Source organism: Aeromonas sp. QDB54 (genome assembly GCF_027707385.1).
Classification (GTDB): domain Bacteria; phylum Pseudomonadota; class Gammaproteobacteria; order Enterobacterales; family Aeromonadaceae; genus Aeromonas; species Aeromonas hydrophila.
Genome location: NZ_JAPCIT010000001.1, coordinates 1 through 57,671, shown reverse-complemented (window position 1 = coordinate 57,671; position 57,671 = coordinate 1). Strand labels below are relative to the sequence as shown.

Annotated in this window: 47 protein-coding genes, 2 tRNA genes, 2 pseudogenes and 1 riboswitch (1 of these 52 running past the window's edge); of the genes and pseudogenes, 19 read left to right on the top strand and 32 right to left on the bottom strand. The window is 62.5% G+C overall.

What is annotated here, in order from left to right; all coding sequences use genetic code 11:
* The 3 genes in view from PG881_RS00255 to PG881_RS00245 are tightly spaced (at most 17 nt apart) and all read right to left on the bottom strand, a layout consistent with a single transcriptional unit that may run on beyond the window.
* Positions 1–265: the 5' portion of a phosphopantetheine-binding protein gene (locus PG881_RS00255; protein ID WP_029299230.1), read on the bottom strand. The gene continues 2 nt to the left of window position 1, outside the view; 265 of the gene's 267 nt are visible here — the first part of the coding sequence; it begins with the start codon at positions 263–265; only part of the stop codon is in view: it crosses the left edge, with 1 base visible at position 1.
* Positions 266–282: 17 nt separating this feature from the next.
* Entirely contained in the window at positions 283–1,041 is a 759-nt protein-coding gene (locus PG881_RS00250) for a lysophospholipid acyltransferase family protein (RefSeq protein WP_270797697.1), read from the bottom strand.
* A complete protein-coding gene (locus PG881_RS00245) occupies positions 1,026–1,739 on the bottom strand; it encodes a beta-ketoacyl synthase chain length factor (RefSeq protein WP_270797695.1) in 714 nt (237 codons plus the stop codon). The genes PG881_RS00250 and PG881_RS00245 overlap by 16 nt, the downstream gene beginning before the upstream one ends.
* 176 nt (positions 1,740–1,915) lie before the next feature.
* On the opposite strand from PG881_RS00245, the gene PG881_RS00240 reads away from it, so the two are divergent.
* From PG881_RS00240 to PG881_RS00230, 3 genes are read left to right on the top strand one after another with little or no spacing between them, the layout of a single operon-like run.
* Entirely contained in the window at positions 1,916–2,380 is a 465-nt protein-coding gene (locus PG881_RS00240) for a hypothetical protein (protein ID WP_011707164.1), read from the top strand.
* 18 nt (positions 2,381–2,398) lie between these two features.
* Positions 2,399–3,475 carry a methyltransferase gene (locus PG881_RS00235; RefSeq protein ID WP_270797692.1) on the top strand — a complete coding sequence of 359 codons (1,077 nt, stop codon included), beginning with the start codon at positions 2,399–2,401 and terminating at the stop codon, positions 3,473–3,475.
* Positions 3,476–3,522: 47 nt separating this feature from the next.
* Positions 3,523–3,738 carry a hypothetical protein gene (locus PG881_RS00230; protein ID WP_016351797.1) on the top strand — a complete coding sequence of 72 codons (216 nt, stop codon included), beginning with the start codon at positions 3,523–3,525 and terminating at the stop codon, positions 3,736–3,738.
* A 44-nt stretch (positions 3,739–3,782) separates the two neighbouring features.
* On the opposite strand, the gene PG881_RS00225 is transcribed toward PG881_RS00230, so the two are convergent.
* Together PG881_RS00225 and PG881_RS00220 are read right to left on the bottom strand one after the other, a co-directional pair.
* Positions 3,783–4,400, bottom strand: a complete 618-nt coding sequence (locus PG881_RS00225) for a DNA/RNA non-specific endonuclease (protein WP_270797690.1) — start codon at positions 4,398–4,400, stop codon at positions 3,783–3,785.
* A 242-nt stretch (positions 4,401–4,642) separates the two neighbouring features.
* On the bottom strand, positions 4,643–5,620 hold the full coding sequence (locus tag PG881_RS00220) for a cytochrome-c peroxidase (protein ID WP_029299222.1): 978 nt from the start codon (positions 5,618–5,620) through the stop codon (positions 4,643–4,645).
* 449 nt (positions 5,621–6,069) lie between these two features.
* Between PG881_RS00220 and PG881_RS00215 the strand changes: the two genes are divergently transcribed.
* Positions 6,070–6,795: a carbonic anhydrase gene (locus PG881_RS00215; RefSeq protein ID WP_270797688.1), complete on the top strand. Its 726-nt coding sequence runs from the start codon at positions 6,070–6,072 to the stop codon at positions 6,793–6,795.
* 73 nt (positions 6,796–6,868) lie between these two features.
* Here PG881_RS00215 and PG881_RS00210 read toward each other — a convergent pair whose 3' ends face one another.
* The 10 genes from PG881_RS00210 to PG881_RS00165 form a co-directional block, all read right to left on the bottom strand.
* Positions 6,869–7,777: a pseudouridine-5'-phosphate glycosidase gene (locus tag PG881_RS00210; protein ID WP_101149942.1), complete on the bottom strand. Its 909-nt coding sequence runs from the start codon at positions 7,775–7,777 to the stop codon at positions 6,869–6,871.
* Positions 7,771–8,862, bottom strand: a complete 1,092-nt coding sequence (locus PG881_RS00205) for a PfkB family carbohydrate kinase (RefSeq protein ID WP_045528402.1) — start codon at positions 8,860–8,862, stop codon at positions 7,771–7,773. Before PG881_RS00205 ends, PG881_RS00210 begins: the two co-directional genes overlap by 7 nt.
* A gap of 145 nt (positions 8,863–9,007) precedes the next feature.
* Positions 9,008–9,367, bottom strand: a complete 360-nt coding sequence (nirD, locus tag PG881_RS00200) for a nitrite reductase small subunit NirD (RefSeq protein WP_024943588.1) — start codon at positions 9,365–9,367, stop codon at positions 9,008–9,010.
* 47 nt (positions 9,368–9,414) lie between these two features.
* Positions 9,415–11,916, bottom strand: coding sequence for a nitrite reductase large subunit NirB (gene nirB / locus PG881_RS00195; RefSeq protein ID WP_408770856.1), 2,502 nt, complete (start codon positions 11,914–11,916; stop codon positions 9,415–9,417).
* A 109-nt stretch (positions 11,917–12,025) separates the two neighbouring features.
* Positions 12,026–12,847 carry an ABC transporter ATP-binding protein gene (locus PG881_RS00190; RefSeq protein WP_270797681.1) on the bottom strand — a complete coding sequence of 274 codons (822 nt, stop codon included), beginning with the start codon at positions 12,845–12,847 and terminating at the stop codon, positions 12,026–12,028.
* A gap of 104 nt (positions 12,848–12,951) precedes the next feature.
* Positions 12,952–13,872 (bottom strand): ABC transporter permease, encoded by a 921-nt coding sequence (locus PG881_RS00185; protein WP_270797679.1) that lies wholly within the window; start codon positions 13,870–13,872, stop codon positions 12,952–12,954.
* Positions 13,873–13,910: 38 nt separating this feature from the next.
* Positions 13,911–15,269 (bottom strand): CmpA/NrtA family ABC transporter substrate-binding protein, encoded by a 1,359-nt coding sequence (locus PG881_RS00180; RefSeq protein WP_270797677.1) that lies wholly within the window; start codon positions 15,267–15,269, stop codon positions 13,911–13,913.
* Between the two features lie 436 nt (positions 15,270–15,705).
* Positions 15,706–16,290 (bottom strand): ANTAR domain-containing response regulator, encoded by a 585-nt coding sequence (locus PG881_RS00175; protein WP_270797675.1) that lies wholly within the window; start codon positions 16,288–16,290, stop codon positions 15,706–15,708.
* Positions 16,291–16,429: 139 nt separating this feature from the next.
* Entirely contained in the window at positions 16,430–17,188 is a 759-nt protein-coding gene (gene cobA, locus PG881_RS00170; RefSeq protein WP_253627225.1) for a uroporphyrinogen-III C-methyltransferase, read from the bottom strand.
* Between the two features lie 22 nt (positions 17,189–17,210).
* Positions 17,211–19,847 (bottom strand): nitrate reductase, encoded by a 2,637-nt coding sequence (locus tag PG881_RS00165; RefSeq protein ID WP_270797669.1) that lies wholly within the window; start codon positions 19,845–19,847, stop codon positions 17,211–17,213.
* A 302-nt stretch (positions 19,848–20,149) separates the two neighbouring features.
* Between PG881_RS00165 and PG881_RS00160 the strand changes: the two genes are divergently transcribed.
* Positions 20,150–20,656, top strand: coding sequence for an RNA methyltransferase (locus tag PG881_RS00160; RefSeq protein WP_270797668.1), 507 nt, complete (start codon positions 20,150–20,152; stop codon positions 20,654–20,656).
* A gap of 7 nt (positions 20,657–20,663) precedes the next feature.
* Positions 20,664–20,759: an RNA methyltransferase gene (locus PG881_RS00155; RefSeq protein WP_270797667.1), complete on the top strand. Its 96-nt coding sequence runs from the start codon at positions 20,664–20,666 to the stop codon at positions 20,757–20,759.
* 45 nt (positions 20,760–20,804) lie between these two features.
* On the opposite strand, the gene PG881_RS00150 is transcribed toward PG881_RS00155, so the two are convergent.
* Entirely contained in the window at positions 20,805–21,545 is a 741-nt protein-coding gene (locus PG881_RS00150) for a hypothetical protein (protein WP_077095674.1), read from the bottom strand.
* Between the two features lie 186 nt (positions 21,546–21,731).
* On the opposite strand from PG881_RS00150, the gene PG881_RS00145 reads away from it, so the two are divergent.
* On the top strand, positions 21,732–22,163 hold the full coding sequence (locus PG881_RS00145; protein ID WP_011707183.1) for a universal stress protein: 432 nt from the start codon (positions 21,732–21,734) through the stop codon (positions 22,161–22,163).
* A gap of 68 nt (positions 22,164–22,231) precedes the next feature.
* Here PG881_RS00145 and PG881_RS00140 read toward each other — a convergent pair whose 3' ends face one another.
* From PG881_RS00140 to gpt, 6 genes and pseudogenes are all read right to left on the bottom strand, one after another.
* A complete protein-coding gene (locus PG881_RS00140) occupies positions 22,232–22,867 on the bottom strand; it encodes a murein L,D-transpeptidase catalytic domain family protein (protein ID WP_011707184.1) in 636 nt (211 codons plus the stop codon).
* Positions 22,868–23,020: 153 nt separating this feature from the next.
* Positions 23,021–24,286 (bottom strand): annotated as a pseudogene (locus PG881_RS00135) (glutamate-5-semialdehyde dehydrogenase); the annotation flags it as partial.
* A gap of 80 nt (positions 24,287–24,366) precedes the next feature.
* On the bottom strand, positions 24,367–25,470 hold the full coding sequence (gene proB / locus PG881_RS00130; protein WP_219279532.1) for a glutamate 5-kinase: 1,104 nt from the start codon (positions 25,468–25,470) through the stop codon (positions 24,367–24,369).
* A 160-nt stretch (positions 25,471–25,630) separates the two neighbouring features.
* Positions 25,631–26,023: a sigma factor-binding protein Crl gene (gene crl, locus PG881_RS00125; RefSeq protein WP_011707187.1), complete on the bottom strand. Its 393-nt coding sequence runs from the start codon at positions 26,021–26,023 to the stop codon at positions 25,631–25,633.
* A 61-nt stretch (positions 26,024–26,084) separates the two neighbouring features.
* The gene (frsA, locus tag PG881_RS00120) at positions 26,085–27,353 is read right to left on the bottom strand and encodes an esterase FrsA (RefSeq protein ID WP_011707188.1); all 1,269 of its coding nucleotides are present in this window, start codon (positions 27,351–27,353) and stop codon (positions 26,085–26,087) included.
* Positions 27,354–27,472: 119 nt separating this feature from the next.
* Entirely contained in the window at positions 27,473–27,940 is a 468-nt protein-coding gene (gpt, locus tag PG881_RS00115; RefSeq protein ID WP_011707189.1) for a xanthine phosphoribosyltransferase, read from the bottom strand.
* Between the two features lie 918 nt (positions 27,941–28,858).
* Here gpt and PG881_RS00110 point away from each other — a divergent pair.
* Positions 28,859–30,310, top strand: coding sequence for an aminoacyl-histidine dipeptidase (locus PG881_RS00110; RefSeq protein ID WP_270797663.1), 1,452 nt, complete (start codon positions 28,859–28,861; stop codon positions 30,308–30,310).
* A 683-nt stretch (positions 30,311–30,993) separates the two neighbouring features.
* Here the strand turns inward: PG881_RS00110 and PG881_RS00105 are convergent.
* From PG881_RS00105 to PG881_RS00085, 5 genes are all read right to left on the bottom strand, one after another.
* Complete coding sequence (locus PG881_RS00105; protein ID WP_029299196.1) at positions 30,994–31,995, bottom strand: ABC transporter ATP-binding protein; 1,002 nt, start codon at positions 31,993–31,995, stop codon at positions 30,994–30,996.
* Positions 31,992–33,035, bottom strand: coding sequence for an ABC transporter ATP-binding protein (locus PG881_RS00100; protein ID WP_270797660.1), 1,044 nt, complete (start codon positions 33,033–33,035; stop codon positions 31,992–31,994). Before PG881_RS00100 ends, PG881_RS00105 begins: the two co-directional genes overlap by 4 nt.
* 25 nt (positions 33,036–33,060) lie before the next feature.
* Entirely contained in the window at positions 33,061–34,878 is a 1,818-nt protein-coding gene (locus PG881_RS00095; RefSeq protein ID WP_270797657.1) for an extracellular solute-binding protein, read from the bottom strand.
* Positions 34,879–34,959: 81 nt separating this feature from the next.
* Entirely contained in the window at positions 34,960–36,003 is a 1,044-nt protein-coding gene (locus tag PG881_RS00090) for an ABC transporter permease (protein ID WP_181014829.1), read from the bottom strand.
* A complete protein-coding gene (locus PG881_RS00085) occupies positions 36,000–37,025 on the bottom strand; it encodes an ABC transporter permease subunit (protein WP_011707197.1) in 1,026 nt (341 codons plus the stop codon). The genes PG881_RS00090 and PG881_RS00085 overlap by 4 nt, the downstream gene beginning before the upstream one ends.
* 738 nt (positions 37,026–37,763) lie before the next feature.
* Between PG881_RS00085 and PG881_RS00080 the strand changes: the two genes are divergently transcribed.
* The 7 genes from PG881_RS00080 (at position 37,764) to PG881_RS00050 (ending at position 45,527) form a co-directional block, all read left to right on the top strand.
* Complete coding sequence (locus PG881_RS00080) at positions 37,764–40,370, top strand: TonB-dependent receptor plug domain-containing protein (protein ID WP_206818731.1); 2,607 nt, start codon at positions 37,764–37,766, stop codon at positions 40,368–40,370.
* A 110-nt stretch (positions 40,371–40,480) separates the two neighbouring features.
* Entirely contained in the window at positions 40,481–41,245 is a 765-nt protein-coding gene (locus PG881_RS00075) for a DUF3450 domain-containing protein (protein ID WP_016351821.1), read from the top strand.
* Complete coding sequence (locus PG881_RS00070; protein ID WP_270797655.1) at positions 41,242–42,615, top strand: MotA/TolQ/ExbB proton channel family protein; 1,374 nt, start codon at positions 41,242–41,244, stop codon at positions 42,613–42,615. Before PG881_RS00075 ends, PG881_RS00070 begins: the two co-directional genes overlap by 4 nt.
* Before the next feature lie 10 nt (positions 42,616–42,625).
* A complete protein-coding gene (locus PG881_RS00065; RefSeq protein WP_010633019.1) occupies positions 42,626–43,153 on the top strand; it encodes a MotA/TolQ/ExbB proton channel family protein in 528 nt (175 codons plus the stop codon).
* A 67-nt stretch (positions 43,154–43,220) separates the two neighbouring features.
* Positions 43,221–43,628: an ExbD/TolR family protein gene (locus PG881_RS00060; RefSeq protein ID WP_010633018.1), complete on the top strand. Its 408-nt coding sequence runs from the start codon at positions 43,221–43,223 to the stop codon at positions 43,626–43,628.
* 16 nt (positions 43,629–43,644) lie between these two features.
* Entirely contained in the window at positions 43,645–44,280 is a 636-nt protein-coding gene (locus PG881_RS00055; protein WP_024943514.1) for an energy transducer TonB, read from the top strand.
* 11 nt (positions 44,281–44,291) lie between these two features.
* Positions 44,292–45,527, top strand: coding sequence for a tetratricopeptide repeat protein (locus PG881_RS00050; RefSeq protein ID WP_024943513.1), 1,236 nt, complete (start codon positions 44,292–44,294; stop codon positions 45,525–45,527).
* Positions 45,528–45,877: 350 nt separating this feature from the next.
* Here the strand turns inward: PG881_RS00050 and PG881_RS00045 are convergent, their stop codons facing one another.
* On the bottom strand, positions 45,878–48,913 hold the full coding sequence (locus tag PG881_RS00045; RefSeq protein WP_408770538.1) for a glycosyl hydrolase family 18 protein: 3,036 nt from the start codon (positions 48,911–48,913) through the stop codon (positions 45,878–45,880).
* Between the two features lie 115 nt (positions 48,914–49,028).
* A riboswitch (cyclic di-GMP riboswitch) is annotated at positions 49,029–49,114 on the bottom strand.
* A gap of 297 nt (positions 49,115–49,411) precedes the next feature.
* Between PG881_RS00045 and PG881_RS00040 the strand changes: the two genes are divergently transcribed.
* Positions 49,412–51,556: an ExeM/NucH family extracellular endonuclease gene (locus PG881_RS00040; RefSeq protein WP_270797653.1), complete on the top strand. Its 2,145-nt coding sequence runs from the start codon at positions 49,412–49,414 to the stop codon at positions 51,554–51,556.
* Between the two features lie 136 nt (positions 51,557–51,692).
* Here PG881_RS00040 and PG881_RS00035 read toward each other — a convergent pair.
* The 3 genes and pseudogenes from PG881_RS00035 to gltX form a co-directional block, all read right to left on the bottom strand.
* A tRNA-Ala gene (locus tag PG881_RS00035) sits at positions 51,693–51,768 on the bottom strand.
* 237 nt (positions 51,769–52,005) lie between these two features.
* Positions 52,006–52,137 (bottom strand): annotated as a pseudogene (locus tag PG881_RS00030) (glutamyl-tRNA synthetase); the annotation flags it as partial.
* Positions 52,138–52,148: 11 nt separating this feature from the next.
* The gene (gene gltX, locus PG881_RS00025; protein WP_270797652.1) at positions 52,149–53,564 is read right to left on the bottom strand and encodes a glutamate--tRNA ligase; all 1,416 of its coding nucleotides are present in this window, start codon (positions 53,562–53,564) and stop codon (positions 52,149–52,151) included.
* Between the two features lie 260 nt (positions 53,565–53,824).
* Here gltX and PG881_RS00020 point away from each other — a divergent pair, with 260 nt between their 5' ends.
* The 3 genes from PG881_RS00020 to PG881_RS00010 all read left to right on the top strand — a co-directional run bounded on the left by PG881_RS00020 (position 53,825) and on the right by PG881_RS00010 (position 57,176).
* Positions 53,825–55,927, top strand: a complete 2,103-nt coding sequence (locus PG881_RS00020) for a methyl-accepting chemotaxis protein (RefSeq protein WP_270797650.1) — start codon at positions 53,825–53,827, stop codon at positions 55,925–55,927.
* 98 nt (positions 55,928–56,025) lie between these two features.
* Positions 56,026–56,694, top strand: a complete 669-nt coding sequence (locus PG881_RS00015; RefSeq protein ID WP_024943508.1) for a LysM-like peptidoglycan-binding domain-containing protein — start codon at positions 56,026–56,028, stop codon at positions 56,692–56,694.
* Positions 56,695–56,966: 272 nt separating this feature from the next.
* Positions 56,967–57,176 (top strand): cold-shock protein, encoded by a 210-nt coding sequence (locus tag PG881_RS00010; protein WP_011707209.1) that lies wholly within the window; start codon positions 56,967–56,969, stop codon positions 57,174–57,176.
* A gap of 419 nt (positions 57,177–57,595) precedes the next feature.
* Here PG881_RS00010 and PG881_RS00005 read toward each other — a convergent pair.
* Positions 57,596–57,671, bottom strand: a tRNA-Gly gene (locus PG881_RS00005).

The window sequence follows — 57,671 nt, the reverse complement described above, 5'->3', positions numbered from 1 at the left end:
AGGCCTCCCCTTTCGACTGGGCCTGCACCAGGGCGACCAGCGCCGTGACGGAGGCGAAATGACGACGGGTGTTTTCATCCTCGGCGGAGAGCACGATGCCGTAGCGACCCTTGATGGCAAGGCCCAGCTCCAGCGCATCGATGGAGTCCAGCCCCAGGCCGTCACCGAACAGCGGCGCCTGACTGTCGATGTCGTCAGGGGTGAGCCCCTCGAGGTTGAGGCTGTCGATGATGAGTTGTTTTATCTCTAGATGCAGGTCTTGCATAACTGTTCCACATGCTGTCATTGGGGCCCCGGTTGCAGGGCCTGGGTGAGAAACCGGGTCAACTGGCGGGCGGCCAGCGCACTGCTCTGGCCGGTGGCGACCACCTCGTCCGCCGCCACTTGCTGCAGGAATTCTATGGTGAAAATCGGCTTATTTTCCGGGATCTTGAACCATTTGTCCTGCTTGGTGAGAAATCGGGTGCTGCAGTGGATCCGCACCAGTTGCAACGGCACCTGGCTGCGCACCGCCAGCTGGGCAGCGCCGCGCTGCAGCTTGATGGGCTCGCCCGGGGTGGTGCGGGTTCCCTCCGGGAACACCAGCAGCAGGCCGCCGGCCCGGATCCGCCCCTGGCACAGGGCCAGCAGATCCTCGCCTGCCACGTTGGGCAGGTAGTCGGCCGCTCGCACCACGCCGCCGATGAAGGGGTTGCGCCAGAGGGACTGCTTGACGATGCAGTCGCACACCGGCATCTCGGCCGCCAGCATGACGTAATCGAGCAGACTGGGGTGATTGGCCACCACCAGGGCACCGCGCAAGTGGGCGGGCATGCCGCTCACGCGGTAATCGAGCACTCCCCAGCCACGCAACACGCTAAGAAACAGCCGAAAGCTGTGGCGGATGGTGAGCTGGGCCAGGGTACGACGTCGCTCGCCGCGCAGACAGAGCGCCAGCAGCGGAAACCAGAATAGGGAGAGCAGCAGGCCACCCACCCCGAACAGGGTGAAGCCCAGAGCCGTGCCGATCAGCCGCCAGCCCCGGTTCAGCAACGCTGCCATCTCCACTCCTGACGGTCGTCAGCGAGGATCAGGGTCGGCTCGCCTCGCAACAGGGCACGCCAGCAGGCCAGACTCTGGGGCAGCGGGCGGGCAGCCGACGCGGCGGTGCCACGCGCCCCCGCACAGCGCCACTGGTCGCCCGCCGTCAGCACCAGCCCCAGCGCATGAGGTGGCGCCTCTTCCGCCAGCCAGGGGCGGTGAAACTCGGGCACCGGCCCCTCGAAAGCCACCAGCAACACCCGACGGGCACCGGCCTGCAGGGCGCAGACCGCGTCGGTCAGGCCCGCCATCAGACTGTTCTCCCCCGCGGCCAACGAGGTCATGGGGATGGCGGCCTTGCCCTGAATGGAGCAGAGCCCGGCGGCGGTGTTGTGCACCGACATGGAGAAATCGGTGGGCGACAACGCCTGCCCGTCCGCCAGCGCCTGCAGCAGGGTCATGGAGCGGGCCAGCTCGCCGTGGCGGCTGACGAAGACGGCACTGTCTATCTGGTGGCGGGCCAGCAGGCTCAGCCCCACCTGCACCGCCAGCCGGGCGCCCTGACTCAGGCGGCGCGCCATCATCATCGGCAGCAAGGGGGTGGCGGGAAACGGCGGGTCGACCGGCCAGCGGCCCTGCTGCGCCCACGCCTGCCAGGCAGCCTCATCGGCCAGACCGGGTGACAGGGCCTGACTATCCAGCAGCGAGAAAGAGAGCATGTTTCGGGCAACCTGTCCTTACATCGATGGGTGGACGCGAAGACGATAAAAGGCACTCACCCGGCGGGCAGTGCCTGCTCCACGACATTGAATGGCGTCATCGGCTTAATACCGGCGGATAATACCATTATTCATCAAAAATAATAGCCAGCGCAGATTATCAACCGCCTTGGTGATTGAAAATAAACTATTTGTGTTGTCTCATTGCCACGCCCAAATTGATGAATATCCTTCCCAAGGAAAATATTATGAAACTCATTAATAAAATATCCCTGCTGCTGGCCTGTGCCCTGCTTGCCGCCTGCTCCACCAGCCAGCCAATTCGCAATATGGCAGCCAATCCGGTGCCCTTCAATCTGACCGAAGAACAGGTGGCCAATGCCATTATTACGGCCGGCATCAGCAAGAGCTGGGTAATGCGCCAGGAGCAGCCAGGACTAATTCGAGGCCAGGTCAATGTGCGCCAGCATCAGGCGGTGATCAATATTCCTTATAGCGCTCGCGATTATTCCATTAATTATGTGAGCAGCGTCAATCTGGACGACAAAGGCAAGGGCAGCATCCACCGCAGTTATAACCGCTGGGTACTGGGTCTGAACCAGGCCATTCAGGCGGAACTCGCCCGCACCCAGAGCCGCTGATCCGGCAGGAGCCACCCCGTGAATCACTATCAGGCGGATCCCTACAACGCGCTGGAAGCCATCAGCGAGGCCCAGAAAATCGCCTTCGGGCCCATGCTGTTTCAGGCCAGCTGGTGCCTGCGTGAAACCGGGGTGCTGGCCTATCTCGAGACCCGCGGCTCGCAGGGGGCCGCGCTGGCTGACATCGCCCAGGCGTGTCAGCTCAGCGAATACGGCGCCGGCGTGCTGCTGGACATGGGGCTCGGCGGCGGACTCTGCTATCTGAGCGAGGAGCACTATGTGCTGGGCCGGGTCGGCAAATACCTGCTGCACGACGCCATGAGCCGGGTCAATCTCGACTTCACCCAGCACGTCTGCTATCAGCCCCTCGCCCACCTGCTCGATGCCATCCGCGACGGCACCCCGGCCGGTCTGCAGGAGTTCGGCCCCTGGCAGACCCTCTATCCGTACCTGAGCGAGCTGCCCGAACCGGCCCGCCGCAGCTGGTTCGCCTTCGATCACTTCTACTCCGACTGGGCCTTCCAGCAGGCCCAGGACAAGGTGTTCGGCTACGAGCCGCGCCACCTCTACGATCTGGGCGGCAACACCGGCAAGTGGGCCATCGCCTGCGCCAGGCGGGATCCGGCGCTGCAAGTCACCATCCTGGACTTGCCCGAGCAGCTGGTGCTGGCCCGCAGCAACATCGAGGAGGCGGGGCTGGCGGCGCGGGTACATGGCCACCCGGTGGATCTGCTGCAGGCGGGCCCCCTGCCCGGCGAGGCGGACATCTGGTGGATGAGCCAGTTTCTCGACTGCTTCAGCCACGCGCAGATCGTCGCCATCCTGAACCGGATCCGGCTGGCCATGAAACCGGACGCCCGGGTCTGCATCCTGGAGCTGTTCTGGGACAGGCAATCCTTTGAAGCCGCCAGTTTCAGTCTCAACGCCACCTCCCTCTACTTCACCTGTCTGGCCAACGGCAACAGCCGCTTCTACCACTCCAAACAGCTGTACCAGTGCCTGCGCGAGGCCCACTTTCACGTGGAGGCCGAGCACGAGATCCCGGGGCCCGGCCACACCCTGCTGGTTGCCCGCCCGCTGCACACGAGGCCATAATGCCGCCATCGGCATGGAGATGATGATGAAACGAGAAGGAGCACGGCATGAGGCGTGACTGCATGACCCTGATGGCCCTCGGCCTGGTTCTGGGCAGCCTGCTCGGCGGCTGCGCCGACATCAAGGAGGCGGGCAGAACCGTGGGGCACACCACTCGCAACGTGACCCGCGAGATTGGCCACACCACCCGCGACGTGACCCGGGAGATCGGCCACGGCACCCGGGATACCGTCAAGAAGGTCGGGGATGAACTGAGCAAATGAAAACAGGGGCCGCGGCCCCTGTTTTCATTTGCTCATGACCAGGCTCAGTTGCCCCACATGGCCATCAGCTGAGACTCCATGGCCTCTTCCTGCTCATCCGGCAGCTCGGCGAAGAAGTCCAGTCCAGTCTGCTCCTCCACCGCATCCACCGTCACTATGTAGTCTGCCAGCTTGCTGGCCGACACGTTCTGCTGCGGCAAGATGAAGGCGATCGCCTCCTTGTTGGCCACATCCATCACCACCCGGTAATAGGCGTGGGGCACGGTCACGCCGTTGCCGATGGAGGCATCGGAGTTGGTGAAGATGGGGCCGGTGGAGCGCATGTCCGCCGCCGGCGCCTGGTGGCCACGGTCATAGCCAGAGCCCTTGTAGTCGGCCAGGGTGGCGCGGAACTGCACCGGCACCTCCTTGTCCTCGGCAAAGGCATCCTTGCGCGGCACCTGGCCCTGGGCGCTGGCGGCCGTCATCCGGTAAGAGATCCAGTCAGAGACCTTGGTGTCGTAGTTGTAACCGGCGGCATAGCCGTCCCGGCACAGCAGTTGACTGGATTGGCTGGGCACCCCGAGCTTGACGTGATCCTTGCATTGGAAACCCGCCGCCAGGCTCGGGAAGGTGGTGAGAGTGAATCCGATAGCCAGAACTAATTTATTGATATTATTCATTATTATGCCACTCCTTGTATTAGGCGGAGTGATTTGACACCAGGTCGGATGAGTAAGGCAATCGAACAAATTGTGAGCGTGTCGGAAATGTGAAGAGGGCTGCAAATCGGTAAAATCGCCGCCGCCAGCTGGGGGATTGTCATCCCTTTGTCATTGTGTAGTGCAGTAACTTCGAGAGGCTTATCAGATAGATAGGAACAAAAAAGCGGAGCCGGTGGCTCCGCTGCAATCATCACTCCCGCTCAGCTCTTGACCTGAGGCCTGGGGGTATCGGGTTGGGAGGGCGGCAGAATAGGCAACACTATCTGCGGCTGCTCGCCGGTCAGGCTCTTGAGGTAGGCGGTCATGTCGTCCGCTTCCTGCTCGCTCAGGGTCTGGCCGAGCTGGATGTCAGCCATGATCTGCACCGCCTCCTTCAGATCCCACACCGAGCCGTCGTGGAAGTAGGGGTAGGTCAGCTCGATGTTGCGCAGGGTCGGCACCTTGAACCAGCCGATGAACTGCTTCTCGCCGGTCACCCCGCCGCGTCCCTGGGCCGGGTTGTCGGTCTTGAACGGCTTGACCAGCCCCATCTTCTGGTAGGAGTTGCCGCCGATGGCCACCCCGTTGTGGCAGGCGGTGCAGCCCTTCTCCTTGAACAGCTGATAGCCCTTCAGCTGCTGCGCGGTCAGCGCCTTGGCATCCCCCTTCAGCCAGCGATCGAACGGCGCATTGGGGGTTACCAGGGTCTCCTCGAAGGCGGCGATGGCATCGGTCACCTCGTCGATGCCGAAGTCCGCCTTGCCGTACACGGCGCTGAACCGGGCCCGGTACTCGGGCAGGGTGTGCAGGGTCTCTACCGCCAGCTTGTGGGTGAAGGCCATCTCCAGCGGATTCTCGATGGGGCCCGCCGCCTGCGCCTGCAGATCCTTGGCGCGACCATCCCAGAACTGCACGAAGTTGAGGCTGGAGTTGAGCACGGTGGGCGAGTTGATCGGCCCCTCCTTCCACTTGTGGCCGAGGGAACTAACCTGGTTGTCTACCCCGCCGGTCGCCAGGTTGTGGCAGGAGTTGCAGGAGATGGCGTTGGATTTCGAGAGCCGCGGCTCGAAGAACAGCATCTTGCCCAGCTCGACTTTTTCCGGTGCGCTCACCTTGGCCGCTTCCACCGGCTGGATCGGCTCGTTCGCCCACCCCATCCCTGGCAGGCCCAACGCCAGCAACAGACAATATTTATTCATTTTTTCTCTCTCCCTTGTGGCTGTGCATAACAGCAGCCTCAGCCTGCCCGGGAAAGTCTGTGCGTTATTTGTTCAAGATCAAATGAGACCAACAAAAACCATATTAAAAACAATTAATTAATATATTGCAGACGGACTGATGGCGGGGACTTGCGCGGCAAAAAAGAGCTGAATTTCGATGAATGAATTATGAGCAAATTCATCTGCGATAACAGCCAATTAATTAGATTGCTGTCATTGAATAAAGCGATTATTCAATATGCAGGCGTGACCGTCCATTATTTAGATTCATATTAAATGCATCATAAATATCGTCGGCGATCACCCAGCCAATAATAAAAATACCGTCTGACCTTCTGTATTCCGCAATTCAGATGATGCCTTCCGTTATTTCCTCGTCAATGCAGGAAACGGATCGCCGTGCTTTTCAATCAAGATAAGGATGCATGATGAGAAAGTCCCTGTTGGCCGCCGCCCTGTTGCTCTGCCCCACCGCCTTCGCCGCCACCCCGCATTGGGAATACAGCGGTGAGGCCGGCCCGGCGCAGTGGGCCAGACTGACCCCGGAATTTGGCCAGTGTGCAGGCAGCAACCAGTCGCCGGTCAACCTCGACGGTCTGGTCGAGGCCAAGCTGGCCCCGCTGCAGTTTCACTACCTGGCGGGGGGCCGCAGCGTCACCAACAACGGCCACACGGTACAGGTCGACTATGCCCTGGGCAGCAGCCTTGAGCTCGACGGCATGCATTTTGAGCTCAAGCAGTTCCACTTCCACGCCCCCAGCGAAAACCTCATCAAGGGCCACTCCTATCCGCTGGAGGGGCACCTGGTGCACGCCAACGCCAAGGGTGAGCTGGCGGTGGTGGCGGTGATGTTCGAGCCGGGCCAGGCCAATGCAGCCCTGAGCCAGGCCTGGCAGGTGCTGCCAGCCAAGGCGGGAGAGAGTCACACCTTCAAGGAACCGATCTCGGCCGAACAACTGCTGCCCATCAAACGCGACTACTACCGCTTCAGCGGCTCGCTGACCACCCCGCCCTGCTCGGAAGGGGTGCGCTGGCTGGTGATGAAACAGCCGGTGCAGGTGAGCCAGGCCCAGATCGATGCCTTCAAGGCGGTGATGCACCACCCCAACAACCGCCCCGTGCAGCCGCTGCACGGTCGGCAGGTACTGCAATAACGCCCCCGGCAACTCACAGAGCCGAGATGAAAAAAGAGGGCCCGCGGGCCCTCTTTTTTGTTGCGACAGCGGATCAGAGGCTGGCGGCGATGCGCGCCCCCAGCGCGGCGTTGTTCAGTACCAGCTGAATGTTGGCCGCCAGCGAGTTGCCGCCGGTCAGCTCGCACACCCGGGCCAGCAGGAAGGGGGTGGACTCCTTGCCCTTCACTCCCTGCTCGTCCGCCTCTCGCAGTGCCTGGGCAATGGCGGCGTCGATGTCGGCCTTAGGCATGGCAAACTGGGTCGGGATCGGGTTGGCCACTACGGCCCCCCCCGCCAGCCCCAGCTCCCACTTGAGGCGCAGCGCCTCGGCGATCGCCGCCGGGCTCTCGAGGCGGTAATCCACCTTGAAGCCGCTCTCGCGGGTGTAGAAGGCGGGCAGCTCCTCGGTCTGGTAGCCGATCACCGGCACACCCTGGGTCTCCAGGTACTCCAGGGTCAGACCGATGTCGAGGATCGACTTGGCACCGGCGCAGACCACGGCCACCGGGGTCTGGGCAAATTCCTGCAGGTCAGCCGAGATGTCGAAGGTCTCCTGGGCACCGCGGTGCACGCCGCCGATGCCGCCAGTGGCGAACACCCGGATCCCGGCCATGGCGGCGATGATCATGGTGGAGGCCACCGTGGTCGCCCCCAGCCCCTTGTTGGCCAGCACGAAGGGAATGTCGCGGCGGCTGCACTTGGTGGCGGCATGACCGGCCCGGCCCAGCGCCTCCAGCGCCCCCTCATCCAGACCCACTTTGAGGCGGCCATCGATGATGGCGATGGTGGCCGGCACGGCGCCGTTGTCGCGCACCACCTGCTCGACCTGGCGCGCCGTCTCCACGTTCTGCGGATAGGGCATGCCGTGGGAGATGATGGTGGACTCCAGGGCCACCACCGGCTTGCCGGCGGCCAGCGCGGCGGCGACTTCAGGTTGGATATCGAGGTAAGCGTTCAACATGGGTACTCCTCCAGCATGCGTTCAACGGCGGCCTTGGATAGGCCAGAAAAGACGGTATCGGAACAATTGACGGTGAGGGCGGCGCAACCGAGGGCGAACCGGGTTGTCTCCATGATGCCCTGCTCCTGCAACCAGGCGTGGGCCAGCCCTGCCATGAAGGCATCACCGCCACCGGTCACGTTGACGACCGGGCTGCCAAGCACGGGCAGATGGCCCTGGCACTCCCCGTCGCTATAGAAAATTCCCTGATCGCCGAGGCTCAGGAACAGCCGCTGCACCCCGGCGCGGTGGAACCAGGCCGCCACCATGGGCCAGGTATCGGGGCCGGCGATGGTAAAGCCGCACAGCTGCTCCGCCTCGCTGCGGTTGGGTTTGAGGGTGTGGATGCGGTGCAGCCAGGGGCGGATCTTCTCCACCTTGGCCACCGAGACAGTGTCGACGAAGATGATGTGCTCCCCCTGGCGCTCGAACAGCCAGTCGAGGGTGTGGGTGGCGAGGTTGGTGTCGAGCACCCAGAGCCGGGCCGCGCCAAGAAAACCGCTCAAGGGGGTGAGCCTGGCCGGGGTGAGCTGCTCGATGATCGCCATGTCGTTGACGGCGCAGCTCATCTCGCCACTGCCATCGTGCAGGCTGAGGTAACAGGAGGTCGCCTGGCCATCCAGCATCAGCACCTGGCGTACGTCGACGCCGGCACGCTGGGTCACGTCCAGCAGGTGATGGCCGTATTGATCATTGCCCACCGCGCTCAGCAGCCGGGTGTCGGTGCCAAGCCGCGCCAGGTTCTCGGCGATGTTGCGCCCCACCCCGCCGGCCGAGGTACGTACCTTGCCGGGGTTGGAGTCACCGATGCGCAGGTTGTCGTGGCTGCAGCCGCAGATATCCATGTTGGCGCCGCCGATCACCACGGCGTAGGGCCCTTCCCGCAGCACATAACCGCGCCCCTGCACATAGCCCTGGCGCATCAGGCTGGAGATATGGCTCGCCAGCGCCGAACGGCTGATGCCGAGCCTGTCTGCCAGCTCCTGCTGGGCAATCATGGGGTCCTGGCGCAGCAGGGCGAGGATCTCTTGCTCACGTTCCGTCATAGACAAACATCCAGTTACAAACGTTTGTCCATTATTTCCGAAAAACGTTTACCCGCCATCGCCTCGTGCAAAAATTGTCGGCTTGCGCACAAAAAATCACCGGGCAAAACCCGGTGACAGGAAAACGGTTTTCAGATGGTGCCCCTCACCCCAACAACACCCAGACCTCGCCGGCACTGTGCATCACCGGCCAACAGGCGACCCGCAATGCCGGGTCGTCCAGGCAGCGGCCATCTGCCAGGGCGTAACGCTGCTTGTAGAGCGGCGAGGCCACTACCGGCTCACCGTCGCAATCCCCCACCAGGCCGCGGCCCAACACCGCCACCCCGGTCAGGGGATCCACCGCGTCCAGCGCATAGACCCGCTCACCGAGCCGGAACAGCGCCAACGCCCTGCCCCCCAGCCAGGCGCTGCGCCCCGCCTGCTCCGGCAAAGCGGCCAGCTCGCATGCCCGCAGCCATTCGCCATGCTCCGATGGCAACATATCGTCCTTGAGTCTGTTCATCTCAACCTCCTGCTCTTTATGGCTGCTGCCCAACTCACAGCTCCCGTTCATACCACCGCCTTGACAGCGATATCCGGCACCCACTGACCCCGCTCCTCTCGCCGTGGCGGCATCTGGTCCTCGGGCCGGTTGACGAAGGCCTCGAACAGTTTGAGCTTGTCCGGATCCGCCAATGTGCTCTTCCACTCGCACTGCCAGCTGCCGACGATGCCCTCCATCATGGCTTCCAGCTCGGCGCCGATGCCGAGCCGGTCCTCGATGATCACCGACTTGAGGTAGTCGAGCCCCCCCTCCATGCCCTCCATCCAGACCGAGGTGCGCTGCAGCCGATCCCCGGTGCGCACGTAGAACATCAGCAACCGGTCGATGTAGCGGATCAGGGTCACCTCGTCGAGATCGGTGGCAAAGAGGTCGGCGTGGCGCGGCCGCATGCCGCCGTTGCCGCACACATAGAGGTTCCAGCCGCGCTCGGTGGCGATGACGCCGATGTCCTTGCTCTGGGCCTCGGCGCACTCCCGGGTGCAGCCGGAGACCGCAAACTTCAGCTTGTGGGGGGCCCGCAGCCCCTTGTAGCGGTGCTCCAGAGTCTGGGTCAGGGTCATGGAGTCCTGCACCCCGTAGCGGCACCAGGTCGAGCCCACGCAGGACTTCACGGTGCGCACCGACTTGCCGTAGGCCTGGCCGGTCTCGAACCCCGCCGCCACCAGCTCGCCCCAGATGGCGGGCAACTGATCGACCCGGGCGCCGAACAGGTCGATGCGCTGGCCGCCGGTGATCTTGGTGTAGAGGCCGTACTTGCGCGCCACCTCGCCTATGGTGATGAGGCCGTCCGGGGTGATCTCCCCGCCCGGGATGCGCGGCACCACCGAGTAGGTGCCGTCCTTTTGCAGGTTGGCAAGGAAGGCGTCGTTGCTGTCTTGCAGGGCGCGGTGGGGCTGCTCAAGCACGTGCTCGTTCCAGAGCGATGCCAGGATGGAGGCGACCGTCGGCCGGCAGACGTCGCAGCCCAGCCCCTTGCCGTGCTTGTCGCGCAGCGCCTCGAAGCTCTTCAGCTCGCCGACCCTGGCCAGGTGATAGAGCTCCTGGCGACTGTGGGCGAAGTGCTCGCACAATCCCTTGTCCGCCTCGACCCCGAGATCCTCCAGGGTCTGCTCCACCACCTGCTTGAGCAGGTTGCCGCAGCCGCCGCAGCCGGTGCCCGCCTTCGTGCAACTCTTCACCGCCGCCAGCTCGTGATTGCCCGCTCTGACGGCGGCCACCACGTCCCCCTTGCTGACGTTGTGACAGGAGCAGAGGATCGCGCTGTCCGGCAGCACCAGGGGCGCCGCCGCGTCGCCCGCCTCCCCCACCAGCAGGGAGAGCGGCGGCTGGGGCAGCGCTACCCCGTTCTGGTAGTACTGCAGCAGCCGCTCATAATCGGTGCCGTCCCCCACCAGGATGGCGCCGAGCAGCCGGCTCCCCGCGCCGTCGGTCACCAGCTTCTTGTAGATACCGTTGACCCTGTCCAGCAACAGCAGCTCCTGGGCGCCGGCGGTGCTGGCGTGGGCGTCGCCGATGGAGCCCACGTCCACCCCCATCAGCTTGAGCTTGGTGGACATGTCCGCCCCCGCGAAGCGGCTCTCGCCGCCGCACAAGCTGGCCACGGCGGCCCGGGCCATCTGGTAGCCGGGGGCCACCAGCCCGAAGATGCGGCCCTGCCAGAGCGCGCATTCGCCGATGGCGAGGATGGCGGGATCCGAGCTGTGGCAGCCGTCGTCGATGCAGATACCGCCGCGCTCCCCGACCGCCAGCCCGGATTGCCGGGCCAGACCGTCGGCGGGTCGGATGCCAGCCGAGAACAGCAGCACGTCGGTCTCCAGGTGAGAGCCATCCTTGAACCTCAGCCGGTGGCGGGCCTGCTCCCCATCCTCGATGCACTCGGTGGCCTTCTCCACCAGCACCTCGACCCCGAGCGCCCGGATCTTGTCCCGCAGCACGGCGCCGCCGCTCTCGTCGAGCTGCACCGGCATCAGCCTGGGGGCGAACTCCACCACATGAGTGCTGAGCCCGAGCAGCCGCAGTGCGTTGGCCGCCTCCAACCCCAGCAGGCCACCGCCGATGACCACGCCGCTGCGCGCGCCGGCGCAGGCATCGCGAATGGCGGCGAGATCTCCCAGGGTACGGTAGACGAAGCAGCCTTCCCGCCGATGGCCGGGAATGGGGGGCACGAAGGGGACCGAGCCGGTTGCCAGCACCAGCCGGTCGTAACCGAACTGCTCGCCACAGGCCAGGGTCAGGGTGCGGGTGTCTCTGTCCAGCACCTCCACCTCGGCCCCCAGCCGCAACGCTATGCCCTGCGCCTCGTACCAGGCGGGATCCGCCATGCGCAGCGCCTCGGGGGCCTTGCCGCCGAACACCTCGGAGAGGTGCACCCTGTCGTAGGCGGGATCCGGCTCGGCACCGAACACTGTCACCTCGAAGCGCTCGAGGCCACCGGCCGCCACCAGCTGCTCGACAAAGTGATGACCCACCATGCCGTTGCCTACCACCAGCAGCCGCTGTTTCTCCATCCTCTCAGACGACTCGACGCAGTGATGGTCCATCTCATCATCCACGCCGTTGCCCACCACCTGTACTCTCTGCTTGTTGTCCATATCTCTCTTCCTTGAATAGATGGGCTCAGGCCCGGCGCTGACTGCGAACTGGCTCGGCCACCTTGAGGGGGGTCACCTTGCGCTGCTTCTCGTAGAGAAAGCGCAGCACCTGCTGGCGCAGCTTGTGATAGTGACCATCATCCACCAGGGCGACCCTGTCCCTGGGCCTCGGCAGGTCCACGGTCAGGATCTCGCCGACGGTGGCACTGGGGCCATTGGTCATCATGACGATGCGATCGGAGAGCAGCACCGCCTCGTCCACGTCGTGAGTGATCATGATGACGGTGTTACCGAGCTCGGCCTGAATGGCCATCAGCGCGTCCTGCAGGTGGGCCCGGGTCAGGGCATCGAGGGCGCCGAACGGCTCGTCCATCAGCAGCACCTTGGGGGAGAGCGACAGGGCACGGGCGATGCCGACCCGCTGCTTCATCCCTCCCGACAGCTCGTGAGGCATCTTCTGGCTGGCGTGCTCCATCTGCACCAGGGAGAGGTAATAGTCCACCCGCTCCGAAGCCGCCCGCCGGTTCGGCTCCACCTGCCCCACCGCCAGCGCCACGTTCTGCTGGACGCTGAGCCAGGGCAGCAGGGCATGGTTCTGGAACACCATGGCCCGCTCCGGGCCCGGCCCCGCCACCTCGCGCCCGTCGAGGATGATGCCCCCCGTGGTAGGCTCCAGCAGCCCGGCCACCAGATTGAGCACGGTACTCTTGCCGCAGCCGGAGTGACCGATGAGGGAGACGAACTCCCCCCGTTCGATGCGCAGGTTGACCCGGCTGAGGGCCTCGAAGCGCCCCTGCTCCGTCTCGAACGAGATGCCGACGTCGCTTAACTGCAGATAACTCTTCATTGGCTCTTCTCCCGCCTGAATATGGAATTGGTTGTTAACGCAGCACCTGGCGCTTGTCCTGAAGCAAAGCCACTGCTGCAGGGCCTGGTTGCCTGCCGGCGGCCCTAGCGCAATACCTGGCGTTTGTCCCAGGAGAGCCACTGCTGCAGGGCCAGCATGCCCCTGTCCAGGGCGCAACCGATGAGGCCTACGGTGATCACCGCCACCATGATGCGGGCCAGCGAGGCCGAGCCGCCGCTCTGGAACTCGTCCCACACGAACTTGCCGAGCCCCGGGTTCTGGGCCAGCATCTCCGCCGCGATCAGCACCATCCAGGCCACCCCCAGGGAGAGCCGCAGGCCGGTGAAGATCATGGGCAGGGCGCCGGGCAGCACGATGCGCCGCACGTGGGTCACAAAGGAGAGCCGCAGCACCCGGCTGACGTTGTGCAGATCCCGGTCCAGCCCCGCTACCCCGACTGCGGTGTTGATCAGGGTCGGCCAGAGGGAGCAGAGGGTCACCGTCAGCGCCGAGGTGAGGAAGGACTTGGCAAGCCAGGGAGTGGGGTTGGCGTAGAGCGCGCTCACCACCAGCGTGATAAGCGGCAGCCAGGCCAGCGGCGACACCGGCTTGAGCAGCTGGATCACCGGGTTGGCGGCGCGATAGAGCCCCTGATTCATGCCAAGCAGCACCCCGCACGGGATGGCGATCAGGGTCGCGAGGCCAAAGCCGCACAGCACGGTGAGCAGGCTGGTCGCTATCTGATCGAAGAAGGTGGGGCGTCCTGTGTAGGGGCGCAGCTTCACCTCTGCTGCCGGGTCCGCGGCCAGCCGCTCGGCGTTGCGCACCCGCTGGCGCTCGAGGAAGGCGCTCGCCTTCTCCCGCTCGGCCAGGTGATCCTGACCCAGCGACCAGAGCTGGCTGGCGGTGGCGAGCGGCCCCGGCAAAGTGCCCAGGCTGGTCTGCACCTGGCTCGCCCCCCACTGCCAGAGGCCGAGGAACAGCAGCACGCCCAGCAGGGGCTGCACCAGGTTTTTCCAATCCATGATTTTCCACTGATGTCGTTTCATTGCGCGATCCTCGCTCATTGCACCCGCTCATCGCCCTTGAGGCCGATGGCGAACTGCTGCAGATAGGCGTTGGGGTGGCGGCCGTCGTAGATGAGGCCGTCGATGAAGCCATCCTGAGGGCCGCGATAGCCCTGCTCGCTGGCAAAGTCAGGGAAGTCCTGCGTCTTGAGCTTGCCCTCGGCGATCAGCGCCTCGGCAGCCTGGCGATAGACCTCGGGTTGATACACCGCCCTGGCCACCTGCTCGAACCAGGCGTCCGGCTTGGCCTCGGGGATCTGGCCCCAGCGCCGCATCTGGGTCAGATACCAGATGGCGTCCGAGTAGTAGGGGTAGGTAGCGTGATGGCGAAAGAAGACGTTGAAGTCCGGCAACTGGCGCACGTCACCCTTGCCGTACTCGAAGGTACCGGTCATGGAGCTGGCGATCACCGCCTCGTCGGCCCCCACGTACTCGGGCTTTGCCAAGAGTCTGGCCGCCTCGCGCCGGTTGCCGTTTTGCTCGGCATCCAGCCACCAGGCCGCCCGCAGCAGCGCCTTCACCAGCCGGACGTGGGCGTTGGGGTGGCGCTCGGCCCACTGCCGGGTGACGCCAAACACCTTCTCCGGGTTGTTGCGCCAGATCTCCTGATCGGTGATGACCGGCACCCCGATCCCCTTGGCGAGCGCCTGCTGGTTCCAGGGCTCCCCCACGCTGTAGCCGGCGATGGTGCCCGCCTCCAGGGTGGCGGGCATCTGTGGCGGCGGGGTGACTGACAGCAGCACGTCCGCCTGGCGCTGGCCCGAGTTGTCACCGAGCTTGGGTGCGTAGAAACCGGGATTCAGACCGCCGGCCGCCAGCCAGTACCTGAGCTCGTAGTTGTGGGGGGAGACGGGGAACACCATCCCCATGTTGAACGGCTTGCCCGCCTGCCGGTATTGCTCCACTACCGGCTTGAGGGCGGCGGCGCTCACCGGCGCCGGCACCTTGCCCGCCACCGGCTTGGGCAGTTGGGCCGCCATGGCGGCCCACACCGGCTTGGCCACCGTGATGGCGTTGCCGTTGAGATCCATGGCAAACGCCGTCACCAGCTCGGCCTGGGTACCGATGCCGATGTGGGCCGCCAGGGGCTGGCCCGCCAGCATCTGGGCGCCGTCCAGCTCGCCGTCGATCACCCGATCCAGCAGCACCTTCCAGTTCGCCTGGGCCTCCAGGGTGACGTAGAGCCCTTCGTCCTCGAAATAACCGCGCTCATAGGCCACCGCCAGCGGCGCCATGTCGGTCAGCTTGATGAAGCCGAGCTTGATCTCCTCCTGCTCGGGCGCCCCCACCACGGCCAGCGCCGGCAGTGACAGCACCGCCAGCAGCATCCCCGCACATCCTTGTCGTCTGTTCATGCCATTCCCTCGCTCGGTTCCTGTTCCGGGCTCTCGCCCGCCTGCCTCGTTGCAGGATGACGACCAAAAAAAAGCCCCACCGATCCGGGATCGGTGAGGCTTCTTTGCCCTGTTGCCGGTGAAGCCTTGCGGCCTCACCACTGCGTCTTGTTCTGTCTGTTCGTTAATTCACTTTCCGTGCCAATCTGGCCGAGCCGCCGCTGGCAGGCCCTGGGCGGCCCGGAGTGCCTCCCCTGCCCGTTTCTGCGCCTCAATGAGGCGCAGTTGCACCAAAACGGTTTGCCAGTCCCTTCAGAACCGGTTCGCGATCTGTCACGAGAGGTCGTCAGCAAGGTAAAGAGCAGCGCAGGAACCGGAGTTTATAGACATAAATGAGGATTCCGAGCAGCACATGAGCCTTGATCACGGCCTCACAGTAGGAGCGTGGACCCGGTTCTCAGGCGGGCAATGCCTGCAGCAGTTGCCGTGCCAGCTCCCCCAGGCTCAGGTGGCGGCTCATGGCGGTGCTGCGCATCAGCCGGTAGGCCTGCTCCTCGTCCAGCCCCTGATGGCGCATCAGCCGCCCCTTGGCCTGCTCGATGAGCCGCCGCTCTACCAGTTGCCGGCGCAGCTCGCTCTCGGTCTGCGCCAGCGCCTGCACCATGGCCAGCTGGCTGCGGGCGAGGCGCAACCACTGCTCCACCGGCTCTTTCTCCCCGCACGGATGCGGCACCAGCAGCACCCCCTGCTGCAACAGGGCTATCTGGGGCTCGGTGCCGATCCGCTCGCAAAACAGCAGGCGCGGCACTCCGGGCCAGAGAGAGAGACCGAGCCGCGTCTCGGCGTCGAAACGGCGACTGCTGACGAGCAGGGCGTCTCCCTGCCCATCCGGGCTCAGCAGCTGGCGAGCGTCGAGGATCCTGGGCTGATGGCCATACTGGCTGACCAAGAGGGCCAGCCGGTTGGCCTGACCCGGCTCGTCGGCGTGGATCAGCAGGCGGGAAACGGGGCCAGCGGGGCCCCCTGAAGTGAGAATGGTCATGGCGCTCCTTGCCAACAGCATTCGATTGGTCTGCCACCACTGTGGTCTGTCACCACAGAGGCAACATGAGCGCCAACTGTTTGAATCTACCCCCTTTTTATTCCTCTGGAGGTAGTAGAGGTAGAGGGAGAACGGCGGCTCAGGCCACCCGATCCAGCGCCTGTCCCAGCAGACCCTGCAGCTCGGCGCGAAGGCGCACCACCTCCCCCATGATCATCAGCACCGGGCTCTGGCCGAGCAGGGCACCAGCTACCTGCGCCAGCCCGTCCAGCCGGGTCTCATGGACCTGCTGGCGGGCGCTGCAACCGGCCACCACCAGCGCCACCGGCAGATCCGGTGAGGCACCGGCCGCCAGCAGCCCCTGCCGGATCTCGGCCGCCCGCTCCAGCCCCATGTAGAACACCAGAGTGTGGCCGGCCCGGGTCAGCCCCTGCCAGCCCTGATAGTCGCCCTCGTCCATCAGGTGGCCGGTGACCAGGGTCAGGGAGCGGGCCAGCCCCCTGTGGGTCAGCGGGATCAGGCTGCTGGCGGCGCAGCCGAGCGCCGCCGTGATGCCGGGCACCAGCTCGGCGGCGATGCCGTGGCGGGCCAGGTGCAGTGCCTCCTCACCACCACGGCCGAACACCAGGGGATCGCCCCCCTTGAGCCGCACCACCCGCTTGCCGGTGCGAGCCAGCGCCAGCAGCAGGGCGTTGATCTGCGCCTGACTCGGGCTCGGCTCGCCGCAGCGCTTGCCCACATCGAAGCGGGCCGCCCCCTGGGGAATGCGGGCCAGGATCTCCTCCCCCACCAGGCGGTCATAGACCACCACCTCCGCCGCCTCGATCCGTTGCAGTGCGCGCAGGGTCAACAATTCGAGCGGGCCTGGACCGGCCCCTACCAGACTGATTTGGCTCATCACAGACTCCTTGTATCCCATCTTAAGCGGTGGCGATAAAAACATGCTTGATCAACAGCTTGTCGATCTCTGGCAGGCAGGTGCCACAGTTGCTGCCGCAGCCGAGCAGGGCCTGCAGCCCCGCCAGCTCGCTCACCCCCTGCCGCACGATGGCGTCGACGATGCGCTGCTCCGACACCCGCAGGCAGGAGCAGATCAGCCGGCTCTCCCCCAGCAGGGCCGCGTTCAGGGTCTGGCTCAGGGCCCCCGCCTGCAAGGGCGTGCCGAGCAGACTCGCCAGCAGCTCGACCTTGATGTCCGGGCGCCGCTCCCCCACCAGCAGCAGGCCATCGATGCGATCCCCGGCCAGCGCCACGGCGAGCCAGCCCGACGCCAGCGGCAGTCGCAGCCAGCGCCCCTGGGTTGCCAGCCGCTGCCACAAGGCGTCGGGCGCCTCTGACCAGGAGGCCAGCAGGGTGCAGTTGCCCTCCGGCAACGGGCGCCTGGCCCACCAGTCCAGCGGCTCGCCCCAGTCTCGTCGACCTAGCCAGAGCCCCTGCCAGCGAGTCGGCTGCGGCTCGGCCCGCACCCGGCCCTGCTTGAACATGGGCTGGCCGGAAAGGGGATCCACCACGGCGGCAATGAGGCGATTGACCGCCCCCAGACTGCACTGGCTGTCGGTCCAGTGCATGGGCAGGAAGGCCTCCCCCTCCCTGAGCCCCTCGTCCAGCCCCACCAACAGCCGCGCCTCCCCGAGCTCGTTGTGAAGGCGCACCAGACCCCCCTCCTTGAGCCCCAGCGCCAGCAGGCTGGCGGCGCCGAGCCGCACCCTGGGCCAGGGCTCGGCCTCCTGCAGGCGCGGTACGTGGCCGGTGCGGGTCATGGTGTGCCACTGATCCCGCAGCCGACCACTATTGAGCAGCAAGGAGAGCCCCGCCGGCGGCCGTACCGCGTCTGGCGCGGCGACAGGCTCGGGGGGAAAGAACTGGGCCAGGGGCAGCAGACGGGCGCGGCCATCCGGGGTGGCGAAGCGCCCGTCCTCGAACAGCCGGGCCCGGCCCTGGGGCCAGCGGGCATTGACGGGCCAGCTCAGGGGCACCAGCGCCTCGAACTCGGTGCGGCTGAGATGCGCCAGACCGGAGATATCGAACTGGCGTTGCCCCTGATTCTCGAAGCCCGACAGGGCGGCGTGCTCACAGAAGATGTCGTGCTCGTGCTCATAGGCAAAACCCTCGCCGAAGCCAAGCCGGCGGGCCAGCCGGGTCAGCGCCCACCAATCGGGCCTGGCCTCCCCCGGCAGGGGCAGGAAGGCGCGCTGGCGGCTGATGGTGCGCTCCGAGTTGGTGACGGTGCCGCTCTTCTCGCCCCAGGCGGCGGCGGGCAGCAGCAGGTGAGCGAGGCGCGCCGTGTCAGTGTTGGCGGTCACCTCGGAGACCACCAACAGCTCGCAGCGAGCCAGCGCCTCGCGCACCCGGTTGCCGTCGGGCAGGGAGACCGCCGGGTTGGTGCCGAGTACCCAGAGTGCGCGGATCTCCCCCCGGTGCACCGCCTCGAACAGCTCGACCGCCTTGTGGCCGGGACCGCCCACCATGGTCGGGCTCTGCCAGAAACGCTGCACCCGATCGCGCTCGGCCTCGCCAAAGCCCATATGGGCCGCCAGCTGGGTCGCGAGCCCCCCCACCTCGCGCCCGCCCATGGCGTTGGGTTGCCCCGTCATGGAGAAGGGGGCCGCCCCCGGCTTACCGATGCGCCCGCACAGCAGATGGGCGTTGATGATGGCGTTGGCCTTGTCCACCCCCTGGTTGGACTGGTTGATCCCCTGGCAGAACAGACTGACCGTTTTGGGGGTGCGGGCAAACAGCCGGTAGAAGCCGAGCAGATCCCCTGGCGCCAGGTCGCAGCGCTGGGCCACCGCCTCCAGCTGCCAGGCCGGATCGTCCAGCACCGCTGCCAGCGCCTCGAAGCCGCTCACATGGCGCGCCACGTACTCCTTGTCCCAGCCGTCGTGATCGAGCAGGTAGCGGCACAGACCGTTCCACAACGCCACGTCGCTGCCGGGCCTGAGGGCCAGGTGCAGGTCCCCCTGCTCCGCCGTCATGGTGCGGCGCGGATCCAGCACCACCAGCTTGAGCTCGGGGCGCCGTGCCCGCGCCTGCTGCAGGCGGCGAAACAGCACGGGGTGGGTCCAGGCGGTGTTGGCACCGGTGATCACCACCAGATCAGCCAGCTCCAGATCCTCGTAGCAGGCCGGCACCAGATCCTCGCCGAAGGCGCGCTGATGGGCCGCCACCGCCGACGACATGCAGAGCCGGGAGTTGGTGTCCACGTTGGCGCTGCCGAGATACCCCTTCATCAGCTTGTTGGCGACGTAGTAATCCTCGGTGGTGAGCTGGCCCGACAGGTAGATGCCGATGGCCTGTGGCCCGGATTCGGCCAGAATGGCGGCGAAACGCTCCGCCAGGGTATCCAGGGCCTGCTCCCAGTCGATGCGCTGCCCCAGCCAGCGCGGATAGAGCAGGCGATCGGGGAAATCCAGACTCTCCAGCAGGCTGGCCCCCTTGACGCACAGAGCACCCGCGTTGGCCGGATGCTGCTCATCCCCCTGCAACTGCCAGTCATCCCCCTCCCGGCTCAGCCGGATGCCGCAGCCCACTCCACAATAGGCACAGGTGGTGTTCATTCCCTTGCTCCTCGTCGTCCGGCTCCCCATCCCTGGATCGCCGCTGCCATGGCCCATAAAAAAGCGCCCGCCCCCGCAGGGGACGGACGCCTTTGTCCGGATAAGCCGCATTCACTCTGTCCAAAGATGACTGCAAACCCCGCGCCAGGATGCAAGGTGCGCCTGGACGGTGATCGGCAGCGAGCGGCTGCGCCGGGACGGTGCAAGCGCCCCCTTGTTGGGCCCGTCAGGCGGGAGTGCATACCCAGGCTGGGCAAGGAGCGGCGCGGGAGTATAATGCGGCCGCCACAGAGGAGAGCGAGATGAGAGAGTCAGATCACGAATGCCTGCCACCACAGGGGGATGAGTCAGCACCGCACGGCGACGCAGGCTATTGCTGCATCGGGCTGGTCAACCCCAAGTCACCGGAGAACGTGGGGGCCGTGATGCGGGCCGCCGGCTGCTACGGGGCGGACGAGGTCTACTACACCGGCAACCGCTTCGAGCTGGCGCGCCGCTTCGCCACCGATACCAAGCAGATGGTGGAAAAGATCCCCCTGCTCGGGGTCGACGATCTGATGGAGATGGTGCCGGCCGGCTGCACGCCGGTGCTGGTGGATCTGATCGAGGGGGCCACCTCGCTGCCGGACTATGTGCACCCGGCGCGCGCCTTCTACATCTTCGGCCCGGAGGACGGTACCCTGGATCCCGCCCGCTTCAAGGCGGTGCAGGAGGTGATCTACGTCCCGACGCACGGTTGCATGAATCTGGCAGCCTCGGTCAACGTGATCCTCTACGACCGACTGGCCAAGCAACTGCGTGTCAAGTAAGCAGCAGATGCTCTACGTAACCACACCCAAGGGCTGTATGAATCTCGCCGCTTCGGTCAACGTGATCCTCTACGACCGGCTGGCCAAGCAGCTGAGACGCTGACAAAAAAGCGCCTGAACAGGTAACCAGCCCCCGGCGCAGGGCGCTTTAGTTGCCAGGGGCTAGCCTCTGCTCCTGCTGTTTGATGAAATCGCGGTAATAGTCGTAGAGCTGGTAGCGCCGGTAGATCTCGGCCAGGGTGCCATGTCGCACCAGATTGACCATGCCTTGATCCCAGAGCTGTTGCAGGCTGCGCCCCTTCTCGGTATCGGCAAAGATGGGATAGGTCGGGACCCAGCGCAGGAAGATGCGCTGCATGTTGGCGGGAATGGAATCCGCCGAGTAGAGCACCCCGGCGGTCAGGTAGTAGCGATAGCGCTCCTTGGCCAGCAGCTGCAGCGCCATGTCGTGGCTGTCGATCTCGTGCCAGCGCATGGAGACAGGTATGTACTTGTCAAAGGCCCAGCCCCGCAACCACACCACCCCCTGCCCGCTCAGACTGTGCTCCCCTTGCCACTGGGGCCGCCACTTCTTGAGCATCAGCACCGTCAGATCATCGGCCGAAGCGGGATGGCGGGGTTGCAGCACGCCACTCACCTCATCCCGATAGACCCCCATCGCCATGTCGCCCCCTTTCTGGGCGATCACCGCCAGGGCCCGCTTGTAGGGCACGATGCGCGGCATGACTTGGTAGCCATTGGGCTGATAGATGGCCCGCACTATGTCCAGATAGACGCCCCTGCCATCCGGCTGGCAGAAACCCGGCCAGTCATCGCAATAGACATAAAGGGGATCGGCCCGACCCGGCCAGCAAATCAACAACGTCAATGAAAGCAACAAACGAATCATGTCTTACCGTTTCTCCGCAGGCGATGCCATTTACAGCCGCGCCCAAGCCATTCCCCATGATATGAAGATCTGCCGGCAACGCACCTCTTTTTCCCGGTTTTGCGAGCGAGTCGAGGGTTATTGCCCGCTGAATCGGTATTATTGACAATAAGATTCATTAGTAACCCAACATAGGGGAGCCTTCATATGCCATCCATTAAAACCCTGCTCTGTCCGGTCGATTTTTCCCAGATGTCACAGGCCGTGCTCGACTATGCCGTATTCATGGCCCAGAGCCACAAGGCCGAACTCAAACTGGTCCACGTGGTGGATCAACTGCACGGCTTCGACAGCTACAAGATCCTGCACATGACCGCCATCGAGATCACCCACGAGATGGAGCGTCAGGCCAAGAGCCAGATGAAGGAGCTGATCGCCAGTCTGCCGATTCCTGCCACCTTCGAGGTGCGCTTCGGTCGCGCCGCCGACGAGATCGTCGTGCAGGCCAAGGAAGAGAAAGCCGATCTGGTGGTGATGGGCAGCCACGGTCGCTCCGGCATCAGCCATCTGCTGGTAGGCAGCGTGGCCGAGTCCGTGGTGCGCCATGCCCCCTGCCCCGTGCTGGTGGTGCGCAAGTAGCCGCAACGCCAGACTCACTGCAAAAGGCCAGCATCGCTGGCCTTTTTACTTGGGCTCGCGGGCTGGTCTCAGCCGTGGGCGTAGATGACGCTGCCCCCCTTGATGATGTCGATGATGGCCCTGGACTGCTCCTTGGGCAGTGCGGGGCAGCCCCAGCTGCGGCCCAGCTTGTCATATTTGCGCAGATGGCGCGGGCTGGCATAGTCGGCGCCGTGCACCACGATGGCCCGCTTGCGGGCATTGCTGTTCTGGCCTGGACTCAAGCCGTCGAGGCGCAGCGAATAGCCGTGCTTGCCCTGATAGGTCTCGGCGGTGCGATAGACCCCGAGCGAGCTCTTCATGGAGTTGAACTGGTTGGAAAACTGGTTGGCGGCCAGCTCGCCCGAGTTGCGGCCATGGCTGACCCAGGTGTGGTAGAGCAGCTTGTGGCGCTTCACGTCGATGACGAACAGCCGGCGCATGGTCGAGGGTTTGCTGTAGTCGATGATGGTGAGAATGGGTTTGCGCTTGTGGCGCACGCTCTGGTAACTGTTGATGGCCTTGCGAAATACCTGTTTGTCGAGCTTGCCGGCCAGCCCCAACTGGCGGTAGAGATCCTGATCCCAGCTGGCGTGGCTGTTGCTGCTGAAGCAGAGCGCCCCCAGCAGCAGCGGCAACCCCAGCCAGAGCGCACCCCAGCGCTTCATCCAATCTGTTTGCTTCATCCTTGAATCTGCTCCCGTTTTTGTGGCTAGCGCAGCGCTCAAAATATCGCCACACCTCGCTGGATAGTTATATGCAAGCCCCTGATAGCAGGCAAGAAAAAAGCAAAAAAATGCCGACCTTAGTCGGCATTTTCACACAGGACCCAAAAGGCGTCAGGCGCGACTCAAATAGTCCGCCAATCCCACCCACTTGTAGCTGGTGAGTTCGGTCAGCCCCATGGGACCGCGGGCATGCAGCATCTGGGTCGAGACCGCCACCTCGGCCCCCAGCCCGAACTGGCCGCCGTCGGTGAAGCGGGTGGAGGCGTTGACATAGACCGCCGCCGAACCGGCCCCGTTGACGAAACGCTCGGCATTGGCCAGATCGTTGGTGAGGATGGCATCGGAGTGGCCGGCGTTGTGCTCGCGCATATGGGCCAGCGCCTCGTTCACATCCGCCACCAGCTTGACCCCCAGGGTCAGCGAGAGCCACTCGGTATCGAAGTCTTCCGGGCCGGCGGCACGCAGGCTGTCGGCGCCCGCCAGCAGCGGCAGGGCCTCGGGGGTAGCGACCAGGGCCACCTTGCGCTCGTTCATCAGACCCACCAGCTGCGGCAGCAGGGTTGCGGCGACCTTCTCATGCACCAGCAAGCTGTCGAGGGCATTGCAGGCGGAGGGGCGCTGCACCTTGGCGTTGTCGATGACCGCCAGGGAGCGCGCCAGATCGGCGCTCTCGTCCACGAAGATGTGGCTGATGCCGAAACCGCCGATGATCACCGGAATCGAGCTGTTCTCCTTGCACATCTTGTGCAGCCCGGCGCCGCCGCGGGGGATGATCATGTCCACGTAGCGGTCGAGGCGCAGCAGCTCGCCCACCAGCGCCCGATCCGGGTTGTCGATGTATTGCACCGCATCGCGCGGCAGGCCGGAGGCCGCCAGCGCACTCTGGATCACCCGCACCAGTTCCAGATTGGAGTGGAAGGTTTCGCGGCCGCCACGCAGTATGCTGGCGTTGCCGGTCTTGAGGCAGAGGCTGGCGATATCGATGGTGACATTGGGACGCGCCTCGTAGATGACGCCGATGACGCCGATGGGCACCCGGCGGCGGGAGAGGCGCAGGCCGTTCTCCAGCACCCGGCTGTCAATTTCGGCCCCGACCGGATCGTCCAGAGAGATCACCTTGCGCACATCCGCCACGATACCGGCCAGCCGGGCCGGGTTGAGCAGCAGCCGATCCAGCATGGCGTCTGACAAGCCCGCCGCACGGCCGGCGGCGATGTCTTTCTCGTTGGCGGCCAGGATCTGGTGGCTGCGTGCCTCCAGCTCGTCGGCGATGGCGGCCAGCGCCCGGTTCTTCTGCGCCGTGCTGACGGTGGCCAGCTGATAGGCGGCTTCACGGGCCGCCTGCCCCATTTTCTCCAGACTCATCTCTCTTCCCTTTGGTTCTTGCGGGGCCGCCCGATGGCGGCGTCCCCCTTATCTTGATGTGCCGCGGCCCTTGCGTGGCAGCAGCTGGCGACTCACAGCAGCACCATGTCGTCGCGGTGAATGGCCACGGCGCCATAGCCGTAACCCAGCACCTGTTCGATGTTGTCCGAATGGACGCCGCGCAGCTTGTCCAGCTCCAGGTGATTGTAACGGCAGATGCCGCGCGCCAGCTCGGCCCCCTTGGGGTCGAGAATACGCACCACGTCGCCACGCACGAAATCGCCCTTCACCGCCACTATGCCCTTGGGCAGCAGGCTGGAGCCCTTCTCCTGCATGGCGGCCACGGCGCCCTGATCCACCTGCACTTCGCCGTGGGGAGGAGGCCCTGCCAGGATCCAGCTCTTGCGCCCTTCCAGCGGCGACGCCAGCGCCGGGAACAGAGTGCCGATGCGCTCGCCCTTGGCGAGACGGCCGACCACTTCCGGCATCTGGCCGGTGGCGATCACCACGTTGACGCCGGCGCGGCGCGCCACGTCGGCGGCCTGCAGCTTGGTGGCCATGCCGCCGGTACCGAGCCCGCTGACGCTGTCACCCGCCAGCTTGCGCAGGGTGTCGTCGATGGTCTGCACCTCTTCAATGAGCTGGGCATCCGGGTTGGTACGAGGATCGGCGGTAAACAGCCCCTTCTGGTCGGTCAGCAGGATCAGCAGATCCGCATCGGCCAAAATGGCGGCACGGGCGGAGAGGTTGTCGTTGTCGCCTACCTTGATTTCGGCTGTCGCCACCGCGTCGTTCTCGTTGATGACCGGGATGATGCGGTGATCGAGCAGGGTGCGCAGGGTGTCGCGGGCATTGAGGTAACGCTCCCTGTCCTCCAGATCGGCGCGGGTCAGCAACATCTGACCGATGTGCAGCCCATAGAGGTTGAACAGATCCTGCCATACCCGGATCAGCTGGGTCTGGCCGACGGCCGCCAGCATCTGCTTGTTGGGCAGGGTTGGCGCCAATGGAGGGTGGCCCAGATGCTCACGGCCGGCCGCAATGGCCCCCGAGGTGACCATCACGACCCTGTGGCCGTGACGGTGCAAGGCTGCACACTGTCTGACCAGCTCGACCATGTGGGCACGATTGAGCTGGGAAGATCCCCCGGTGAGCACGCTGGTGCCCAGTTTGACGACTATGGTTCTGTTTTCCATGGGAGCAAAAAGGCTGAAATATAAGGAATCCCTTTATACCCACGGCCCTGTTGCCCTGCAAGGCAATTAACACCAGGGCAGCGGCGGGCACAGGCAAAGCGGAGCAAGCGGCAAAGAAACGCCCCGCCAGCCGATGGGTGGCTGGCGGGGCGGCGGGTCATCAGGCGGCGGTGACGGTCAGCTCGTTGGTGACCTGCTCGGCGGGAGCGAGCTGGCAACCAAGCTGGTGCAGCTTGTCACTGATGAGCTTGTAGAAGTGGTTGAGGGTACGTTCGACTTCAGCCTGATGCTTCTTGGGCAGCGGCTTGTTGAGCCACTCCCCTTCGGCGTTGTAGAAGCCGACCTGATAGTGATAGCTGAAGCTGTGATCCTGCTGCTCCAGCACCAGCCACCAGCCCCAGAATTCCCGTTTGTCCGGCGCCGGCTTGGCGCTGACACAGACGGAAAGGCAGTCGAAACGGTAACGCCCCTCTTCACACAGGTCCTCACGTAAATAGGGGCCAATCGCGGCAAACTGCCTCAGCAGTCGCTTGTAGGTCACTCTTTCTGACATGTTAACCTCCCTGTTGAACAAGCCACATCACCCTGGGATGACGTTATATTTTAGCGCTATATCATGTACATAGGTGCTTCTTGAGCCAGTCGACCATCTCTTTCAACGCCTCGTCGTATACCTCCAGCAAGGGTTGTTTGTCGAACACCACCGCCTTGCCGTTGCGGCTGGCGGACGCCAATGCCCGGACATCCTGCTCGGGACAAATAAAATCTTTCTTGTGTCCAATACTCAATATCGGCACGGAAGTGCGAGTCCCCAGCAATCCTTGCGTCTTGAGTGAAAATACTTGGCACTTGGTACGCAGCGACTCCCACTGGGCTGCATCGGCCCCCAGCCGGTTGGCCAGCCCGTCCCGCATCATGCGCGGGCAGCGGGCAAACATCTCTTGATTGGTAAACACCTGATTGACGCCGGCGCCGATGCAAACCACGGTCCTGAGCTTGAACGGCTCGATGAAGGCGAGCCGTGCCGCCACATTGCCCGCCAGGCGAAAACCCACCATGGCGATGCGCTGGTGATCGACCCAGGCCACTTCGGACAGATGATTCAATACCGCCTGGTGCAGCCGGCTGGTGTCCTGCACCAACGGCCAGTGCTCGGCATAGCCGATGCCCGGCATGTCGAGCGACAGCATGCCGATGCCGTTGGGCTCCAGGCACTTGAGATAGAAATTGAGGAAGTCGACCTGCAGCGAATCGATGCCGCCGCTGACGATGACCAGAGGCACCGGCTTGTCGGTGGTCGGCAGATGGAGGTAGCCCTGAATGTGCTTGCCGCGAAACGGCACCTGCAGCTCCTTGAGCGGCACCTTGAACAGGCGTCCCGCCTCGCGGTAGGCCATGTTGCCGAGCAGTTGGGCCTGATCCGCCAGCTCGTCATTCTTCAGATGGGGATAGCTGGCGATGGAGTAGTAGCGCACCGCCTTGAGCAAACTTTTCAGTGCCGCTGCTCGCTCGCCCTGTGCCACCAGCTCGCGCCCCCGGTTGAAGTAGCGACCGGCCAGCTGGCTCCACTCATAGACCCAGTTGCCGGGCACATAACCCTTGATGGTATCCAGGAAGCGCTCGTGGGTACGCTCGCCCTCTCCCATGGCGATGCAGGCCAGGGTCTGCTCCACCTCGACCGGGTCCGCCCCCTGCCAGGCCCAGGTCGGCCGGCGCAGCAGACGATACCAGCGCGATGACATGGAACCGTCGATGAAGGTCTCATCGACATTGTCATCCTGCTCCGCGACCGGGCTGGAGTTGGAGACTTCCGAGGTCTCCAGCACCTTTTTTACCCGGGTAAAGAGCTTCTCGGTCAGGTTAAGGTCGTCGTTCAAGTCCAAAGCTATTACTCATACTGTCATGCAATGGCTCCATCTTAACCACTTTTCCCGCCCGGCAGCCAGTTGCACCACAAAAAAACAGGGCTCCATATAGGAGCCCTGTGAAGCTGATTCGCTGCTTACTCTTCGTCGCAGATCGGCGTGGCAAACTCCAGCGCCATATCCCACGGCTGTTCGATCCAGGTGTCCTGCGGAATGGCGACTTCGAAGTCATCCAGCAGTTGCTCACCCATCGGCTTGGCGAAGATCGCGATGAACTTGGCCTTGGGGTAGAGCTCGCGGATCGCTTTGGCGGTGGTGCCTGTGTCCACCAGATCTTCCACCACCAGCCAGCCTTCGCCGTCACCCGCGGTGGTGGCGGCCTTCACCACCACCAGATCACGCTGGTTGTTGTGGTCATAGCTGGAGATGCAGAGGGTTTCGACGTTGCGGATGCCAAGTTCACGCGCCATCAGTGCAGCCGGTACCAGGCCGCCACGGCTGACCGCGATGATCCCTTTCCATTGGCTGACGGGCAGTTGACGACGGGCCAGACGGCGCGCTTCACGTTGCAGGTTGTCCCACGATACGTAGAATTTTTTTGGCATGCTATCGTTCTCAACGAGTTATAAAAACAATCACTTACGACTTGAAAACCCGTGCTGACGCACGTGATTTCGTTAATGCTGACGGCCCTTTTTCCCAAATTCGGCTTGCACCACGACCGCCTCGGGAGAAGACCCTCGGCAGCAAAAACAGATGCAATGGAAGCAGGATGGGCAGAGCTGGCGGTCATGTCACAGAGGGGGCAGGACCGCAGACAGGCTGTTGGGCGGGCATGATACCATCGTTTGCGGATAAATTGACTGGCAAACGTATGCGAAATGCAGGAAAAAAATCGAAGCAAGTCCGGCTGACTCCCTCTTTTTCCCTCTCCCGGGCGACGCTTGCCGAGCAGCAGATAAAAAAATAGCAGGGGGAGGATGGGTTCCTCACTCGCCTGCTGTTTTCGATCTGCCTGTCAGCCCGGCCGGCAACCTGCCTTAACGGCGGCTGGCGTAGGGGTTCGGATAGTTGAAACCCTGGGTATAAAGAGACTGGGCGAACCAATAGGTTGAATTGCTGCCTGACATCATAAACTCCTGATTGCTTAACAAGTTACGTACCTTAATGCGGGTTCAGATCCTTGAACGGACACTCGGTTCCATGGAGGCGCACTTGCTTTGCTTCGGTTCCCTGGAGGCATTCATCGTCATCCTGACGGGTGGCGAACCACGGTCGTTAATTTACCAGCCGGCGCCATAAACTCAATGTTTTTGTGATGCGAGTCACAAATTTTCTTTTGTGCTGGTTCGTTTCGTCCATACCGGAGCTGTACGCTGCCATTCCCCCGCTTGCCAGCACAAGCCGCCCGCAATTTGCGCTGATCGCTCACATTTTTGTGTGATTGACTGTATTATCGTTATCCTCTTGCTCGCCCCGCTACCGGGGCCCTGTCATCTTCCGTGCTGGTAAGGAGTCCCGACGTGGCACAGCTTAGTTCTCTCTCTCCCAAACTGATTTGGCATTTCTTCGAACAGATCTGCTCTATCCCCCACCCTTCCAAGCACGAAGCCCAGCTGAGCGCCTGGATCGTCCAATGGGCCCAAGGGGAAGGTCTGGCGGTCAAGCAAGATGCCGTCGGCAACATCATCATCAAGAAACCGGCCACGCCGGGGATGGAAAACCGCAAGGCCGTGGTGCTGCAGGCGCACATCGACATGGTGCCGCAGGCCAACGCCGACACCCAGCACGACTTCACCAAGGATCCCATCGATGCCTACATCGACGGTGAATGGGTCACTGCCCGCGGCACCACCCTGGGCGCCGACAATGGCATGGGCATGGCTGGCTGCCTGGCCGTGCTGGCTGACAAGACCATCAAGCACGGTCCGCTGGAAGTGCTGCTGACCACCGACGAAGAGACCGGCATGACCGGCGCCTTCGGTCTGGAAGCGGGCTGGCTGGAGGGCGAGATCCTGCTCAACACCGACTCCGAAGAGGATGGTGAGGTCTACATGGGATGCGCCGGCGGGGTGGATGCCAATATCCGCTTCCCGCTGGAGCTGGTTGCCGCTACCGAGGGTGAAGGTTTCGAGCTGCAGGTCAAGGGCCTGCGCGGCGGTCACTCCGGGGTCGACATCCATCGCGGCCGCGGCAACGCCAACAAGCTGCTGGTGCGTCTGCTCAAGGCCGCCGAGCCGCTGGGCGTGCGTCTGGCCGAGATCCATGGCGGCACCCTGCGCAACGCCATCCCGCGCGAGGCCCGGGCCAAGCTGCTGGTGCCCGCCGCCAGCGTCAACGAATTCAAGGCCCTGGTTGACCGTTATACCGGCATCTACCAGAGCGAGCTCGCCGCCACCGAAGCCAACCTGACCGTGCTGCTCACATCCCAGGAAAAACCGGCCCAGCTGATGAGCGAGTCCCTGCAGGCCCGCCTGCTGGACTCCCTGATGGCCTGCCCGAACGGCGTCATCCGCATGAGCGATGCCATCCCGGGCGTGACCGAGACCTCCATCAACCTGGGTGTCATCAAGACCCAGGATGGCGAAGTGTATGTGCAGTGCCTGATCCGCTCCCTCATCGACTCCGGTCGCGAGAGCGTCGAACAGATGACCCGCTCCCTGTTCAATCTGGCTGGCGCCAGCTGCGAGTTTACCGGCGCCTACCCGGGCTGGGCACCGAACGTGGACTCCCCGGTAATGGCGCTGGTACGCAACAGCTACCAGACCCTGTTCGGCGAGATGCCGAATGTCATGGTGATCCACGCAGGCCTCGAGTGCGGTCTGTTCAAGAGCGCCTACCCGGAGTGGGACATGGTCTCCTTCGGCCCGACCATCCGCGGCGCCCACGCCCCAGGTGAGAAGGTGCACATCCCGGCAGTCGAGCGGTTCTGGCAACTGCTGGTTCACGTGCTGGAACAGATCCCGGCCAAATAAGCCTGCAGGTCAAGGCCGACCGGCCACACCACATACCCCGCCAGGTGCGGGGTATTTTTTTGCCTGCTCCCACCCACCCCTGGAATGTTTCCCCTCAAGACCGCCAGACTACTCTGCCGCGCCCCCATCCGCTGCTCACCCCGTCAGTCGGCCATCAAGTACACAACTTGAGAGCCTGCTGAAACCGTCTCCATAAGCAACCTTGGATTTGAAAACCCTTTCTATGATTTATGTAAATTTACAACACAAAAAGTTGATCCAGCTCACAGAAGGCCATAGGATCAAAGCGTGACCCAGGTCACAGATAACAAATCAACGACAGAGCAATGAGGTGAATATATGTTTGAGAATCTGGCAGTCCTGTTCCACCTGAAGGGTGTAACCAGCAAGAAAGGCGTCGTAGAGAAAGATACCTATGCGCCGGCAACCCGCAACTACTACTTCCGCTATGGCGCCTGATGCCGCCAGCGGGCAATTTCGTGAAAGCGTGATCGAACATTTAAGTAGTAAAATTACAAGAAACAACAATCCACACAGCAGCCATCCCCTTGCGGGGGAGCTGTCCTGCCCTGGCCAGATGTTCCACGGCCAAACCTGAACTCCAACCATGAAGATGGGGCCCGCAGGCCCCATTTTTTATTCGCTGTTTCCCGTGCCATCTTGCTGCGATGCGGGCACCGGCATCATACCGCCTTTCCCAAGGGGATGACCTCGGCCAGCGGCAACGGCGTGTGGCAGGCCACCTGATGACCGGCCCCGTCGCACGGCTGCAGACTCGGCGCCTTGGTGCGGCACAGCTCGCCGGCGTAAGGGCAGCGCTGGTGAAAGTGGCAGCCGCTCGGCGGCGAGATGGGAGACGGCACATCCCCCGTCAGCAGGATGCGCTGGCTGCGCCGGCGCGGGTCCGGCACCGGAATGGCCGAAATGAGCGCCTGGGTATAGGGATGCCGGGGTGCCAGATAGAGCGACTGGGCCTCGGCCAGTTCGACGATCCTGCCCAGATACATCACCGCAATCCGATCCGAGATGTGCTTGACCACCGACAGGTCGTGGGCGATGAAGATGATGGCGAGGTTCATCTCCCGCTGCAAGGTGAGCAGCAGGTTGACGATCTGGGACTGCACCGACACATCCAGCGCCGACACCGCCTCGTCACAGACCAGCAGCTTGGGCTTGAGGGCGATAGCCCGGGCGATGCCGATGCGCTGGCGCTGGCCGCCCGAAAACTCATGGGGATAGCGATCCACCGCGCTGCCGGGCAGCCCCACCTTCTCCAGCAACTCCTGCACCCAGACCCGCCGCTGTTCGGCGTTGCCCTTGCCGTGGATGACGAAGGGCTCCTCCAGGATCTGCCCCACCGTGTGGCGGCTGTTGAGGGATTCCGCAGGATCCTGAAACACGATCTGCATCTCCTGGCGCAAAGATCGCATCTCTTTGGGCGAGAGGTGGGTGATGTCGCGCCCCTCGAAGGTGATGGTGCCGGCGGTCGGCTCGAACAGCTTGAGCAGGGTGCGCCCCAGGGTCGACTTGCCGCAGCCGGACTCGCCCACCAGCCCCAGCGTCTCCCCCTGCTTGAGATCGAAGCTGATGCCGTCCACCGCGTAGACATGGTACTTCTTGCGCAACAAGCCGCCGCCCAGCTGGAAGTGCTGCTTCACGTCGCGCACCGATAAAAGCGTCTTCATACGGCTAGCTCCCTCCAGTGGTGGCAGGCCACCCCATGCCGCTCGGCGAGCTGCTCGGTAGCCGGAATGGCGCTCACGCAGATCTCGGTGGCATGAGGACAACGGTTGGAGAAACGGCATCCGGCCGGCATCTCGTGCAGGGCGGGCACCTGCCCCTTGATGGTCTTGAGCAGGCTCTTGGGCTCATCTTCCAGCCGCGGGATCGAGCTCATCAGACCATGAGTATAGGGATGGCGCGGGTGGTCAAACAGCTCGAACACGTCGGCCTGCTCCACCGCCCTGCCGGCATACATCACCACCACCTCGTCGCACAGCTCCGCCACCACCCCGAGATCATGGGTGATGAAGATGATGGCCATGCCGGTCTGGGCCTGCAGCGCCTTCATCAACTCCAAGATCTGGGCCTGAATGGTCACATCGAGCGCCGTGGTCGGTTCGTCGCAGATGAGCAGCGCCGGCTCACAGGCGAGCGCCATGGCGATCATCACCCGCTGGCGCATGCCGCCGGAGAGGTTGTGGGGATAGACGGCAAAGCGCTGGGCGGGCTCGGGGATCCCTACCTTCTGCAGCATGGCGATGGCTGCCTCCCTGCGCTGGGCCTTGCTGTAGTCGGGACGGTGGAGGCGAAACACCTCCATCAGCTGATCGCCGACCGTCTGCACCGGGTTGAGCGCCGTCATCGGCTCCTGAAAGATCATCGAGATGCGGTTGCCGCGCACCTTGTACATCTGATCCGGCGCAAGCGACAGCAGCTCCTCCCCCTGAAAGCGGATGGAGCCTGCCACCACCTGACCATGGGGTTTGGGCAGCAGCCCCATGATGGCGAGCGAGGTGACGCTCTTGCCACAGCCGGACTCGCCGACCACCCCCAGGGTCTGGCCGGGGGCCACCTTGAAGCTGACCCCGTCGAGCACCTTGATCTTGCCGCCATCGACGGCAAACTCCACCGCCAGATCGCGTACCTCCAGAATCGGGGCCTTGCTCTGGCCATCCCTCCCATGATCCCGGGTGCCCGGGTGAGGAGCCTGTGTGTTGGACATGACTGCAGCTCCCTTCTGTGCCATATCAATGACGTGCATAAGTCTTGTCGAGCAGGTTGATGGGCGTCAGCGCCTCCCCTGCCTCCTTGGCCTTCAGGGTCTCTTCCTTCACCTTGGGATCGAGCCAAAGCAGGCCGCCGCTGCTGTGAGGGTAGCCATCCATGGGCCAGTAGAGCAGATCCGGCGTGTTCTTGGTGGCGGGCACCTCGGGCAGCATCACGTAGCGCCAGCTGCTGGCCCGCACGTAGTTGAGCTGCACCCCGGGCACGAAGATGGCGAGATCATAGATACGCTGCTGGATCTGGCGAGAGAGCTCGGCCCGCTTGGCCATGTCGAACTCGACGTTGTAGGCGTCGATCAGCCCATCGAGCTCTTTGTCGGCCACGTTGAACAGGTTGTTGGTCTGCGGCTTGTTGGCGTTGGCCGAGTGGAACGACTCCCAATACTGCGGATAGAGACCACCGCCGGCCCAGCCCATCCAGGCCGCCTCGTGTTTCTTCTCCAGCATCGCCTTGAAGCCGGTGGCGCCGTCCACCAGGTTGAGCTCCAGATCCAGCCCCGCCTTCTTGGCCTCTTCTTTGAGCACGGTCAGTCGCTTGGAGTGCTCCTGGCTGGTGTAGGTGAGCGCGAGGGTCAGCCGCTCTCCCTTGTCGTTTTGCAGGATGCCGTCCGGCCCCGGCTTGGTATAGCCGCCCTTGGCAAAGTAGTCGCGCGCCTTGGCGATGTCATAGGCCCGCTCCGGCAGTTGCATGTCGGTGAACTCACCAAAACCCGAGCCGAAGGTGGTGGCTCTGTCGTAGTCGCCACGCAGCACGGTTTTAATCATCTTGTCGATGTTGAGGGTATGCTGGATGCCGAGCCGCACGTTGAGGTCAGCCAGCTTGGGAGTGGCGATATTGAGATGCAGCCCTTGACCGCCCTGCTTGGTGTCGGTCATGGCCATCACCTTCTGCACGTATCCCTGCTTGTATTCGGGAGTGACCGCTTTTTCATGCCACCAGTTGGGCAGGATCATCTCGAAGGTATCCAGCTCTCCTTTCAGGAAGTGACGAAAGGCGATGTTGTGATCGCGGATCACCTGCACCTTGATGGTGTCGAGGTTGAACCTGTGCTGGTTGTAGCGATCGTCCTTTGCCCACCACTCCTTCTGCTTGCTGAAGGTGATGGACTTGCCCTTCTTCACGTCGCTCATCACGTAGGGGCCGGTGGTGGGCACCACGGCCCAGTTGTACTGCTTCACCCAGTTGGGGGTCAGCTTGTAGTAGTGCTTGGGCTGCGGCCACAGCTCGGTGGTGTTGAGCAGGTCCAGCTTGGCCTTGCGGGTACCCGCCTTGACCAGAATGGTGTGGTCGTCAACCTTCTCCACTGCCACCACTTCGGTGGTGTAGTAGTTGTTGAACCAGGGCCCCTTGATGTCCTTGGAGCGCATCATCTCGTAGCCGAAGGTGTAGTCATCGGCAACCACCGGCTTGCCGTCGGACCACTTGGCGCGCGGATCCAGCTTGAAGTAGACGGTCTGGTTGTCCGGCGCGATGGCCCAGTGGGTCGCGAGCGACGGCATGGGGTTGCCGGTATTGGGGTGGAAGCTGATGAGCCTCAGCTGGTTGTCCATGATGAAGGAGCGGAACGCGCCGTTGGAGTCGGGCCCCACGGTGCGAAACGTCAGTGGAAAACTGTCCACGAACATGGTGATGCTGCCACCCGGCAGCGCCTTGGGCGAGGCGAACACGGGGTCGGTGTCATTGGTCTCCCACTTGAGATCCGCAGGCAGGCTGGCCGCCCACACCCAGGAGCCGTTCACCAGCACAAAGAGAGCACCTATCCATTTGATTTTATTTTTCATGTTTGACTTCCAGGTCATACCCCTGCACTGGGGGCTTGTCGATTCAAGGGTGAGCAACCGGGGCCACAAGCCCGCCCCAGGTCACTGATAACGGGTAAATTTACGCGGATCGAACGCCTCGCGGATCGCCTCGCCAATGAAGGAGACCATGATCAGCACCAGGCTCACCGCTGCCACCACCGAGCTCACGATCCAGATGGCATCCAGGTTGTTGATGCCCTGGGAGAGCAGCTCCCCCCAGCTCGGGGTGGGCGGGGCTAGGCCGAAGCCCAGATAGTCCAGCGCCGTCAGGGTGGAGATGTTGCCCACTACGGCAAACGGCGCCAGGGTCACGATCATCATCAGGGTGTTGGGCAGAATGTGGTGGAAGATGATCCGCCCGGTGCCGGCCCCCTGGGCCCGCGCCGCCATCACATAGTCCCGCGCCCGCTCCTTGTAGGTGAGGGTGCGCATGTACCAAGTGATGCCCATCCAGCCGAACAGCACGTTGATGGCCACGAACAGGCCGAAATTGGGCTTGGCCAGCGACACCAGGATCATGATGACGTAGAGGAACGGCACCTGGGACCAGATCTCGATAAAGCGCTGCAGCACCAGATCAAACCGCCCGCCGAGGAAACCCATCATGCAGCCGATGGTGACCCCGATGGCATAGCTGGCCACCAGCGCGATGAAGGCGAAACCGATGGCGATGCGAAAGCCGTAGACCAGCCGTGCCAGTACGTCGCGACCGCTGGTGTCGGTGCCAAGCAGGTGACGCTCGGCCAGGCTCGGCGCATAGGGAGGGTAGGCATCCTGCTTGAAATCCTGCTCATAGGGGTTCCAGGGTACCGGTGGCAACACCACCCAATCCCCCTTGCCATCGGTGGCGAATTTGGCTTTGAGCTGGCGATAATTGGTCTCGTACTCGTAATCGAGTCCGAACTGCTGACCCGGGATCACGTCGCCATAGGTGGGAAAATAGAGCTCCCCCTGATAGCTCACCATCAGTGCCCGGCTGTTGACCAAAAGCTCCGCCAGCAGGGAGAGCAGCACCAGGGTGGTGAAGATGATGAAGGAGTAGTAACCGCGCTTGATCGATTTGAAACGCTTGAGTTTTTTTAAGGTGACAGGGTTCATGCTCACTCTCCAAACCGTACTCGGGGATCGACCAGGGCCACGCAGATGTCGGAGACGATATTGCCCACCAGCATCAGCATGGAAGTGATGGCCAGAATGCCCATTACGGTGGGGTAATCCCGCTCGACGATGGCCTCGTAGCCGAGCAGACCGATGCCGTCGATGTTGAAGATGGTCTCGATGAGAAAGGAGCCGCCGAAGAAGACGGTGAGCACCGATCCCAGGTGACTGGCGATGGGGATCAGGCTGTTGCGCATGGCATGATCGGTCACCGCCTTGCGAAACGGCAGCCCCTTGGCCACGGCGGTGCGCACGTAATCCGCCGACAGGTTCTCCATCAGGCTGTTCTTCATGGTCATGGTGAGGATGGCGAAATCACCGATGGCGTAGGCGATGAGCGGCAGCAGGGCATGGGCGAAGACGGTGCGGATCTGATCCCAACTGCTCTCCATGCCGTCGAACTCGTCCCCCGGGAAGCCCCCCATGGGCAGCCACTCCAGATGAAACGCGAACACTGTGATGAGGAAGATGCCCACCACGTAGGCGGGCAGCGCATAGGCCATGTAGATGAGCATGGAGCTGAGCGAATCGAAGCGGCTGTTGTGCCTGAGCGCCTTGGCCACCCCGAGCGGGATGGAAACGGCATAACTGAGCAGAAAGGTCGCCAGCCCGAAGAAGGCGGTCACTGGCAACCTGTCCTTGATGAGGCCCCACACCGGCTCGTAATAGCGGGTCGATTCGCCAAGATCCAGCACTGCCAGCTTCTGCAGCCACTCCCAATAGGCGACCAGCATGGGCTTGTCGAGCCCGTAAAAGGCCTTGAGCTCCTCGATCTGCTCGTCAGAGAGCGCCTGCGCCCCCTTGCTGCCGCTGGAGCGGCCCGATTCGTTCTGAGAAACCTGGGCTTGCAGCAGCATGCGTTCGACCGGGCCGCCCGGCACGAAGCGGGTGATGGTGAAGACGAGCAGGGTGATACCGAGAAACGTCGGGATGATCAAAAGCATCCGACGTAAGAAATACGACAGCATGGTGGAACCTCGTCCTTGTTGTTCTTTTATGGCCAGTCACATCCGGTGACGGGCCTGTCCTTCCTGGCATTACTCACTGGATAGCCGGTTATTGACAGACTATCCGCTCGGTCACTGTAAAAGCTCTGCAACAAAAATCAAGTAGAACGAAGGGAATGACATGCCCCTTTGGCAAACCGTGGAATTTACTGTGAGTTTTTTATGAAAAAGCCAACTTCAAGATAAAAAACTGCGACATGAACAATTTAAATAACGTTTAAATTTTCAATCAAATTTACAAGAACAGCCAAACAAAAACATCTTTTTTATATAAAACAACAAGATATGATAAAACAGAATTAAATCACCCTTCTCTATATGGGCAAGCTGAAATCCGGCTCAACAATGCAATCTGAACCTCAGCCGAACACACTACCAAAACAGAAAATAATGCTAAAAAAGTCTTGGTTAACAATATAAAAACTAGCGAGACATCCCCCCTATCGATAAGTTCAAAATTAATCAATAAAATGGAAACCACTCATTTTAACATCGATTTCACATCGTAAAATATCATCAAGTCAGAATAAACCGCTGCGAAACCGGAAGTATTAAAACATAGTCAGCTTATTGCGCCCCCCTTCCCCATCCACACCGCCTCAATTGACGTCAACCGTCAAAGCTTGATAAGCCTTACGCATCGCTCCAACGAGGGCGGTATGGAAGCAAACAAAAAAACAACCAGGAAGGATATAAGCGATGCTTAGGAAAAGCAGACTCTCTGCTGCCGTAGCGTTTGCCTTGGCGAGCGCGGCAGTAGTAGCCACCCCTGTTTTGGCCGAAGAGGGTCAAAACGTCGAAAAACTCCAGAAGATCAAGGTCACCGGCTCCCGTATCTCGCGCGTCGACGTGGAAGGTGCCACCCCGGTTGTCTCTGTCACCAAAGCCAAGATCGAACAATCCGGTCAGCAGACCGTGGCAGATTACCTGAAACAGGCCTCCTACAACTCCTTCGGCGGCGTATCCCCCTCCTCCGGCAGCTCCTTCCAGTCCCAGTCTACTGTTGGTCTGCGCGGTCTTGGCTCAGAGCGTACCCTGGTGCTGCTCAACGGCAAGCGCGTCGCCGGTTCTCCTACCATGGGTGGTACCTCCATCAACCTCAACACCATCCCCATGGCGGCTGTTGAGCGGGTGGAAGTGAACCTGGATGGCGGCTCAGCCATCTATGGTTCTGACGCCATCGGTGGCGTCATCAACGTGGTGCTGAAAGAGGGTTACGAAGGTCTGACCTTCCAAGGGCGAATTGGTAGCCCAAGCGAAGACGGCGGTGACGAAAAGAGCGGTTCCATCGTAGCCGGTATTACCGGTGAAAAAGGCTCCCTGATGACTGTCTATGAGCACGACAAGAAGGACATCATCTACAGCCGTGACCGTGACTACCTAGCCAAACAAGGCAACGAATCACCCAGCGTTTACGGTCGCAACGTGGAAGGCATCACAGGCCTGGACGGCAATGGCGATCCTATCTGGACATATGGCCCGCTGGCAGGTTCCACCAATCCTGATGGCACCTGTAAAGACCCCTTTGTAAACGCTGATGGTGGCTGTAACTTCAACTACGGCCAGGTTGCTGCCAAGACTGCGTCCCGCAGCCGTGACACCCTCTATGTAAATGGCCGCTATCACATCAATGACAACGTCGATTTCGTACCCCAGATCATTGGTTCCCGGGTCGAGAGCTTTAGCCGCTTTGCACCTGCTGCAGGCGCCTTTGCCATAGATCCTGCCAACCCGAAGAATGCGCAATTTTTCACCGACAACGGCCTGGATGCCGCGGCAACCCAAGGACTGGGCGAAGCTGCTTACGCCTACTACCGTTTCAACAACGTCGGTACCCGTGACAACTTGGTCACAGACACTACTGGCAGTATGAACCTCGGCTTTGAGGGCACCATCACAACTGAAAGCGTTGGTGACATGCAGTGGAATGCCGGCTACATGTACTCCAAGACCGACAACAAGGAAAACGGCACTGGCTATGTGCTGAAGTCTGCCGCCCAAAAGGCTATCGAGGATGGCAAGTTTGTCGGTGGTGAATTTGATTCCTCCACCACGGCCTCCATGGCCGCCGACACCAGCCGCCGTTCCACCATGGACTTCTACCAGTGGTATGCCGGTGTCCAGTGGGACATGGGAGAACTGCCGGCAGGGCCGGTCAGCTGGTACGCAGGTGCCGAATACAACGACTGGGTCTATGCCGACAAATACGATGCCCAATCGGAAGCTGGCAACATCATAGGCTCCGCCGGTAACTCCTCTGGTGGTGTTCGTGACGTGACTGCTGCCTACATCGAGTCCCTGGTACCCATCACAGATCAGATTGAGCTCAACGTCGCCGGTCGCTTCGACAAATACAGCGACTTCGGCAGTGCCTTCTCACCCAAGACCAGTCTGCGCTACCAGCCGCTGGACAACCTGATGCTGCGCACTTCCTGGTCTCGTTCGTTCCGGGCTCCCAGTCTGAGTGATCTCTACTCTGCAGACTCCTTCTCGGCCGACTGGGCCAAGGACTATGTCTATTGCGAAGCAAACGGTATCTCGGCTGCTGCTTGCCCCAACAAACAGTACGATACCACGCGGACTTCAAACGAAAAGCTGAAGGAAGAGACCGCAGACACTTGGAACTTCGGCGTGGCCTACAGCCCGCTGGATGACCTGAACCTGTCACTGGACTACTACACGGTCAAAATCACCGACGTCATCCAGCTGAACTCTCTGCAGTCCATCATCTATGACGAACTGAACAACGGCAGCTCCAGCAACATCACTCGTAACAGCCAAGGCAAGATCAAGGGCGCTATCGCTCCCATGGTCAACCTGGGTGAACTGAACACCAGCGGCCTGGATTTCAAGGCTGACTACAAGTACGACCTGAACGTGGCAACCATTCGTTATGACTTCGGTGGTACCTACATCCTGGAATACAAGGAAGGTCTTTATGCCGGTGGGCCGGTTGTAGACAAGATTGGCCAGAACGGCAAGCCGCAGCTGCGCTTCAACTCCGGTGTCGGGGTCAATGTGCCGCAGTGGTGGAACATGGACACCTACCTGAGCGCCAGCTACATCGACTCCCAGAGCCAGGACTACATTGCCGATACCGGTGAGGAAGTGGGTCATATCGCCTCCCAGACCACCTGGAACCTGAACGTCGGTGTGGATGCCCCCTGGGACGGCAAGATCCAGGTCGGTGTGAAGAACATGTTCAACGTAGGTCCGTCTCTTGAGAGCGATGGTTTCACCTACGACGAAGATGTGTACAGCATCGATGGTCGTATCTACTACCTCGACTACACCCAGAAGTTCTAATCAACTCCCGTTGAGATATAAACCCAAGCCGGCCCGGTCGGGCCGGCTTTGCCCAACGTCCAAGGAAGTTACGGAGATAGGGTAATCCTATGAAAACAAGGACAATTACAATGAAGAAAGCGCTCCTCGGCAGCCTGGTTTCTGCTGCCTTGCTGACCAGCTTCAATCTGAGCGCCGCCTCTGCCAGCCAGGCAGTGGACGCTCAAGCCGCCACCGACAATGCATCCAAAGTGTCCCAGCAGAAGATCGACAACTACGCAGACTCTGCCGAATCCGCCCTCGCCCAGTACAAGGCCGCCCTGCGTCAGGTCGACAGCCTGCGTACCTACAACGAGCAGGTGGGCAAGATGGTCGACTCCCAGAGCAGCGAACTGGCCTCGATGCAGCGCCAGATCGCCCAGATCGATCAGACCAGCACCGAAGTGGTGCCGCTGATGCTCAAGATGATCGACTCCCTCGAGCAGTTCGTGGCGCTGGATCTGCCGTTCCAGAAGGTCGAGCGGGAGGATCGCGTCGCGGCCCTGACCGACCTGATGAACCGGGCCGACGTCACCATCTCCGAGAAGTACCGCAAGATCCTGGAGGCCTACCAGATCGAGGAGGGCTTCAGCCGCACCATCGAATCCTACAAGGCCAGCCTGGCCAAGGATGGCGGCGAGAAGACCTACGAGTTCCTGCGCGTCGGCCGCATCGCCCTGCTCTACCAGTCCCCGGACGGCAATGAGACCGGCATGTGGAACAAGAAGACCCGTCAGTGGGAAGAGTTGCCCCAGGAGTATCGCAGTGCAGTGGAACAGGGCCTTCGCATCGCCAAGAAGCAGGCGCCCCCCGCCCTCATCAAGCTGCCGGTTCAAACTGCGGAGAAAGCATCATGAAAGGAATCAAACTTGCCATCGCCTCGCTGATCGCGGGCGCTACCCTGATCACCCTGCCGGTGACCGCCGCCGAGAAACCGGTGGACCTGAACGCCCTGCTCAATCAGGTCAAGGCCGCCAGCACCACCGAATCCCAGCTCAACAAGGAGCGGGAAGCCCGCTTCCTGGCCGACAAGAACGAGCAGGCCGCTCTGCTGGCCAAGGCCAAGGCAGAACTGGCTGCCGAAACGGCCAAGGGTGAGCGGCTCAAGGCCACCTTCGATGCCAACGACAAGCAGCTGACCGAGCTGACCGAGACCCTGCGCCAGCGTGCCGGCAACATGGGCGAGATGTTCGGGGTGCTGCGCCAGTTCGCCGGCGAGTTCAAGGGGATCTTCAACGCCTCTGCCCGCCGGGTCGAACATCCGGAGCAGACCGCCCTGCTGACCCGCCTGGCCGAGAGCAAGGAGCTGCCCTCCAGCGATGACCTGACCGCCTTCTGGACCACCACCCTCAGCCGCATGGTCGACGGTGGCAAGGTCAGCCAGATCCCGGCCACCGTGGTCTATGGCGAGGGCAACCAGGCCGAGAAGACCGTCACCCAGATCGGCGAGTTCAACACCGTCTCCGAAGGCAAGTACCTGACCTTCGTGCCGGAGACCGGCAAGTTCGAACAGCTGCCCCGTCAGCCCGACAAGGGGGTGCTGGAGCCCATCGCCGAGTTTGAACGGGGTGGTGGCGGCGTCAAGCCGATCTTCGTCGACCCGTCCCGCGGCGTGATCCTCTCCCTGCTGGTGCAGTCGCCGACCCTGAAGGAGCGGATCGACCAGGGTGGTGAAGTGGGCTATGTCATCATGGTGCTCGGCGTGCTCGGCACCCTGCTGGCGCTGTTCTGCGGCGCTCGCCTCTCCCTCATCGGCGGATCCATGCGCAAGCAGCTGAAATCCGATCAGATCATCAAGGGCAACCCCATCGGCGAGATGCTGGGGGCCTACCAGAGCCATCGTGGCGACAACATCGAGGATCTGGAGTCCAAGCTCGACGAGATCATCCTGCGCAACGTGCCCAAGTTCGAGAAGGGCATCAGCATCATCAAGCTGATCGCCTCGGTCGCGCCGCTGCTGGGTCTGCTGGGTACCGTGGTCGGCATGATCGCCACCTTCCAGGCCATCACCCTGTTCGGTACCGGCGATCCCAAGCTGATGGCGGGCGGTATCTCCGAAGCCCTGGTCACCACCATGCAGGGTCTGGTGGTCGCCGTGCCCATGCTGTTCCTCTACACCATCGTGCAGACCCAGAGCCGTCGTCTGATCCAGGTGCTGGAAGAGCAGAGCGCCGGTTTCGTCGCCCGCTACCAGGAACGTCTGCACGCCTCCAAAGCCGCAGCGTAAGGAGTCACCCATGTGGTTCTGGTTGATTGAAGAAGTCGAGTCGGTCCGCCGGTTTCTGGGATTGGGGGGCGACGTACTGGTCGCCCTGTTCTTCCTGACCCTGATGATGTGGGCCCTGCTGCTGGAGCGCTGGTTCTACTTCATGGCGGTCTACCCCAAGCAGGTGAAGCAGACCAAGGCCGCCTGGCTGGCCCGCAGCGATCACCTCTCCTGGTCCGCCAAGCAGATCCGGCGCGAGCTGGTCTCCCGGGTGGCCATGGCGGTGGACAAGGGGATGCCGGTCATCAAGGTGCTGATCGCCCTCTGCCCGCTGATGGGGCTGCTCGGAACCGTGGTCGGCATGGTACAGGTGTTCGACACCCTGGCCATCACCGGCACCGGCTCACCGCGAGCGATGGCCTCGGGGATCTCCAAGGCGACGGTACCGACCATGGCAGGCATGATTGCCGCCCTTTCCGGCCTGTTTTTTGTCAACCAGCTCGATCACAAGGCCAAGCTGGCGGTCGAGAAGCTGGAAGACAACCTGAAACACGGTTGATGCAGGATGCACTCCCCCGCCGGGCCCGGCTCTGGCGGGGGCACAGAACAAGCAAGGAGTTTTTGCCATGAGAAAACGTCACAGCGACAGCAGTGCTGATGAGGCGGCCATCGATTTGACCCCCATGCTGGACATAGTGTTCATCATGCTGATCTTCTTCATCGTCACCACCTCGTTCGTTAAGGAGTCCGGCGTGGAGATCAACCGCCCGAGCGCCAGCACGGCCGAGACGGTGAAGAAGGGGAACATCATGGTCGCGGTCCGTGAAAACGGCCAGGTCTGGGTCGACAAGCGCATCGTCGAAGTAGGTGCCGTGCGCGCCAACATCGAGCGGCTGCGGGCCGAAAACCCGGAGAGCGCCGTGGTGATCCAGGCCGATACCGAATCCCGTTCAGGTCTGGTGGTCCAGGTCATGGATCAGATCCGCATGGCCGGTGTCCAGAACATCTCCATCGCGGCGAGCAAGAGCAGCTGATGCCGGAGCGAGCACCATGAGATACCTGATATCGTTGGCGGTCTCCTGTGTGGTGGTGTTCTTCCTGTTTCTGGGAATGAACAAGCTCATCACACCGGATCACCGGGAGTTGGTGGAGAAGGAGGACGTCAGCATGACCGACTTCATCCGCATCAAGCCTCAGGAGACCCTGCAAGAGAGACAACGCGAGCTGCCCAAGCCGCCGCCCCCGAACCGGCCCCCTCCCCCTCCCGAGATGGAAGTGGCCAGCACGGACCGGCCGCAGATGGAGAGCTCGCCGATGGACATGCCCAAACTCGACATCCCGGTCAACATCGGTGGCGGCAACGCCCTCGGTGCCTACAGCACCGGCGGTGGTGGCGGCGGCATGGGTGGCAACAACGGCGCCATTCCGCTGGCGACCTTCGAGCCCATGATGCCCCGCAAGGCGGCGCTGGCCGGCCTCGCCTCCGGCAAGGTGCTGGTGGAGTTCACCGTCACCGAGCGCGGCACCGTCAGCAACGTGCGGATCGTCAAAGAGGATCCCCGCAGCTACGACCTCGGCAAGGAGGCCCGCAAGACCATCGCCAAATGGACGTTCAAGCCGGCCATGGTCGATGGCAAGCCGCAGGCCACCCGCATGCAGCAAGAAATCGAGTTTGCGGTCAACTAAGGAAGGTGGCGATGAAAAAGTTACATACCCTGATCCTCGCCCCGGTCGCCATGGCGGTGCTGCTCAGCACCGCCGGCTGGGCCGCCGAGCAGCCTGCTCTCTCTGATCGCGCCTACCGCGCGGTCAACAAGGCGCAGGCACTGATCACCGAGAAAAAATACGGCGAGGCCAATGCCAAGCTGCAGGAGGCGCTGTCCGGCGCCGGCGAGCGGGTCTATGACAAGGGGGTCATTCTGCAGACCCTGGGCTTCGTGGCGGCGCAGCAGGAGAAGTACGGTCAGGCAACCAAGTACTTCGCCGACGCCATCGCCACCGGCGGGCTGCCCCAGCCGGTGGCCCAGCAGGTGCGCTACAACCTGGCCCAGCTCTACATGGCGGAGGGCAACTTCAAGGCCTCCATCAGCACCATGAACCAGTGGTTCGCGAGCCTGGGCAAGGACGAGAAGCCGACCCCGCATGCCTACATCACGCTGGCCAACGCCCATGTGCAGCTCAAGCAATATCGGGAAGCCATTCCGGCGGTGGACAACGCGATCAAGCTCTCCGCGGGCAAGGCGCCGGAGTCCTGGTATCTGCTCAAAATGGCGGCCCACTACGAGCTGAAACAGTACAAGCCGGCCACCGAGGTGCTGACCGCGCTGGTCGACCGCTATCCGGAGAAGAAGAAGTACTGGACCCAGCTGTCGGCCATGCACATGCAGGCAGGCAACGATGGCAAGGCGCTGGCAGCGCTGGAGGGGGCCTACAACCTCGGCATGCTGACCGAGGCGGCCGAATTGCAGCGTCTGGCCAACTACCTGGCCTTCGCCGGCATTCCCCATCGCGCCGCCCGCGTGATGGAGAAGGCGATGAAGGAAGGGACCATCGAGAGCAACGCGGCCAACTACAAGGCGCTGGCCAACTACTGGCACCAGGCCAAGGAGCTGGACCCGGCCATCGATACCCTGGCTAAGTCCTACAAGCTGGCCCCCAACGCCGAGCTGCAGCTCAAGATGGCGCGCATGATGATCCAGAGCAAGCGCTACCAGGATCTGGTGGCCTTCGCCGCCAAGCCCGCCGCCAATGCCAGCGGCGAGCAGCGGGCGGATCTGAAGTTCCTGACCGGGGTCGCCTATTTTGAGCAGCAAAAACCGAAGGAGGCGCTCAGCGCCTTCACTCAGGCTGCCCAGAACGGCAACGTCAGTGGCCGCGCGTCGCCCTGGATCAGCTTCTTGAAAGAGCAGCAGGGCGGCGCAGTCACCCAATAAGTAACCCAGGCGTGCCGGCCTGGGGGATTTTTTCCCGGCATGGCACGCAATGACACCCGGCAGGACGGGCACCCTCCCCGCCCTGCCGGTCAACAACAAGGGGGTCACCCCGCAGATTGCCTTGGTGGCAATTGGCCGCTCCCCGGAGCGGTCTTTTTTATGCCTCTGCCTTTATTATCCCGCCATAAAAAAATCCGGAGCCTGAGCTCCGGATTGGATCATTGCCTTGCGAGAGAACAGGCTAGGCAGAGTGCTGGCCTGCTCCTCAAGCGGTCATCAGTAGCTGCATACCAGTTTCCAGCTACCATCGCCCGCTCTGAGCTCGCAGCTGGTACAGCAGCCTGGACAACTCAGTAGCTGCACACCAGCTTCCAGCTGCCATCACCCGCCTTGGGCTCGCTGCTGGTCCACCAGTTGGCCTGCCACACCGCCTTGTTGTTGGTCATCCGATCACCACCGTTGGCGTGATCCCCCTGCGGCCAGGTCGGATAGGCCTTGTAGGCGGCCGGGTTGACGTTCTGGCTGCTGCAGGTGGCGCCGCCCGGGTTCTCACCGCCACCACTGCTGCCCAGCACGGCCTCCGGCAGGGTCGGGAACTCGGCCTTGAGGCCCGCAGTCTGGGTGCCGCTGATGATGCGGATACCGCTCGGCACACCGGCGGCCGGCAGATAGTAGGTCATCGCCACTTCCACGTCGCTGCCCGGCGCCCACGCCTTCCAGGTCGGCAGCGTAAAGGCCGCTTTGTGGAAGTCCTTCTCGTTGGCGATACCGTCGGAGTTCTGGTTGCCGCCGCTCTCCACCACTTTCAGCCCCATCCCGCTCTGGTCGGTGATGGTATCGGAGGTGGAGGTGGGCACCAGGAACTCGATGCGGGTACCGCCCGGAATGGTCTGGGTCGAGTTGTTGGTGAGCTTCAGAGTCGGGTTGATCGGGTAGTTGGAATCCCCCTCCTTGAAGCCGGAGAGGCTCACCGCGATGTCGAGCTGGGCGGTTGGCGCCGCCAGATCGTTCTGCTGGGTGTTGTACTTGGCTGCCTTGGCGAACTTCTCGTAGGCGAGCGTGGTCAGCGTGCTGCCCATGCCGTACTCGTTCTTGGCCGGATCGAAGGCGTAGTCACCCGCCATCTCCCAGAACATGACCCCACCCAGGCCCCGCTTGATGATGTAGTCGAGCTTGTGGCCCATGGACTCTTCATCTTCGGTGGAGAGGAACACCTTCTTCTCTTCGTTCCACAGCCAAGGCGCCTGCGCCTTGTCATCGTAGTAACGCACGTACTTGCCCTGCATCACGTGAGCCGGGTTGTTGGGATCCAGACCCCAGGCCTGGCCGTAGCTCGGCATGGTGGTGATACCCAGGCTGGCGGCGTTCTCCAGGTTCTTGGCATGCCACATGGGCACGGCGCCACCGCCGATCTCCTTGCCGTTCTTGTCGAGATCATGCCAGATGTTGTCGATGCCGACCGCCCCGTTGCCGCACGGAATGGTGCTGCCACCGGTACCCGGCTGACAATCGCTCTGGCTCGGCAGGGCTGCCTTGCCGGCAAGGCCGTGGGTGCCACCGCTGACCCCTTGCCAGCCGCGGGTGTAGTAAGGCACACCCACGTTGATCTTGCCGGCCGCCAGGGCGCCACGGAAGTAGTGGGCAGACCAGGCCGCGTTGAGGTAGCCGATGCCGCCAAACTGGCTCTGGGTATAGACGCCCCAGTGGGCAAGTTCGGCATCCGCCTTGTTGTCGAACAGGGCGGCGTTGTGACCGACGAAGTTGTTCCAGGCGCCGTGGAAGTCGTAGGTCATCAGGTTGACGTAGTCGAGGTACTGGGTGACCTGGAAGTTCTCCATGCCGCGCAGCAGGTAGGCCGAGGCCGGCGAGGCGATGGTCAGCATGTACTTGCGACCATCCTCGCTGCCGGCACTGTCGAGCTTGCTGCGCAGGGTCTGCATCAGCACCTTGTAGTTGGCAAACAGCTTGCCGCGGCACTGGTTGGAGAGCGGGAAGTCATTGGGGTTGCCCGCATCCTTCATGGAGGTGGGATATTCGTAGTCGACGTCGACCCCGTCAAAGCCGTACTGACGGATGAAGCTCACCGCCGAGATGGCAAAGGCGTTGATGCCGTCGCTGTTGACCGAGCAGTCACCCTTGGTGGTGGCGGTATAGAAGCCGCGGGTATCGGCCCAGCCTCCCACCGAGATCAGGGTCTTCACGTCCGGATACTGCTTCTTGTACTTCGACAGCAGGTTGAAGTGGCCCTTGTAGGCAAACTCCGGATCCATCTCGGCACCCGGCACGCCGTCCCAGGTCATCTTGGTCGCCGAGTCGTCCACCTTGATGGTGTGGCTCTGCTCGTCCACCGCCGCGAAGGCGTAGTTGATGTGGGTGATCTTGTCCCAAGGGATGTCGCTCACCAGATAGGAGGGCAAGCCGTTCTTGCCGGTACGCCAGGAGGTGAAGTAGCCGATGACCCGACGGGCGTGGTCATCCCCCATGCACTCGTAACCGTCCGGGCGGTAGATCTGACGGATATCGCAGGAGAGGTTGCCGCCGGTGGGCGGCAGGGCTGCCTCTTCCACCTGTACGTCGACCTGGCTCGATTCGCCGCTCAGGTTCTCCTTGTCGGTCGCCACCAGCTTGAGGCCGGCCAACCCCTTGCTCTGGGGCGTCCAGTTCACCTGCCAGGGGGCACTGGTGTCTTCGCCCACTTTCTTGCCATCGACGAACAGCTCGACCTTGGTGACATCGTTGTTGGCATCGGTGACGTTGCCGCTCACCGCCACGCTGCGACCCAGGGTCACCTTGGCGCCGCTAGCCGGGCTGCTGATGCTCACCTTGGGCGCCTCTGGCGCCACCACGGCGGCGACGTTGAAGCTCGAATCCGCCTCGCTCAGCACCTTGCCATCTTTATCCAGTGCCCGTGCCTTGAGGGCGTGGGCGCCGACACCGGCGGCACTCCAGCTGCCGTTCCAGGGCGAGGCGCTCGCCGTGGTCACCAGCTTGCCGTCGATGAGGTATTCCACCCGAACCAGCGCCGTCACCGGGCCGCTCAGGGTCACCGCCAGCGCGACGCTGGCCCCCTCGTTGAAACTGGTGCCGGCAGCCGGCGAGCTGACGGCTACGCCGAGCGCCGGAGGCGGCACGTCCCCACCATAGAGTTTCCAGGCATCGGCCCAGACCACACCCACCCCGGGGGCGTAGTGATAGGGCGAGGCCCCGCACCAACCGGAGTAGGGAAATTCTTTGCACTCATAGAGATTGCCGACGTTGCTGACGATGTCGCCGGCCTTGTAGGCGGTACCGGCCTGATAGGCGGGATAGGCGGCCTGTGCCCAGGCGGGCATGGCAGCCAAAGCCACCAGCATGGCAAGCCTGCTGGGCCTTAGGGTCTGTTGCATATTGTTATCTTCCTTGTTTTGTCTTGGCATTGGTCACCAAGGCAAAGAACAAGCGCAACCTGCGTGATGGGCGCAGACAACTGGCAATGGACCTGCCACAAACGTCACCCTCACCCTGGGAAGCCCCGCTATCTGGATCGCACGATCTGAAGACCGGAGGCATTGCGTCCCGGCATCTCGACCGGTTTGCCCTTTACCTGGGTTCCGTGAGGAACAAGCCGAGTATAGGAATCAACCAGCCGAGTCTCAATCTTCATTCTCGAGGAAAAATATGTGGATGCCAGCCAGATCACATTTTCACTGATGTGACGAAATAACTATTTTGTCATTAATTTCATACTGTTAGCCAAGTCAAAAAAAACCGGCATTGCCCTCATTTGTATCCCCGTAATGTGCGTTGGCTCACTGGTATGACATGCCAGAAATGTGACAATGCGCGCCCTTGGCCAATGCGCCAAGGCTATGGAAACACTGGCAAAAAATAAAAAAGGAACAGTTATGAAAGGAACACGTACCCTGCTGTCGCTGGCCGTGGGGCTTGCGCTCGCCTCCCCGTCCGTCTATGCCGCCGGCTTCAGCTGCCCGGCCGACAGTGCCCTCACCCCGATCCCGGTCATTCAGGGCAGCGGCGACAAGAGCCCGCTCATTCCCGCCGACAAGTTCGAAAGCCCCCAGAGCGTCATGGTCAAGGCGGTGGTCTCTGGCCTTGGCGAGAGCCTCAACAAGGGGTTCTACCTGCTGGATGTGCAGGGCGACGGCAACCCCCAGACCTCGGACGGCATCTTCGTCTTCCTGAACGACAAGAACTTCGCCAGCAAGTACCCGGACATCAAGCCGGGTGCCGAAGTCTGCCTGGAGGCCAAGGTTGAGGAGTATTACAACCACACCCAGCTCAAGCCGGTGTTTGACAGCGGCACTCCGCGCCTGCAGGTCGTCGCCCAGGGCTCGGTCCCGGCCGCCATCCCGCTGCGGGTGCTGGAAAACGAGACCCTGGCCCGGGCGCTGGAGCGCCACGAAGGGATGCGGGTACGGCTCGATGCCGACAGTGCGCTCAAAATCAGCCGCAACTTCAGCTATGACTACGCCGCCCGGCGCAACAACCTGGTGCTCTCCCACCAGGCGCCGCTGATGAAACCGACCCAGCTGCACGACGCCGACAGCAAGGCCGCCAAGGCGCTGGCCAAGGCCAACGCCGGCAACCGGGTGTTCCTCGAATCGGACTTCAAGGCCGCCGACGGCAAACTGCCCTGGCTGCCGGCCTGGGAGCCTGAGCAGGGTTACCTGCGCATCGGCGACGCCCCGGTCAATCTGGACGCCATGGTGGGCTACAGCTACAACGAGTACCGGCTGATCGTGCCGCAGGAGCAGGTGATCACCGCCGGCGATCTGCTGCGCACCAGCGACAACGACCGCCAGAGCGCCCCGGCCCGTGCCGACGGCACCGATCTGCGCGTCGGCAGCTTCAACGTGCTCAACTACTTCACCAGCCACTCCAGCGTGGGCGGTGCCCTCAACGTGCTGTGCAAGGATCAGGCGGATGCGGACAGCGCCAAGGGCTGCAACCGCGGCGCCAAGAACCTGGAAGATTTCCAGAAACAGCGCGCCAAGATCGTCAACGCCATCACCGAGATGGATGCCGACCTGCTCGGCCTGATGGAGATGGAGAACAACGGCTTTGACAGCCACTCCGCCATCAGCGACCTGGTGCAAGCCCTCAACGCCCAGCAGAAAGAGGCGGGCAAGCAGTACGCCTTCGTCACCCTGCCCAAGGCGCTGCTGCAGGGCGAGCACTACTTCGGTGGCGACGCCATCATGGTGGCCATGATCTACCGGCCGGCCAAGCTGGCACCGCAAGGGGACGCCAACGTCATCACCCTGCCGGTGCAGAAATACCTGGATGCCAAAGGGGTCGAGAAACAGGCCTCCCAGCGTGACTCCCTGGTGCAGACCTTCACCGTCGAAGGCAGCAAGGATCCGCTGACTTTGGTGGTCAACCACCTGAAGTCCAAGGGTTCAGGCTGCCTGGAAAACTTGGACGGCAAGGAGCCGGCCGATCTGCAGGGCAAGTGCACCGAGTTCCGGGTCAGCGCCGCCAAGGTGTTGGGCGAGGCGGTGAGCAAGCTGCCCGGTCAGGTGCTGCTGGTGGGCGACTTCAACTCCTACGCCCGGGAAGATGCGATCCGGGTGCTGACCGACTATGTGCCGACCGACGGTCAGCGCAAGATAGTCTCCGCCTCCCAGACCTTCCTCGGCGACCAGGTCTTTGAGCAGACCGGCAGCGAAGTGGCCAAGAGCTACGGCCTGGTGGACATGAACGTCAAGTTCAACAAGGAGAAGGCCATCTCCTACAGCTACGAGGCCGAGCTCGGCACCCTGGACTATGCCCTCGCCAACCCGGCGCTGGCCGGCAAGGTGATCGCCGTGGCCGACTGGCACATCAACTCGTTCGAAAGCAACCTGTTCGAGTACGGCCGGGACTTCACCGGCGACATGATCAAGTCGGACAACCCGTTCAGCGCCTCCGACCACGACCCCATCATCGTCGACCTCAAGCTGAAAGAGGAGAGCAACGGCGGTGGTGGTGCCATGGGCGCCCTGCTGCTGGCGCTGCTGCCGCTGGCCTGGCGTCGTCGCCACGGCTGATGACCCATCGCCATCAAACCAAAAGCCCGCAGCGATGCGGGCTTTTTTATGGGCCGGCCGGCACAACCGGTGTGCCGAGCACAAAACAAAAAGGCCACCGCAGTGCGGTGGCCTTTTCTACTTTCATTACGAAATATGGTGGAGCTACGCGGGATCGAACCGCGGACCTCTTGCATGCCATGCAAGCGCTCTCCCAGCTGAGCTATAACCCCAACTCACCTCGGCGCTACCAAAGTTATCTCCGGCAACGGAGGCGCATGATAGGCACCGACCGCTTTGCTGTCAACCCAAAAATAACGCCGATTCGCGCGTTTAGTCAAAATTCAAGCAGTTAGCCGATTTAACCGGCAATGACGCAGCTATCTCGCTGTTTTATGTCACAAAACCGGCCTTTGGCCAAAAACAAAGGGCCCCCGTACGGGAGCCCTTTCGCAAGCACTGGCTGGCGCTTATTCGGCGGCCATGCGCGCTTCGATGTACGCCAGAGCGCGGTCGATGCGGGCCAGTACCCGCTCCTTGCCCACCAGCGCCATCACGACGTCGATGGCAGGAGATTGACCCAGACCGGTGACGGCAATGTGCGACGGCAAGCTTACTCGGCAGCCATGCGTGCTTCGATGTAAGCCAGAGCGCGGTCGATGCGGGCCAGTACCCGCTCCTTGCCCACCAGCGCCATCACGGCGTCGATGGCGGGGGACTGGCCGAGACCGGTGACTGCCACACGCAGCGGCATACCGACCTTGCCCATGCCCTGACCCAGCTCGGCGGCGGTCGCTTCAATCAGCTCGTGCAGTGCTTCGGTGGTCCAGCTATCCAGGGCAGCCAGCTTGGCCTTGGCCAGGGTCAGCGGCTCGGCAGCAACGCCGCGCAGGTGCTTCTTGGCAGCCGCTTCGTCGATGGCCTCAAAATCTTCGAACAGGTAGCGGCTCTGGGCGGCCATCTCGACCAGGGTGTTGCAGCGCTCGGCCAGCAGAGTCACCACCTCTGGCAGTGACGGGCCCTTGCTGGTGTCGATCTTCTGATCGGCCATGTGCCAGGCCAGATGCTTGGCCACATAGGCCGGGTCCAGGCTGCGCATGTAGTGGTTGTTCAGCCACAGCAGCTTGTCGGTGTTGAACGCGGAGGCAGACTTGGAGATGGCATCCAGGCTGAACAGCTTGATCATCTCTTCCAGGCTGAAGATCTCCTGATCGCCGTGGGACCAGCCCAGACGCACCAGATAGTTCAACAGGGCTTCCGGCAGGTAGCCGTCGTCGCGGTACTGCATCACGGAGACCGCACCGTGGCGCTTGGAGAGCTTGGCACCATCGTCACCCAGGATCATGGAGACGTGGGCAAACTCCGGCACCGGCGCGTTCAGCGCCTTGTAGATGTTGATCTGGCGCGGGGTGTTGTTGATGTGGTCTTCGCCACGCACCACGTGGGTGATCTCCATGTCCCAGTCATCGACCACCACGCAGAAGTTGTAGGTCGGCGCGCCGTCGGTACGGCGGATGATCAGATCGTCGAGCTCGGTGTTGGCGAACTCGATGCGGCCACGGACGTGGTCATCGAACACCACGGAACCTTCGGTCGGGTTGCGGAAGCGAATCACGTGCGGCGCATCGGCCGAGTGATCGTGGGCGTGGTCACGGCACTTGCCGTCATAGCGGGGCTTCTCGCCGTTGGCCATCTGGCCTTCGCGCAGCGCTTCCAGCCGCTCCTTGGAGCAGTAGCACTTGTAGGCACGGCCGTCAGCCAGCATCTCGTCGATCAGGCCGTTGTAGCGATCGAAGCGCTTGGTCTGGTAGTAGGGGCCCTCATCCCAGTTCAGCTCCAGCCATTCCATGCCCTCAATGATGGCGTCGATCGCCTCCTGAGTGGAACGTTCCAGGTCGGTATCCTCGATACGCAGCACGAACTCACCGCCCTGGTTCTTTGCAAACAACCAGGAATAGAGTGCGGTACGGGCACCGCCGACATGCAAAAAGCCGGTCGGGCTGGGAGCAAAACGGGTTTTGACTTTCATCTTTAAGCCTTGTGTAGAGGGCCTTGGGCCAATTCGTTAAAAAAACCGTCGCATTTTAGCACCGACAATGACGGATGGGAAAACCATGCAGCCGCAGCGGGCAAAAGTAGGGGGTTGCACAGGCGTCCCAGCCGCTTGCCGCCTGATATTTGAAGGGGATCGCAAAACAAAATCCCGGTTTCCGTTTTGCTATGACAAGTGTTGGAGAGCTGCCTCCTCCGGCCGATATCCAAATAACGCTCACCAACAAGGAAGAGACGATGCAGTTCCGTTCTATCCAGAATCGCATTCTGGTGATGGCCGGGATCGCCATGACCGCCGCCCTGGTCATCCTGATCCTGCTCAACCAGTACTCGGGTCAACAGACCCAGAAGCTGACCATCAGCTCCAGCCGCGCCGCCCTGCAGCAGGAGGCATGGCAGAAGGTCAACGCCAACGCCCGTGCCGAGGCCGCCACCATCACCCAGCTGCTGCAAAAGGGGCTCTCCTATACCCAGCAGATGGCCAGCGCCCTCGCCCTGCAGCAGGAGGGCAAGCTGCCGCTGGATCGCCAGCAGGCCACCGATCTGCTCAAGGCCCAGCTCGCCCTCGAACCCCAGCTCTACGGCGCCTTCGCCGGCTTCGAACCCAACGGTTTCGACGGCCAGGATGCCAGCTTCTCCGGCCAGACGGCGCTGGGCAGTGACAGCAAGGGGCGCTTCGTGCCCTACTTCTATCGCGACAAGGAGAGCATCGGCACCGACCTGCTGCTCTCCATCGAGAAGAGCGATCCGGATGAGTTCGGCAATCCGGCCAACGACTACTACGCCTGCCCGAAACGGGAGGGACGCTCCTGCCTGATCGACCCCTTCAAGGTGGACATCAACGGCCAGCAGGTGCTGGTGAGCACCATCACCACCCCCATCATGGTGGGCGGCCAGTTCAAGGGGATCGCCGCGCTCGATCTGGCGGTGGACTCCATCAGCCGTCAGGCCCAGTCCCTCAACAGCAACATCTATGACGGCAAGGGCGAGACCCTGATCGTCAGCGCCGCCGGCGTCATCACCGGCACCAGCGGCGATGCCAGCCTGCTCGGCAGCCGCGCCGACAAGCTGCTTGGCAACGGCTGGCAGCAGTACCTCAAACCCGAGGTGCAGCGCCAGGAGCTCGACGATGCGTTTCGGATCTCGGTGCCCATCGCGGTGCCTGGCATGAGCCGCAACTGGGCCATCATCGTCACCCTGCCCTACAAGGTGGTGCTGGCCGGGGCCGACCAGCTGGAAGCCCAGCTGAGCGAGATGAACCGGGCCGCCATGACCCAGCAACTGGTGGGCGCCGTCGTCGTGCTGGTGCTGGCGCTGGCCACCATGCTGGTCATTGCCCGCAGCATCACCGGCCCCATCCGTCAGATGGTCAGCCTGGTGGATGACATCGCCGATGGCGAGGGAGATCTCACCAAGCGGCTCAATACCCAGTCCCACGATGAATTGGGGGACTTGGCCAAGGGCATCAACCGCTTCATCGACAAGCTGCAGGTGCTGCTGGGGGATGTGCTCAAGACCGCCAGCGAGGTCAACCGTCACGCCGGCGACACCGATCGCATCGCCGGCCAGACCGACACCAACCTGCAGCATCACCAGGCAGAGATGGAGCAGATGCTGACCGCGGTGCAAGAGATGTCCTACGTCAGCCAGGAGGTAGCCACCCACGCCAACAACACCGCCGACTCGGCCAAACAGGCTCAGGGGGCGGCGGATCAGGGCAAGGTGCGCTTCCAGCAGGTGATCCAGTCGATGCACAAGGTGGCCGCCGAGGCCGGCAAGGGAGCCGAGGTGGTCGAGGGGCTGGCCCATGACAGCGAGCAGATCACCAGCATCCTCACCGTCATTCAGGGGATCGCCGATCAGACCAACCTGCTGGCGCTCAACGCCGCCATCGAGGCGGCCCGGGCCGGCGAGCAGGGCCGCGGCTTTGCGGTGGTGGCCGACGAGGTACGCAAGCTGGCGGGCAACACCCAGCAGGCGGTGCAGAATACCCAGGAGCTGATCGAGAAGATCCGCCACAGCTCGGCCAACGCGGTCAACGCCATCAACCAGAGCCAGCAGCTGACCCATCAGGCGGTGGGCGAGGCGGATCTGGCGGAAGAGGCGCTCGGCAGCATCTATCAGGCCATCTCCACCATCAACGACATGACCTACCAGATCGCCTCCGCCGCCGAGGAGCAGAGCTCGGTTTCCGAGACCGTCTCCGGCAACCTGTCAAAAACCAACGCACTGGCCAACGACATCGCACTGGATGCGACCGAAACGGCCAAAGCCAGCCAGGCGTTGCGCCAGGCGGCCGAGCGTTTACAGCAATTACTGGGACAATTTCGTCTCAGCTGATAATTTTCCACCTCAGGACTCTCCCCCTCGGGGGCGAGTCCGTTTACCATAGGCACGAATTTGCCTGATGGCAGGCAATGTAGTGAGAGGTAAATGCCGTGCCCACCCCGGACCGTCGCCCCCGTGGCCACAACAGACGAGCCCAGCAGCGTCGCCAAGACGAATCACAAGGATCCCTGCTCCATCGTATCAATGCCGCCACCCTGCCCCTGCGTCAACGCATCGGCCAGGGCATGAGCGGACTTGGCCAACGCGGCCAGGAAGCCAAAACAGGCAAGTTCAAGCTGGCGAGCCCGCTGCCGCGCAAGCACACCATAGGGCTGCTGATCCTGATCCCGCTCTGGTTGCTGGTGCTGGCCTGGGAGCCGGCCGTCCCCGCACCCAAAGCCGCGCCGTCCGGTTCGCTGGCAGTCCCCATCGCCGTACCGGCGCAGGCCCTCACCGTCGGCAATGGCGCCACAGGCAGTGCACCGGCCGCAGCCAAACCGGTCGAAGAGAAGGTGGATGGCACCTGGCTGCAGCACGACGTGCAAGCCGGCGAGACCCTCTACTCCATCTTCCGCAAGTTCGAGCTGCCGGGCGCCGAGCTCAGCCGCCTGATCGCCATCGAAGGGCCTGATCGGCCGCTGACCCGCCTGCAATCGGGTCGGGCCGTGTTCATCCTGATCGATGACACCCGCCGTATCCAGCGGGTCGAGATCCGCTCCTACGGTCAGGCCATCTACCGCTACGACCGACAGGGTGAAGGGTTCGCCCTCAAGGAATAAAAAAACGGGAGGCCTGGTGCCTCCCGTTTTTTTGACCTGAATCCATGAAATAAGCCGCTGAGTTCACAATATTTTTAGCTTGCTCAAAAAATGAAAAGTGCCAAATTGACAAGGGATCGCGCTCACGTACAATCGTTTGTGCTTTAGACAGGGATTGTTCTACATGCTACTGGGACAAATTGACGTGGTCAGTCATGCTTCAACCCCTGATTGCTAAGCAAATGCTGCCCAACAAGGCTTAGTTTCATTTTGTTATAGATAGGACTTACCACATGTCTGACATTCGCACCGGCCAAGTAAAATGGTTCAATGAGACCAAGGGTTTTGGCTTCATCGAGCAATCCCAGGGACCGGACGTTTTCGTTCACTTCTCCTCCATCCAGAGCGCCGGTTTCAAGACCCTGGCTGAAGGTCAAAAAGTCCAGTTCACTGTGACCCAGGGCAAAAAAGGCCCTCAGGCTGAGAACGTTACCCTGCTCTAAGCCACGCCAGTGAGCCTGTAGGAGGAGCCATCGGCCCTCCTATTTTTTTGCCCACCGTTTCCCCTTCCCCGCCACGCTCACAAGCCTGCCCGCAGCAACAGCAACCCTCCCCACGACAATCATAAGCTTGCCTATAACCACAGCCCTCCCCAGCACCTGCGCACGAAGCGGCTACAGAAGACATGGGCCTGATCTGGCTGAACGCCGGACACGGCAAATCATCGCGGCGCGATATGATGGGCAATTCAAATGGATGATGAGAACTTCGAAGAGAGATTGGAGCGGGAAACGAGACTCGAACTCGCGACCCCGACCTTGGCAAGCGCGGATCATGCTCTACCAACTGAATATGGCAGCCATTGTATTGAGAAACTGGATTCGTGAGCTTGGGGGGAAAGAGATTGAATTTGAAGAAAGATTGGAGCGGGAAACGAGACTCGAACTCGCGACCCCGACCTTGGCAAGGTCGTGCTCTACCAACTGAGCTATTCCCGC

Excerpts from the sequence above, each read along its gene's own strand:
- PG881_RS00100 (WP_270797660.1), bottom strand. The coding sequence starts at position 33,035 with ATGTCCAACACACAGGCTCCTCACCCGGGCACCCGGGATCATGGGAGG.
- PG881_RS00165 (WP_270797669.1), bottom strand. The coding sequence starts at position 19,847 with ATGAACACCACCTGTGCCTATTGTGGAGTGGGCTGCGGCATCCGGCTG.
- PG881_RS00020 (WP_270797650.1), top strand. The coding sequence starts at position 53,825 with ATGCAGTTCCGTTCTATCCAGAATCGCATTCTGGTGATGGCCGGGATC.
- PG881_RS00055 (WP_024943514.1), top strand. The coding sequence starts at position 43,645 with ATGAGATACCTGATATCGTTGGCGGTCTCCTGTGTGGTGGTGTTCTTC.
- PG881_RS00230 (WP_016351797.1), top strand. The coding sequence starts at position 3,523 with ATGAGGCGTGACTGCATGACCCTGATGGCCCTCGGCCTGGTTCTGGGC.
- gpt (WP_011707189.1), bottom strand. The coding sequence starts at position 27,940 with ATGCCAAAAAAATTCTACGTATCGTGGGACAACCTGCAACGTGAAGCG.
- PG881_RS00080 (WP_206818731.1), top strand. The coding sequence starts at position 37,764 with ATGCTTAGGAAAAGCAGACTCTCTGCTGCCGTAGCGTTTGCCTTGGCG.
- PG881_RS00045 (WP_408770538.1), bottom strand. The coding sequence starts at position 48,913 with ATGCAACAGACCCTAAGGCCCAGCAGGCTTGCCATGCTGGTGGCTTTG.
- PG881_RS00155 (WP_270797667.1), top strand. The coding sequence starts at position 20,664 with ATGCTCTACGTAACCACACCCAAGGGCTGTATGAATCTCGCCGCTTCG.
- PG881_RS00250 (WP_270797697.1), bottom strand. The coding sequence starts at position 1,041 with ATGGCAGCGTTGCTGAACCGGGGCTGGCGGCTGATCGGCACGGCTCTG.
- PG881_RS00065 (WP_010633019.1), top strand. The coding sequence starts at position 42,626 with ATGTGGTTCTGGTTGATTGAAGAAGTCGAGTCGGTCCGCCGGTTTCTG.
- PG881_RS00075 (WP_016351821.1), top strand. The coding sequence starts at position 40,481 with ATGAAGAAAGCGCTCCTCGGCAGCCTGGTTTCTGCTGCCTTGCTGACC.
- PG881_RS00070 (WP_270797655.1), top strand. The coding sequence starts at position 41,242 with ATGAAAGGAATCAAACTTGCCATCGCCTCGCTGATCGCGGGCGCTACC.
- PG881_RS00010 (WP_011707209.1), top strand. The coding sequence starts at position 56,967 with ATGTCTGACATTCGCACCGGCCAAGTAAAATGGTTCAATGAGACCAAG.
- PG881_RS00040 (WP_270797653.1), top strand. The coding sequence starts at position 49,412 with ATGAAAGGAACACGTACCCTGCTGTCGCTGGCCGTGGGGCTTGCGCTC.
- PG881_RS00185 (WP_270797679.1), bottom strand. The coding sequence starts at position 13,872 with ATGGATTGGAAAAACCTGGTGCAGCCCCTGCTGGGCGTGCTGCTGTTC.
- PG881_RS00140 (WP_011707184.1), bottom strand. The coding sequence starts at position 22,867 with ATGAAGCAAACAGATTGGATGAAGCGCTGGGGTGCGCTCTGGCTGGGG.
- PG881_RS00210 (WP_101149942.1), bottom strand. The coding sequence starts at position 7,777 with ATGTTGAACGCTTACCTCGATATCCAACCTGAAGTCGCCGCCGCGCTG.
- PG881_RS00085 (WP_011707197.1), bottom strand. The coding sequence starts at position 37,025 with ATGCTGTCGTATTTCTTACGTCGGATGCTTTTGATCATCCCGACGTTT.
- PG881_RS00160 (WP_270797668.1), top strand. The coding sequence starts at position 20,150 with ATGAGAGAGTCAGATCACGAATGCCTGCCACCACAGGGGGATGAGTCA.
- PG881_RS00190 (WP_270797681.1), bottom strand. The coding sequence starts at position 12,847 with ATGAAGAGTTATCTGCAGTTAAGCGACGTCGGCATCTCGTTCGAGACG.
- PG881_RS00175 (WP_270797675.1), bottom strand. The coding sequence starts at position 16,290 with ATGACCATTCTCACTTCAGGGGGCCCCGCTGGCCCCGTTTCCCGCCTG.
- gltX (WP_270797652.1), bottom strand. The coding sequence starts at position 53,564 with ATGAAAGTCAAAACCCGTTTTGCTCCCAGCCCGACCGGCTTTTTGCAT.
- PG881_RS00205 (WP_045528402.1), bottom strand. The coding sequence starts at position 8,862 with ATGACGGAACGTGAGCAAGAGATCCTCGCCCTGCTGCGCCAGGACCCC.
- PG881_RS00180 (WP_270797677.1), bottom strand. The coding sequence starts at position 15,269 with ATGAACAGACGACAAGGATGTGCGGGGATGCTGCTGGCGGTGCTGTCA.
- PG881_RS00145 (WP_011707183.1), top strand. The coding sequence starts at position 21,732 with ATGCCATCCATTAAAACCCTGCTCTGTCCGGTCGATTTTTCCCAGATG.
- PG881_RS00105 (WP_029299196.1), bottom strand. The coding sequence starts at position 31,995 with ATGAAGACGCTTTTATCGGTGCGCGACGTGAAGCAGCACTTCCAGCTG.
- PG881_RS00150 (WP_077095674.1), bottom strand. The coding sequence starts at position 21,545 with ATGATTCGTTTGTTGCTTTCATTGACGTTGTTGATTTGCTGGCCGGGT.
- crl (WP_011707187.1), bottom strand. The coding sequence starts at position 26,023 with ATGTCAGAAAGAGTGACCTACAAGCGACTGCTGAGGCAGTTTGCCGCG.
- PG881_RS00215 (WP_270797688.1), top strand. The coding sequence starts at position 6,070 with ATGAGAAAGTCCCTGTTGGCCGCCGCCCTGTTGCTCTGCCCCACCGCC.
- nirB (WP_408770856.1), bottom strand. The coding sequence starts at position 11,916 with ATGGAGAAACAGCGGCTGCTGGTGGTAGGCAACGGCATGGTGGGTCAT.
- cobA (WP_253627225.1), bottom strand. The coding sequence starts at position 17,188 with ATGAGCCAAATCAGTCTGGTAGGGGCCGGTCCAGGCCCGCTCGAATTG.
- nirD (WP_024943588.1), bottom strand. The coding sequence starts at position 9,367 with ATGAACAGACTCAAGGACGATATGTTGCCATCGGAGCATGGCGAATGG.
- PG881_RS00220 (WP_029299222.1), bottom strand. The coding sequence starts at position 5,620 with ATGAATAAATATTGTCTGTTGCTGGCGTTGGGCCTGCCAGGGATGGGG.
- proB (WP_219279532.1), bottom strand. The coding sequence starts at position 25,470 with ATGGAAAACAGAACCATAGTCGTCAAACTGGGCACCAGCGTGCTCACC.
- PG881_RS00245 (WP_270797695.1), bottom strand. The coding sequence starts at position 1,739 with ATGCTCTCTTTCTCGCTGCTGGATAGTCAGGCCCTGTCACCCGGTCTG.
- PG881_RS00050 (WP_024943513.1), top strand. The coding sequence starts at position 44,292 with ATGAAAAAGTTACATACCCTGATCCTCGCCCCGGTCGCCATGGCGGTG.
- PG881_RS00060 (WP_010633018.1), top strand. The coding sequence starts at position 43,221 with ATGAGAAAACGTCACAGCGACAGCAGTGCTGATGAGGCGGCCATCGAT.
- PG881_RS00225 (WP_270797690.1), bottom strand. The coding sequence starts at position 4,400 with ATGAATAATATCAATAAATTAGTTCTGGCTATCGGATTCACTCTCACC.
- PG881_RS00095 (WP_270797657.1), bottom strand. The coding sequence starts at position 34,878 with ATGAAAAATAAAATCAAATGGATAGGTGCTCTCTTTGTGCTGGTGAAC.